The sequence below is a fragment of the Micromonospora sp. NBC_01638 genome (assembly GCF_045209745.1).
GTDB lineage: Bacteria > Actinomycetota > Actinomycetes > Mycobacteriales > Micromonosporaceae > Micromonospora.
The window spans coordinates 3429292-3485726 of sequence record NZ_CP109273.1 but is presented as its reverse complement, the minus strand read 5'-3'; the positions used below and the strand labels follow the sequence as shown (position 1 = coordinate 3485726).

Sequence of the window (56435 nt, the reverse complement as noted above, 5' to 3'; positions counted from 1 at the left end):
GTGGCAGTCGGGGTTCAGGAGGAAGTAGGCGTCAGCATCGGGGATGGTCTCCGCTGCGACGTTGATGGCCTTGCCGAAGCCGACGTTCGGCAGCGAGATGACCTGGTACCCGAAAGACTTCGCGACTTCGACGCTGTCGTCTGTGGAGGAGTTGTCCACAACCACGACATGGTCCACAGGCAGGGCCGCCAGGCAGCCCAGACTCAGGGGAAGCTCCCGGGCCGAGTTGTAGGAGACGATGATGGCTGCGATTTTCACTGTCGACCCGCAATCCCGTAGGCGTCGAGGTACGAGCGGACCGTGTCGTCCCAACGGAACGTCCGCTCGATATGTGCGCGGGCACGCCGACCACGCTGCGCGGCGTCCTCCGGTGATTCGACTGCGCCCCGGACGGCTGCCGCGATCTCGTCGGCCGTCGACGCGATGAACACCATCGAGGCGTCTCCGCGAACTGACTCCGCCGGCCCTTTCGAGGTGATGACGGGGCAGCCGAGGGCCATGGCGTGTGCCACCTTCATCAGCACACCGCCGCCCACGATCGACGGCACGACGACGGCGTGGGCGTCGAGCATCTCCGACTGGAAGTCGGGCACCGCGCCGGTCACCACCACTCGGCTGTCGCTCTCGCCGAGACCGATCACGTCAGCGGTGGGTTCGGCCCCGACGATTCTGAGTTCGGCTTCCGGCAGGCTCTGCCACACCATCGGCATCACCTCGCGCGCGAGAAACTCGGCGACGAGCACGTTCGCACGCCGCCACATCGCCCCGGCGAACACCAGTCGCGGTCGGCTGGTCGCGGGCGGCGGCGACCAGGACCGGTCCCCGACGTGGATTCCCGGCCGGGCGAGCACGGTGTTCGCGTTGTACGTCGCGGCTACCGCGAAGTCGGCGTCCGACAGGGTGATGACGGCCGCCGCCTGCCGGATCGCCGCACGCTCGAACCGTCGCGTTCGCAGCAGCTCGGCGAGACGGTACGGCCGTTCCAGGCCGGATGACGCCCGGTACGACTCCAACATGACCTTCTCGGTGATGTCGTGCAGGCCCAGCACCGACGCCCGGCTGAGCCCGACGACCTCGGCGGACTGCAGATACTCCGCGTGCACGACATCAGGCCGAATCCGGCGGATCAGCTCGGCAGCCTCCTGTGTGGCCTCCCGTGGCCACGCCTGGCGCAGCCACGCCGGTTCGACCCGGAGACGGTCCAGGTGGCTCGGACGAGCGACGACCCCGGAGGGCAACAACGTGTACTTCAGATCGTCCCGCTCGGGTACGGCAGTGTTCTCCGGCGAGTACACGAAGAGGTCGACCTGTTCAGCCAACCGCGGTGTGAGCTGCACGATCGTGTCGGCTGCGGCATGGTTGTGGTGGCCGTTGGGCGCGAATGGGGTGAGCAGCAGGACGCGCATCAGTCCAGCCGCTTCAGGAGCGTCGTGACGAACCCTTGCGCGACCTGTCCCTGGGCTGCGACCCGCCCGGCGGCCTCCCGGAACTGCTCGGTCGACGCGGCAGCTGCGGTCGCCTTCCGGTAGAGCGTTTCGGCATCGACATCCGGCGGCACCACGTACTCGCTGAGCCCCAGATCGACGAAGGCGTCCTGGACCTTCCGCTCGTACGCGATGGCCACCGTGGGAACGCCGATCGCCACAGCCAGGAGGGCGGCGTGCAGGCGGGTGCCGAGGACGAGCTGATTCGTCGCGAGCGCCTGCAACCAGGTCCGGAGCGCCCCGGCGAGAGGCTGGCTGCCGTCCAGCGGGGTCGAGTCCAGGTCCAGCAGGTCACGGAAGGCGCGTTCGTAGATGACGCGGTCGTCCTCGCCGTGTGCTCCTCGGCCGAAGGCCATCGGAAGGAAGGTGCCCGACCAGCCCTCTTGCCGCAGCCGGGCGGCACACCCGGAGGTCGCCTCGACCAGTGGGCCCTCGAGTTCGGGCGCGAGCGGCCGCATGGACAGCGCGAAGCGACGGCCTGGGTCGACCCGCTCCAGATCGGGCAACGGCAGGGTGTACGCCATGTCGCCGATGACCTCTGCACCGGAGCCGAAGTGCGACGCGGTTCGCTCATCGCGCACACCGACTCCGATGCACGAGGCGCCGATGAGACGGAGCAACTGACGACCGAGCGGCGTTCCTCCCTCCCGAACACCGACGCCAACTGTGGCAACGGGCGTCCCGGCGAGCTTGGCCATCGCAATGATCCGGGCGAACATCGGCAGCGTGCCGGGCCAGGACAGGTTGGGGGAACGCTCCTGGAAGACCGTTCCAGGGCCGAGGAGCAGCAGGTCGCACGACTTGATCGCGCGTTGTACCGCAACCTGACGCTCCGAGGCACCACGAGCCCGCAGCACGGGCATGTGCTCCGTCTGCACGCCGTGGAGTTCGGCGACTCTGTCGGGGTTGGGCGAGAAGACCACGAACGACGCGTTCTCCTTGACCGCGCGGACGCAGGTGATGAGCGAGTGGAGAAGAATCTCGTCTCCGAGATTGTCCGATCCGAACCACCCGACTATTCCGACCCTCACATGTCCTCCGTCGTCGCGGCCTGCAGCTGAGCTGCGGCCCTCCGTTGAGCCAACAATCTGGCGATGGCCAGAACAAGAATTACGCCCCCCAGGATGAAGGACGCTGGATTGGGTTCCAGTACGGCGAGCAGTCCGGCGAGTGCCCCGACCGCCGCCGCCACGATTCCGAACGACATCACGACAGGCCGCACCAGTTCCTTTATCCGCAGGAACCAGAGCAGCGACCCCGCCACGATCAGCTCGTTCAGCACCATCGCCGTTGCGGCGCCAAAGGCCCCGTACCTGCCGTCGAGTGCGACATTCAGTCCGACGCTGCCGCAGATGCTCAGCACAAGCACCACCAGCCGGCTGGAGGCGCGGCCCTGGGAAAGCAGAATGGCAGACAGGCCGAAGTTGCCGAATCGCAGCGCGAGGAAGAAGGTGAGCACCATTGCCAGAGTCGGAATGTTGCCCGCCTGGTCACCGAACAACACCGCAGTCCCGATCGGGATTCCGATGAACATGACGCCGGCGGCGCCCATACCCGCAAGCCCGAAGAACCTGAAGATCGTGAGCGGGTCGTTCGACTGGGCGGTCCCGGACGACCGGCGTGGCGCGGCGTAGGCGAGCGCGCCGACGCCCATGGACGCCGCGACCTGGACCACAGGTCCGACGATCGCCGCTGCCGAAACGTATTCTCCGACCTCTGCGGCGGCGACGAAGAACGCGAGCACGAAGACGTCGCCGCGGAAGTAGAAGAGGCCGAAGAGATCGGCGGCGAAATACGGCAGGGCCTGCCTGATGTGGTGGACCGACCGGATGCCTCGTGACTCGCGAAGCGCAGGCAGGATGCGCACGATGAGAAACGCGGCAGCTGACCGGAGGACGGCCGCAATCGACATGTAGACGGCAGCGTCTCGGAGGGTGAGCCCGTCCATGAGCCACACGTCGGCCGCACACGCGCCGACCAGCAGGAGGCCGGTGGACACATTCGTGAGCGGTTCGGCCCAGGCCGAGGGCGTGCCTCGGATGAGGACCCACGCCGTCTCGTTCCACTGTTCGAGGAGGCTGGCTACGAAGATCAGGAAGAAGGCGAACTGCGCTTCCCGGGGAAGGACCACGCCGATCAGCGGGTAGGCGACGGCGGCGGCCACCATCAACGCGACGAAGCGCCCGCAATGGATCCGCGCGACCACGGGCGGCGACACCGTCCCCGCGGCGGCCTCCCTGGTCAGGTAGGTCGGCAGGCCGAGGGAGAGCGCGGCGGCGGTGAAGGACGCGATGAGCGTGGCGAGTCCGTAGAAGCCGACGGCTTCGGTACCGGCGCCTCTGGTCAGCAACGCCATGACCACCAGGGTGGTCGACCGTGTGGCCAGGGTGGAGATTCCCAGCAGGCCCGACACGATCGTCAGGGACGGGCGCCGCCGCTCCGGCGTCTTGACCTCAGTCGCGACCATAACCACTCGCGACCTTCGCAGCTCGCGCCCGGGCATAGAAGTAGCCGGCCACCAGCGCCAACATCAGAAAATATGGTCCCTGCATGAGTCCCCAGCCCGTCATGCCGATGAGGACAAGGCCCGGCAGCGCACTGACCAGAACCCTGGGTGCCAGTTCTGAGGTCCGCACCCGAAACACGGAGTGGATGGCCGTCGTCGCGGTCAGCACGAACGGCAGCCAGAGAAGCAGTGCGCCCACGATGCCCACCTCCGCGGCGCTCAGCAACAGCACGTTGTGGACGGGCACGCCACTGGCGGTGAGTCGATCGGTGGCGCCGGCGATGGCAACGTAGCTGTTGGGCCCCACCCCTGCCCACGGATGGGCCTGGATCACCTCCCAGGCGACCCGGAGCAGGTGTTGACGGTCGCCGCCCGCGGGGTCCGCCGTGAACCGCTCGATCAGCCACGGCACCGACACCACGCCGAGTACGCCGGTGATCCCGACGACCACGAAATATCTCTTCTGCCAACGCCCGGTCACGAACTCGAGCACCACCAGGATGAGGATCATGGAGACCACGGCCGCGAGGACCGAGCGACTCTGGGTGAGAGAGAGGCCGAGGAAGACGACACCGAGCGTCGTCCAGGCCACCCACCGTTGCCGCACCGTCTTCTGCGGCAGGGTCAACGCGCACATGCCGCAGAAGAACAGCAGCTTCGCCAGTTCGCCCGGATGGCTGGTCAGGCCCGTGGCGCGGCCAAGCACGTCCAGCGACTGTTGGCCGGCGATGCGTCGCAGCGGAAGACCGATCACCGCCATCGTGATCGCGAAGAGCTGCAACCACGCCACGGCCGCGAAGGCCCAGAGCAGGACCGAGTTCCTGCGGTCCGCACGTTCGGCCGTGACACCGATGGCGAACACGATCGCCGCCAGGCAGAAGTGCAGCAGGCCGCTCGCGGTACGCAGGGACGAGTCCCACGAGAGCACGGCAAACAGGATCATCCAGCCGAGAAACGGCACCCACGGGAAGAAGGCGCGCAGGAGTTGACGACGCGTCTGCATCCCAATCACCACCACGGCGGCCGCGATCGCGATCGTGTAGGTGTACAGCGTCGGCGTGCCCGTCGCCACGCCGCTGTAGATCACCACCTCGGAGGGGGCGAGGGCGATTGGCGCAAGACCGAGCGCCGCCACGAGCAGTGCCAACGCGGCGACGATACGTTGATCCGGATCAGATCGCAGGCTCTCGACGAGCGCCCGGCCGGCCGAGGTCAGTTGCGTGACCACGCTCGGGGCTCGATGACGGCCCAACGAACGAGGTCGGGACGTCGTGTCGCCGAGACTCGCAACCGGGTCGACGGTTGCCTGGACCGGCACCTGATTGCCGCTGAGCCGTGTTGTCAGGGCATGGCCTGAATCACCCTGGGGATGACCACCGCCTGTGCCGGGGAACATGGCATCTCCGAGTCAGCGTTGGTCGGCCAGTCGCGGCCAGGGCTGCGCTGGTCGTGCGGGGGTTTAGCTCACGCCTTGAGGCCAGGTCAGTGAGGTCGGACTTCAGAACCGTTGACAATCGGCTCGGCCGAAGCTGTGCTTCGCGGGCTTATCATAGAGGGGCGTGTGAGCGACGAACCAGCGGTCCAGGGCCTGTGCGCGACACGACTTTCCTACACGCCGGGCTGCACCACACGTGACACAGAGTCAGCGTTGTGTAGTCACCCACGCGGTCCGTGCATACCGGGACGAATTTGGTCGACGAGGACCGAGGCGATCTACAACCGGCGTGAATAGAACGCGGTGGTTGCGCCGCTCGAGCTCCCCTTATTTGCGATTTGCGGCATATATTGCCAACACTCTTGCGTTGGGCACGGGAGCACATATGCATCGAGGTTCTCGGTAAGCTGAGTGGCGGTCTTCTTCCTCTGGCGACCGCAGGGTCAGACCCGCCTCTATCGCCAGCGGCAGACGTGGCATCCACAGTGTCCTGCAGTGCGTCCCGTGCCGGGTCGCTGAGGCCGGTACGTATCCTACGTTCCCCGATCACCTCTCTCGCCAGGGCGTTGACATGAACCTCACCCACGCGGACCGCTCGACGCTCAAGGACCAGACCGTCGAGTTCCCGGTCCAAGCGGTGCTCGATCGGCCGACCGCGCCGGCCACTTCGCGCGCGCCGCGCCTCTACGTGCTGGACCTTCTGCGGTTCTTCGCCGCGATGGCCGTGGTCGCATACCACCTGCTGTTCGCCGACGCCAGGGAGTCCTGGGGGGCCAACACTGCAGATCTATTCGGCGCTTCACTGCGGCAGGCCGCCAGTTACGGGTGGCTGGGGGTCGAGCTCTTCTTCATGATCAGCGGCTTCGTGATCTGCATGAGTTCGTGGGGCCGGTCCCTGAGTGACTTCTTCACCTCGCGCATCACCCGGCTGATGCCGGCGTATCTGTTCGCGGTCGTCCTGACCGCGTCAGTCCTCATGCTGTGGCCGCAACCAGGGGAGAAGGCGCCCGACCTGCGGCAGATCATCGGCAACCTCACCATGGCACAGAACCTGCTGCAGTTGAACAACCTCGACGAGCCGTACTGGACGCTGCTGATCGAGCTGAAGTTCTATCTGCTGTTCCTGATCGTGGTCGCCTTCGGCGTCACGTACCGCCGGGTCCTCATGTTCTGCATGATCTGGACGACGCTCGCGCTCTTCGCGCACAGCTCCGACTTCAAGCTTCTGACGTTGGTGATCGAGCCACGGTTCACGTCGTACTTCGTCGCGGGCATGGCGCTTTACCTCATCCACCGGTTCGGGCAAAGTCTCCTGCTCTGGTGCATTGTCGGTTTCTCCTTCGCGATCAACGCCGTCATGCTGGATTCACGGGTCGCCCCGCTCGTGAAATCCGGTCTGCCGATGTCGTGGAAGGTGTCACTGATCCTGGTAGCCTTCTTCTATCTCCTGATGATCGGTATCGCGCTCGGCTGGTTCGCAAGGATCCAATGGCGAGGGCTGGTGACCATCGGCGCTCTCACCTATCCGCTCTATTTGATCCACTCGGCCAACGGGCGCACCGTCATCCGCCATCTGCGCGACGACGTACCCCCGTGGCTGCTTCTGGGCGGCGTCGTCGGCGGGGCAGTGCTGCTGGCCTACGTCGTACACCGGTTCGTGGAACGTCCGCTGAGCCGAGCGCTGCGAAACGGCCTGAAGAGCAGTTTCCAGAAGGTTCGTGCCGCCTCAGAATCCAGGGACCCGGTCGATGCGGTCCCACCCGAGGGCGACCAGCTCGTCCGCCGGCAGCCTGACCCACTTCCATGGCCGGCTACTCACCGCGACCCGCCGTCGGATCGTTAGCAGACGTCACCTCTCGGTCCGGCCTGTATGCAGATTTCTCAGAAGCGCGCGTTGTCACGAACGGAGTTGACCACACGCCGAACGGTGTCCATATATGCCGTCGGCGCGGTCATCCGTAGTACGAGTTGGCGATCGACCGCACCGTCCGGGTCTGAACGCCAGAATGCGACCACAACAACGCCGTACCGCTCGGCGCCGTTCAGTTTCACGGTCTCGGCCAGGACAACGTACGGCCCACCGCTGCGCCACTGCAGCCCCCACGCCTCCTCCGCCTTACGCAGGGCGACGCGCCGCTCCTCGTTGCATTCACGACAATCACGGACGATCAGCTCGCCGCCGATCTCTGAGTTTTCCCCGATCGAGGTGCCGCAGTTGTACTTGACCTGCCCTTCGGCGCTGCCGCCGGGCGCGCACTGCCAGTCAGCTGGCACCGCGAACTCAAAGCCCACACCATCGGGACTGAGTACTCGTACCGCCTCGCCGCTACTGAAGACCGGCCACTTGGGCCAGTCCCCCGGTCGTGGCGGCTCCAGACCCGGCTGCTGTGGTGGGGCGGTCGGCAACGAGCCCGACGCGTCAGACTCGACCACGCCGGTGGGTGTGGGGCTCGCCGTAGGGTCGGCCTTCCCCCCGAAGCTGGTCAGCGCGAAGGCACCGGCACCGCCGACGAGGACCAGCACCAGGGCGGCGATCCCGATCCAGAGCCCGGTGCGACGCGGGCGGGGCTCGGAGGGCCGGATCCGTTGGGCTGGCGAGCTGAACGGGTCGTGCGGCGGGACGCCGACCGGTGGGACGAACGTGCCGGCGCTCGGCCCGCTCACCGGGGAGATGTGCGCGGCCGGCGGTGACGAGGTCACCGCGGCCGGAGAGGCGGGTACGCCGGAGATGGGGTGCGGGGCCGCGGACACCAGCTGACCGGGGATCGGGCCGGTCTGCACCGCCCATGGGGCCTGCGGTCCGCCGGAGACGGGCTGCGGCGGGGCCGACACGGGCGGGGCGGACACCGAGGGCGGGGCGGACGTCGGTGGGGCCGCCATCGGGGCGGGGGTGTAGTCGACGCCGAGGGCCCGGAACAGCTTTTCGGCACCGGGGCCCGCCTCGGCCGGGTAGGCCACCCAGGGCGCGGCGGCGGAAAAATCGGCGTACGTGTAGGGCACCGGGTCGGGCGACTGGGCCAGCAGGTCGGCGGCCCCGGCGAATGCCTCACGCCAGCCGGGTGTGGCGGCCACGGTGGCCTCGAGCACCGCAACGGTGACGAACCGGCCCTGCTCGTCAATCGCGGCCCATGCCTTCCCCACCGGAGACCCGCCGAGCGCGTGGGTGAACCTGTAGGGGCCTTCCGGCTGCATGCGCACTCCTCCGTTGAACCGCCGTGCGGATAGTACCGATCGTCAGCCAACCCGGCCTGCCCCGGCCGGGGCGACCAATGGCGGGTGGTGCGGCTTGCTTCGTGAAAGTTCTCATGCATAGAGTCGGCTCATGAATGAAGGAGCTGTCGCCGCACCCGCTGACCGGGTGCTCGACCTGTTCCAAGGGGTGCGGCTCACCCCCACCCAACGCCGGATCGCACACTGCCTCGTGCAGCACGCGCCCGCCGTGGCATACCTGTCCGCCGCCGAGGTCGCCGATTTGGCCGGGGTCAGCCAGCCGTCCGTCACACGGTTCGCCGTCGCGCTCGGCCACGACGGCTACCCGGCACTGCGTCGCCAGCTGCGCGACCTCACCACCGCCACGCCCGGCGGGTCGGGGGACGCCGGCAACGAGCTCCAGCAGGCGGTACGCGCGGAAATGGGCAACCTGGAACGCCTGGCCGCTCAGCTCGCCGACACCGACCGGATCGCCGAAACCGGGCGGCTGCTCGCCGAGAGCCGACCGTTGCCGGTGCTCGGTCTGCGCGCCGCCGCGCCCCTGGCCGCCTACTTCGCCTACTTCGCGGCCAAGGTGCACCCGGACGTGCGGGTGCTCGACGACGGCGGCAGCCTGCTCACCGACCGCCTGGAACAGGCGGCCGAGGCCGGGGCGTCCGCCGTGCTCGCCTTCGTGCTGCCCCGCTACCCCCGGGAGACCCTGGACGCGCTGCGCGACGCTCGCGCCGCCGGGCTGACCGTGGTGGCGATCACCGACTCGCCGGTCAGCCCGGCCACCGAGCACGCCGACGTGGTGCTCCCCGCCGCGGTCGGCGCGCGGCTCGTCTTCGACCTGCACACCGCCCCGATGACCCTGGCCATGGTGCTGTTGCAGGCGATCTGCGACGCCGCGCCGGCCGACACCCAGCGCCGACTGGAGGCTTTCGAAGCCTCCGCGGCCCGCCGACAGTTGTTCCTCGGTTGACCGGAGGAGACCAGAGATGACCCAGCCCGTCCGTGCCGCACGGGGTAGCAAGCTGACCGCCCGTGGGTGGCCGCAGGAGGCCGCCCTGCGGATGTTGATGAACAACCTCGACCCCGAGGTGGCCGAGCGCCCCGACGACCTGGTGGTCTACGGCGGCACCGGCAAGGCGGCGCGGGACTGGCCGTCGTACCACGCGTTGGTCCGCACGCTGACCGACCTGCGCGAGGACGAGACGATGCTGGTGCAGTCGGGCCGCCCGGTCGGCGTCCTGCGTACCCACGAGTGGGCACCCCGGGTGCTGCTGGCCAACTCCAACCTGGTCGGCGACTGGGCGACCTGGCCGGAGTTCCGCCGGTTGGAGCAGCTCGGCCTGACCATGTACGGGCAGATGACCGCCGGTTCGTGGATCTACATCGGCACCCAGGGCATCCTCCAGGGCACCTACGAGACGTTCGCGGCGGTGGCCGCCAAAAGGTTCGGAAGCACGCTCGCGGGCACGCTGACGCTGACCGCCGGTTGCGGCGGGATGGGCGGCGCGCAGCCTCTCGCGGTCACCATGAACGGCGGCGTCTGCCTGATCGTCGACGTGGACCGCACCCGACTCGACCGTCGGGTGCACGACCGCTACCTGGACGAGGTCGCCGACTCGCTGGACGACGCGGTCGAGCGGGTCCTCGCGGCGAAGCGGGACCGCCGGGCGCTGAGCGTCGGCGTGGTCGGCAACGCCGCCGAGGTCTTCCCGGAACTGCTCCGCCGTGGCGTCGAGATCGACATCGTGACCGACCAGACCAGCGCGCACGACCCACTGGCGTACCTGCCAATGGGAGTGGAGCTGACCGAGGCACGTGACTACGCCGCCGCAAAGCCGGCCGAGTTCACCGACCGGGCCCGGGCGTCGATGGCGAAGCACGTCGAAGCGATGGTCGGCTTCCTCGACGCCGGCGCCGAGGTGTTCGACTACGGAAACTCGATCCGGGGCGAGGCGCAGCTCGGCGGCTACCAGCGCGCCTTCGACTTCCCCGGCTTCGTGCCCGCGTACATCCGGCCGTTGTTCTCCGAGGGCAAGGGCCCGTTCCGGTGGGCGGCGCTCTCCGGCGACCCGGCCGACATCGCGGCCACCGACCGGGCCATCCTTGAGCTGTTCCCGGAGAACGAGTCCCTGGCCCGGTGGATCAGGCTGGCCGGCGAGCGGGTCGCCTTCCAGGGCCTGCCGGCCCGGATCTGCTGGCTCGGCTACGGCGAGCGGGACAAGGCGGGCGTGCGGTTCAACGAGATGGTCGCCTCCGGCGAACTCTCCGCCCCGGTGGTCATCGGTCGGGACCACCTGGACGCCGGCAGCGTCGCCAGCCCATACCGGGAGACCGAGGCGATGGCCGACGGCTCCGACGCGATCGCTGACTGGCCGCTGCTCAACGCCCTGGTCAACACGGCCAGCGGCGCGTCCTGGGTGTCCATCCACCACGGCGGCGGCGTGGGCATCGGCCGGTCGATCCACGCCGGGCAGGTCTGCGTGGCCGACGGCACCGCCCTGGCCGGTCAGAAGATCGAGCGGGTGCTCACCAACGACCCGGCGATGGGCGTCATCCGGCACGTCGATGCCGGCTACGACATCGCCCGCGAGGTCGCCGACCGCACCGGCGTCCGGGTCCCGATGACCGAGGGAGCCGCGTGAGCGACGACCTTCCCGCCCGGTTCCGGGCACTCTGGGACGAGATCGCGCCGGTCGGGCGGGACGCCGACAGCGGCGGCTACCTGCGGTACGCGTTGACCGGGCCGGAGCTGGAGCTGCGGACCTGGTTCCGCACGCAGGCCGAGCAGCGCGCCATGCCGGTCACCGAGGACGGCAACGGCAACCTCTTCGCCCACTGGGGTGACCCGGAAGCCGCCGACGCGGTGCTCACCGGCAGCCACTTCGACTCGGTGCCGCACGGCGGGGCGTACGACGGGCCGCTCGGCATCGTCAGCGCGTTCCTCGCCGTGGACGAGCTGCGCGCCGCCGGCATCACCCCGGACCGGCCGTTGGTGCTGGGCGCGTTCGTCGAGGAGGAGGGGGCGCGCTTCGGCGTACCGTGCCTGGGGTCGCGGCTGCTCACCGGGGCGCTGCCGCCCGAGGGCGCGGCCGGCCTGCGCGACGCGGCCGGGGTGAGCTTCGCCGAGGCGCTCGGCGAGCGGCCGGCGGGCGCCCGCCCGGAGCTGCTGGGCCGGTTCGGCGCCTTCGTGGAGTTGCACGTCGAGCAGGGTCGCGCGCTCGTCGAGACGGACGCGCCGGTCGCGGTGGCCAGCGCGATCTGGCCGCACGGCCGGTGGCGCTTCGATGTCGTCGGCGAGGGCAACCACGCGGGTACCACCCGGATGGCCGACCGCCGCGACCCGATGCTCACGTACGCGTTCACGGTGCTGGCGGCCAACAAGGAGGCCCGGCTGCGTGGCGCGCACGCCACCGTGGGCCGCGTCGCCGTCGAACCCAACGCCACCAACGCGATCCCGTCGAAGGTGACCGGCTGGCTGGACGCCCGGGCCGCCGACCCGCAGACCCTGGCCGGGCTGGTCGACGCGGTGCGGAGCAAGCTCGCCGAGCGGGCCCGCCGTGACGGTACGACGGTGACGGTCACCGAGGAGTCGGTGACCCCGCTGGTCGCCTTCGACGGCGGGCTGGCCGAACGGCTGGCCACGCTGCTCGATGCGCCGGTGCTACCGACCGGTGCGGGGCACGACGCCGGGGTGCTCGCCGCGCACCTGCCCACCGCGATGCTGTTCGTGCGCAACCCGACCGGGGTGTCGCACTCCCCCGCCGAGACCGCGACCGACGACGACTGCGCCGCCGGGGTACGGGCGCTGGCCCGAGTGCTGGAGGAGCTGACATGTCGGTGAACGCTGACCTGCGGCGTCCGGGTGTGCGGGGCACCAGGAGCGGGGGTGGTCGGTATCTCCTGCCGTCCTTTGGAGCTGATGTCGCAAACGAATCAGCCGGAACGTCGCAGCCGCCCATACCGCCCCGACCGCTGGTACCGCCGCGGTCGCTGGTACCGCCGCGGTCGCTGATAACGCAGCGGTCGCTGATGTCGCAGACGATTCAGCTCCAAAGGAGGCGAGGAGCATGACCACCTCCCGCTGGCTCGCCGAGTACGCGTGGCTGCCCGAGCACGCCGAACCCACGCCCGACGTGCTGATCGAGGTCGAGGACGGCCGGATCACCGCGCTCACCCCGTTGACCGCCGGGAGTCGACCACCGGCCGGGGTCGAGGTGTACGCCGACGCCGTGCCGCTGCCCGGCCTCACCCTGCCCGGGTTGTCCAACGTCCACTCGCATGCGTTCCACCGGGCGCTGCGCGGGCGTACCCACGGCGGTCGGGGCGACTTCTGGACCTGGCGCGACCAGATGTACGCGGTCGCGGACCGACTGGACCCGGACACCTACCTCGCCCTGGCCCGGGCCGTCTACGCCGAGATGGCCCTCGCCGGAATCACCTGCGTGGGTGAGTTCCACTACCTGCACCACCGGCCCGACGGCGGCGGCTACGACGACCCGAACGCGATGGGCGCGGCGCTGGTGGAAGCCGCCGCCCACGCCGGGATCCGGCTCACCCTGCTGGACACCTGCTACCTGACCTCCAGTGTGGACGGTCGGGCGTTGGCTGGGCCACAGCGCCGCTTCGGCGACGGCGACACGACCCGTTGGGCCGAGCGGGCAGCGGCGTTCCAGCCGACGGACTCCCACGCCCGGGTCGGCGCGGCCGTGCACTCGGTGCGGGCGGTGCCAGCCGATCAACTGCGCACCGTCGCGGACTGGGCCCGGGAGCGGCAGGCACCGCTGCACGTGCACCTCTCCGAGCAACCCGCCGAGAACGACGAGTGCCGGGCCGTGCACGGGCGCACGCCCACCGCGCTGCTCGCCGAGCACGGCGTGCTCGGGCCGGACACCACCGCCGTGCACGCCACCCACCCGACCAGCGCCGACCTGACGCTGCTCGGGGAGAGCCGGACCGGGGTGTGCCTCTGCCCGACCACCGAGCGGGACCTCGCCGACGGGATCGGCCCGGCCCGACGGATGGCCGACGTGGGGATCCGGTGGAGCCTGGGCAGCGACAGCCACGCCGTGATCGACCTGTTCGAGGAGGCCCGGGCGGTGGAGCTGGACGAGCGGCTGCGTACCCGCCGCCGCGGCCACTTCGCGCCGGTCGACCTGCTGACGGCGGCCAGCACCGCCGGGCACGCCGCGTTGGGCTGGGCCGACGCCGGAAGGATCGCCGTCGGCGCTCGCGCCGACCTGGTGACGGTCCGGCTGGACAGCGCCCGCACCGCCGGGGTGCCGCCGGTGGGCGTGTTCTTCGCGGCGTCCGCGGCGGACGTCGAGCAGGTCATGGTCGACGGCCGGGTGGTGGTGGCCGAAGGCCGACACCTGAGCGTGGACGTACCGGCCGAGCTGTCGGCGTCGATCGAGGCGGTGACGCCCGCATGAGCGGCAGTCTGCTGGTCGACAACATCGGGGAACTGGTCACCAACGGCATCGGCGAGGGCCCTCTGGGCATCCGCCGCGACGCGGCCGTGCTGGTCGAGGAGGGCAGGGTGGCCTGGGTCGGGCCGTCCGCGCACGCGCCGGCCGCCGACCGGCGGGTCGACGCCGAGGGGGCCGCCGTGCTGCCCGGCTTCGTGGACAGCCACGCCCACCTGGTCTTCGCCGGCGACCGGGCCGCCGAGTTCGCCGCCCGGATGGCCGGTCAGCCCTACACCGGCGGGGGCATCCGGACCACGGTCGGAGCGACCCGGGCCGCCAGCGACGACGAGCTACGGGCCACCGTGCGCCGGCTGCGCGCGGAGGCGCTGCGCCAGGGCACCACGACCATGGAGATCAAGAGTGGGTACGGGCTGACCGTCGCCGACGAGGCCCGCTCGCTGCGGATCGCCGCCGAGTCCAGCACCGAGACCACCTTCCTCGGCGCGCACGTGGTGCCCGCCGAGTACGCCGACCGCCCCGACGACTACGTCGAACTGGTCTGCGGGCCGATGCTGACCGCCGCGGCACCGCACGCCAAGTGGGTCGACGTGTTCTGCGAGCGGGGCGCCTTCGACGTCGACCACGCCCGGGCCATCCTGGTCAGCGGTCAGGCCGCCGGCCTGGGCGTACGCATCCACGCCAACCAGCTCGGCCCCGGCGGCGGAGTGCAACTCGGGGTGGAGTTGGGCGCGGCGAGCGTCGACCACTGCACCCACCTGAGTGACGCCGACGTGGCCGCGCTGGTCGGCACCGCCCACAGCGACGGGTCGGGGACCCACACGGTGGCGACTCTGCTGCCCGGGGCCGAGTTTTCCACCCGCTCGCCCTACCCGGACGCCCGCCGACTGCTCGACGCCGGTGTCACCGTGGCGCTGGCCACCGACTGCAACCCCGGCTCGTCGTACACCTCGTCCATGCCGTTCTGTGTGGCCCTGGCGGTCCGCGAGATGCGGATGACCCCGGCGGAGGCGGTCTGGGCCGCGACCGTCGGTGGCGCGCGGGCGCTGCGCCGCACCGACATCGGCGTGCTCACCCCCGGCGCGCGGGCCGACCTGATCGTGCTGGACGCGCCGTCGTACCTGCACCTGGCCTACCGGCCCGGTGTCCCCTTGATCCGCCAGGTAATGCGCAACGGAGTGCCGCAATGACGACCGTGACCATCCAACCCACCGGAATCTCCGCCGACGACGTGCTCGCGGTGGCCCGCGCCACCGCCACGGTCGTCCTCGACCCGGCCACCATCGACGCGATGGCGACCAGCCGGGCCATCGTGGACGGCATCGAGTCGTCCGGCCGCCCCGTCTACGGGGTCTCCACCGGGTTCGGGGCGCTGGCCAACACCTTCATCGCCCCGGAGCGGCGAGCCGAGCTGCAACACGCGCTGATCCGCTCGCACGCGGCCGGGGTGGGCGCACCGATGCCGCGTGAGGTGGTCCGGGCCATGATGCTGCTGCGGGTCCGGTCCCTCGCGCTGGGCCGCTCCGGGGTCCGGCCCCTGGTCGCGGAGGCCCTGATCGACCTGCTCAACCACGACATCACCCCCTGGGTGCCGGAACACGGCTCGTTGGGCGCGTCCGGCGACCTGGCGCCGCTGGCGCATTGCGCGCTGGTGCTGCTCGGTGAGGGCTGGGTCCTCGGCCCGACCGGCGAGCGGCAGGACGCGGCCGACGCGCTGACCGCCGCCGGGCTCAAGCCGATCGAGCTGGCCGCCAAGGAGGGGCTGGCGCTGATCAACGGCACCGACGGCATGCTCGGCATGCTGCTGCTGGCCATCCACGACGCGGCGCACCTGTTCGCCATGGCCGACGTGACGGCCGCGCTGGCCATCGAGGCGATGCTCGGCTCGGAGCGGCCGTTCCTGCCCGAGCTGCACGCGATCCGGCCACACCCCGGTCAGGCCGCGTCGGCGGCGAACATCCACCGGCTGCTGCAAAACTCCCGGGTGATGGACTCGCACCGCGACGACCTGGCGCACGCCGTGCAGGACGCGTACTCGATGCGCTGCGCGCCACAGGTCGCCGGCGCGGCCCGCGACACCCTGGACTTCGTCCGCACGGTCGCGGGCCGGGAGCTGGTGTCCGTGGTGGACAACCCGGTCGTGCTGCCGGACGGCCGGGTCGAGTCGACCGGCAACTTCCACGGTGCTCCGCTCGGCTTCGCCGCGGACTTCCTCGCCATCGCCGCCGCCGAAGTGGGCGCGATCGCCGAACGGCGGGTGGACCGGCTGCTCGACGTGACCCGATCCCGGGAGCTGCCGGCATTTCTCTCCCCCGACGCCGGGGTCAACTCCGGGTTGATGATCGCCCAGTACACGGCTGCCGGGATCGTCGCGGAGAACCGCCGCCTGGCCGCCCCGGCGTCGGTGGACTCGCTGCCCACCAGCGGCATGCAGGAGGACCACGTCTCGATGGGCTGGGCGGCGACCAAGAAGCTGCGCACCGTGCTGGACAACCTCACCAGCGTGCTCGCGGTGGAGCTCCTGGCCGGCGTACGCGGCCTTCAGCTGCGCGCCCCGCTGGAGCCGTCACCGGCCGGGCGGGCGGCCGTCGCCGCGCTCGGCCCGGCAGCCGGCGAGCCCGGCCCGGACGTTTTCCTCGCCCCCGTGATGGAGGCGGCCCGGGCCGTGCTCGCCGGGCCGGAGTTGCGCGCCGCCATCGAACGGGAGGTCGGCCCGCTGGGCTGACCTCTGTCGGGTCGCTGTCGTCCGCCGCGGGTCAGGCGACGGGCGGCAGCACCTTGGCGACAAGCTTGGCCAGCTCACGCAGGGCCTTGCCGCGGTGGCTGATCGCGTCCTTCTCGGCCGGGGTCAGCTCGGCGTTGGTCCGGTCCTGTCCGTCGCCCACGAAGATCGGGTCGTAGCCGAACCCACCATCACCGCGCGGAGCGCGCAGCACCCGCCCGGACTGCCGGCCGTCGACGAGGTGCTCCTTGCCGCCGGGCAGCACCAGCGCCACGGTGCAGACGAACGAGGCCGCCCGATGTTCGTCGGGCACGTCGGCGATCTGGTCCAGCACCAGCTGAAGGTTGGCCCGGTCCTCGCCGTGCTGGCCGGACCACCGGGCGCTGAACACACCCGGCATGCCGTTGAGCGCGTCCACCGCGAGCCCGGAATCGTCCGCGATGGTCGGCAGCCCGCTCTGCCGGCAACCCTCCCTCGCCTTGATCAGCGCATTCTCGCCGAAGGTCAGGCCGGTCTCCGGCAGCTCCGCGTACTGCTCGACGTCGTCGAGCCCGAGCAGGGCGATCCGCTGCACGCCGAGCGCGCCGTCCAGGATCCGCTGAAGTTCCACCAGCTTCTTGCGGTTACGGGTGGCGAGCAGAACCTTGTTCATGAAAGAACCTTCCGCTGGGCTTCGGCCAACTCGTTGCAGCCGGCCACGGCCAGGTCGAGCAGGCTGTCGAGCTGGTCCCGGGCGAACACGCCCGCCTCGCCGGTGCCCTGCACCTCGACGAAGTCACCCGCACCGGTGCACACCACGTTCATGTCCACCTCGGCGGCGACGTCCTCCTCGTAGCAGAGGTCGAGCCGCGCCTCGCCGGCGACGATCCCGACGCTGACCGCCGACACCGACCGGTGCATCACCTTCTCCGGCCTGGCGGTCAACGCCTTGCGGGCGGCAAGCCAGCCCACCGCGTCGTGCAACGCGACGTACGCGCCGGTGATCGCGGCCGTACGGGTGCCACCGTCGGCCTGGAGCACGTCGCAGTCGAGCACCACCGAGTTCTCGCCGAGCGCCCTGAGGTCGATGCTGGCTCGCAGGCTGCGGCCGATCAGCCGGGAGATCTCGTGCGTGCGGCCACCGACCCGACCCTTGACGCTCTCCCGGTCGGAGCGGGTGTTGGTGGCCCGGGGCAGCATCGCGTACTCGGCGGTCACCCAGCCGAGCCCGGAACCCTTGCGCCAGCGGGGCACCCCCTCGGTGACGCTCGCCGTGCAGAGCACCCGGGTGCCGCCGAACTCGACGAGCACCGAGCCCTCCGGATGGGTGCTCCAGCCTCGGGTCAGGGTCACCGGTCGAAGTTGAGAGGGCCCTCGCCCGTCAGGTCGCGCCATGCCTGCACCTTATGCGGTGCCGTGAGTCACCTCGCTCGGGGTGCCCCGACCAGCGTTCACATCGGGCGTTCGCTGACCGGCCGGCGACGTGGCGGGTCAGATGTCGTAACTGGCGCCGGGTCGCACCACGTCGATCGGTCCGGTGTACGCCGCGGCGGCCGACTCCAACGTGTGCGCCTCGCTGCCCCAGGCCGCCACCAGGTGGGTGAGCAGCAGCCGACCCACCACGGCCTTGGTGGCCGCCTCGCCGGCCTCCCGGCCGGTCAGGTGCAGGTCCGGCGGGTTGTCCGCACCGTCGAGGTAACTGGCCTCGCAGAGGAAGACGTCGGCGTTCTGGGCCAGCCGCAGCAGCGCGTCGCAGGGCGCCGTGTCCGACGAATAGCACAGCGAACGATCGCCGTGCTCCAACCGCACCCCGTACGTCTCGACGGGGTGGTTGACCCGGTCGACGGTGACCGTGAACGGGCCGATCGGGAAGGTGCCCGGCTGCAGGGCGTAGAACTGGTAGACGTCCTCCACGGTGCCGTCGTCGCCGTAGGCGGCGCTGAGCCGGTCCGGTGCGCCGGAGGGCGCGTACACCGGCAGCGCCGGGTAGGGGCCGTCCGGGGCGTACCGGCGGACCACCACGTACGACACGGCGTCGAGGATGTGATCGCAATGCAGGTGAGTCAGCAGAATCGCGTCCGGGGCGTGCAGCCCCGCGTACCGCTGGAGGCTGGACAGCGATCCTGAGCCGAAGTCGACCAGGAGCCGGAAACCATCGGCCTCGACGAGGTAGGCCGAACACGGCGACTCGGGCCCGGGAAAACTGCCGGCGCAGCCAAGGACAGTCAGTCGCATCGAGTTGTCTCACTGTCACTGTCAGTAGCATCCGTGCCGGCCGTTGCCTCAGACATGATCTCTACCGACGCGTACGTCACGCTGCGCAGCCTACGCTGGAGCACCCGGCAGCAAGAATGATCCAACGGAAGTTGTCACGAACGTGACACCTGCTCACGGCGCGGCGGGCAGCGTACGGGCCGTCGACGTTACATCGACGGCCCGTACGTAAGAAGACCAATCCGGTCAGGCCCAGAGCTGCCCCTCCAGGGCGTCCTCGGCATCGGCGAGAGTGCCGCCGTACGCGCCGGTGGACAGATATTTCCAGCCGCCGTCGCAGACCACGAAGGCCACGTCGGCTCGCCGGCCGTCGCGGACCGCCTCGTGCGCCACCGCGAGTGCGGCATGCAGGATGGCACCGGTGGAGAAGCCGGCGAAGATGCCCTCCACCTCCACGAGCTGGCGGGTGCGCAGCACCGCGTCCCGGGTGCCGACCGAGAAACGCCGGTTGAGCACCGAGGCGTCGTAGAGCTCCGGCACGTACCCCTCGTCGATGTTGCGCAGGCCGTAGACCAGCTCGCCGTAGCGCGGCTCGGCCGCCACGACCTGAATGCCGTCGACCTTCTCCCGCAGGTAACGCCCGGTGCCCATCAGGGTGCCGGTGGTGCCGAGCCCGGCCACGAAGTGCGTGATGGTGGGCAGGTCGTGCAGCAGCTCCGGCCCGGTCGTCTCGTAGTGCGCCCGCGCATTGGCCTCGTTGCCGTACTGGTAGAGCATCACCCAGTCCGGGTGCTCGGCGGAGATCAGCTTGGCGGTGGCGACCGCCTGGTTGGAACCACCCGCCGCCGGCGAGAAAATGATCTCGGCCCCGTACATCCGGAGCAGTTGGACCCGCTCGGTGGAGACGTTCTCGGGCATCACGCAGACCAGCCGGTAGCCGCGCAGTTTGGCCACCATCGCCAACGAGATGCCGGTGTTGCCACTTGTCGGCTCGAGGATGGTGTCACCCGTCCGGAGCCGGCCGGCCTTCTCCGCCGCACGGACCATGAACAGCGCCGCGCGGTCCTTGATGCTGCCGGTGGGGTTCCGGTCCTCCAGCTTGGCCCAGAGCCGCACCGGCGGTGCCCCGTCGGGCACCGTCGGGGAGAGCCGGGGCAGGCCGACCAGCGGCGTACCCCCGCAGGCGTCGAGCAGGCTGTCGTACCGCGCCATGGCGGCCGACCTCAGCGAGCCGCGACGGCGGCGCGGTGCGAGCTGATCGCCGCGGCAGCGGCGAAGCCGAACGCGCCGCCGGCCACGGCCGGCAGGACGGTGACGCTGTCGCCGTCGGAGAGCTTGGCGTCCAGCGCACCGAGGAAGCGGACGTCCTCGTCGTTCACATAGACGTTGACGAAGCGGTGCAGCGTGCCGGCCTCGGTGATCAGCCGGGCGCGCAGGCCGCCGTGCCGGGAATCCAGGTCGGTGAGCAGATCGGCGAGAGTGTCGCCGGTGCCGTCGACGACCTTGGCGCCGCCGGTGTAGCTGCGCAGGATGGTGGGGATGCGAACCTCAATGGCCATGATGTCGAGCTCCTCGATCAGGTGTGCCTACGGTGACGGGACGAGACGGGTGCGGACGGCTGACGGGTCAGCTGCCGGAACACTCGTAGTCGACCGTCGCCGGGCTCTGCCCGAACATGTAGGACTGGACGGCGTGCGGGTCGACGCCGGCCTCCACGACCCGGACCGGCTCCTCGGTGATCACGCCGTCGACGATCCGGAACGACCGGATCTCCTCCGCGTCGGGCTCACGGGTCGAGACGAGCAGGTAGTGCGCCCCCGGCTCGCCAGCGAACGCGACATCAGTCCGCGACGGGTAGGCCTCGGTGGCGGTGTGCGAGTGGTAGATGACCACGGGCTCCTCGTCCCGGTCGTCCATCTCCCGCCACACCCGCAGTTGCTCCATCGAGTCGAACTCGTAGAAGGTCATCGACCGCGCGACATTGTCCATCGGGATGTGCCGGGTCGGGGTGTCGCTGCCGACGGGACCGGCGACCACGCCGCACGCCTCGTCAGGGTGATCCCGGCGCGCGTGGGCGACGATCGCGTCGATGATCGACCGGTCGATGCTCAGCATGCGGACCAGCCTAACGCCTGATGAGCACGGGCCGAAGTGGTGCCGGTCACGCCTAGTCGACCAAGGCGTTGAGCAGCGATTCCTGCAAATACCCGAGGTACGCGTAGACCGAAAGCTGGAACACCCGGCTGGAACCCGCGTCCTCGGCGACCGCGTCGTCCAGCTCCTCACCCAGGTCCGTACCGTCCTTGATCTCCAGTCGGACACCCATCGCGAGGCGGGCGTCGTTCAGCGCCCGCAACCACGCCTCGGCCGCCTCGGCGTCCAACCGCACCTCACCGCCGGCATCGTCGGGCAGCGCGGCCAGGATCGCCCCCGCCTGATCGATCTTCGCGGTCTTCAGGTCGCCCTCGGTGTAACGGCGGAACTCGGCTGTGCCGGGAGCGTCCTGCGGATAGACCGCCGGGAAGAGCCGACCCACGACCGGGTCGGTGTGGTCGAAGCCATCGGTGAGCAGGCCGACCACCTCGGAGGCGACCTTGCGCAGCACCCGCACCTCGTCGACGGCGAAGGTGGCGACGTAGCGGCCAGCCTGGCGACGGAACATGCTCACGATCGGTCCACCGTCGCCCACAGCCCGTACGCGTGCAGCTGCGACGCGTCGTGCTCCATCCGCTCCCGGGCACCGGTGGAAACCACGGCACGACCCTTGTGATGCACATCCAGCATCAGTTGCTCGGCCCTCTCCCGGCTGTAGCCGAAAAGCTTCTGGAAGACCCAGGTCACGTACGTCATCAGATTGACCGGGTCGTCCCACACGATCGTCACCCACTGCCGATCGGACGCCGGCACCTCATCAGTGTCCGGCGTCTCGACCGGTGCAACCTGCGGAGCCGCCATGCCCCCCATCGTGCCACCGGTTTCCCGGAACCGAGGAACCGGAACGCCGGCCCGGCGCGGATCACCCACCCCGGGCACCCCCGACCCGCCCCGGACGTCATCGGACGCGCGGTGCGGTGCGGACCCGGACCGAGGAGCGACCACGCCGTCAGGCGAGCAGAATGCCGTGATCGACTGCATCGGAGAGCACCGCGCCCAGCGAGAGGCGGATCACCTCGAACCGTCGGGAGATCTCCCTGGACAGCCCCAGCTCGACCTCGCGCACCGCCCGCTGGGACCAGGCCCGCGCCGCGCTGTGATCGTCGTTGCCGGGCGTACGCCACTGCTGCCAGCACCCGCCGGAGAGCGCCACCGCGACCGGCGGCAGCACCTCGTCGCGGGACGCCGTCGGATAGCTGGCGAGGGCGTCGATGGCGCCCGGGCCGGTCAACCCGGCCACCCCGGCGGTGCTGGTGATGAGCAGAACCTTGTCCAGTTCGTGGCCAGGCCGGTGGTCGGCCATGCCGTACTGCACGGCGGTGGCGATCCGCCGTCGCACACCTTCGGTCGGTGGCGCGCCGAGCACCCGGGTCGCGACGTCGGCCATGATGCCGCGCACCGCCTGGTCGCACTGCGCGGTGGCCAACAGCGACAACGCCGCCATCTCCCGATCCAGTAGGTCCGGTAGGCCCGCGCAGCCGACCCCGAACACGATCTCCTGGACTGCCCGCAGGTGGATGTTCGCCAGTTCCAATGCGAGGTGCTGGCGGATCCGCTGCGCACACGAGCGGGTGTGCCGGTCGAGCCGCTCGGACCAGTCCCCCGGATCGGCTGCCACCGCGACCCGGCCGTGCTGGCCCGGCAGCACCGGCGGGTCGACGCTGGCCCGCTGCAACCCCTCACGCGACGACCAACCCACCAGCGCCCGCCGCAGGTCGGCGGCGGAGTCGGCGTCGTCGACCGGGCACCACCGCGCGCCGGCCAGCGCCGGCACCGCGGCCAGTAGCGCCGCCCGGTGTGCCGCCACCGTCACCGCAGCCGCGTCCATCTCTGTCGCGCCACTGCCGGCCGACGGGACGGACGCCCCCGCGCCCTCCGTAATCGCCGCGCCGTCAGTCTGCGGGGCCCAACCCGCCGCGCCGGGGGTGACCGCGAAGACAACCTCCACCGAGGTCGGGGCGACCTCGGCGAGCAGGTTCAGCTCAGCGGCGGTGAACGCCTGGTCGGCGGCGATCACGAAGAGCAGCGCACCGGCCCGGCCCACCGCGTCGAGCAGCACCCGGTCGCCGGCCAGGCCGAGCGTGGCGGTGTCCGGAACGTCGATGAGGGTGAAGTGCCGCAACAGTGGCTCCGGCACGCTCAGCTCGACCCGCCGGGGCGGACGGGCCAGTGCCGGGCCGGCGGCGTCTCGATCCGCGCCGTACGAGTGCGGCAGCCGGTAACCCGGCACGAACGCCGCCCGGGTGGGCACCTTGGCGTTGCGCACCACCAACCAGCTGCCTGCCGGCACGGTGAGCATGACCGGGTCGAGCCCCAGCAGGGTGGCGAGCACGGCGCGCCGCTCGGCACCGGCCGGGCCGACGGCGACCACGCCGAGCGGCTCCTCCGGGGCGGGGCCGGTCACGCCCAGCCGGGTGGGCAGCGGGCTACAGCTGGGCAGGTCGGTTGGGCTGGCCATGTCGTCCGGCGACTCGACCGAGGGGAGAGGGCCCTGCTTCATCAGGTGGCCTCCCGTGGCAGGTGACCGGTTGCCCGGTCGTGTGAAAATTCCGGCGCAGGAACCCGGATGTCCGAAGACTACGGGTGGGCCGACAGTCGGGCGGAACACCTCGGATACTCACCGATAATTGTGCGATTACTCAACTTCGTTGAGTGACGGTGCGGGCGCGGACGGAATTCGATCGATATGCTGCGCGGATGAGTCGATGGAAGTTCGTCGGCCGGACCGCTGAGCTCAACCTCCTGCTGGCGGCGGTCACCGGCGAGGCTGGCCGAGGGCTCTTCTTCAGCGGCAGCGCGGGCATCGGCAAGAGCCGGTTGCTGCGCGAGGGCGTCAGCGCCCTGCCCACCGACCGGTTCGCCATCTGGTCCATCGCGGCCAGCGCCACCACCGCCGCGCTGCCGTTCGGCGGGCTGGTGCAGATCCTCCCCGCCGAGCAACCTCAGGGCCTCTCCCCCGCCGGCATCCTGCGCTGGGCGCTCAACGTGCTGCAACAGCAGGCGGCTGGTCGACGGATCGTGCTCGCCATCGACGATGCCCACCTGCTCGATCCGCCCTCGGCGGCACTGGTGCACCTGGTCGCCCGCGCGGAGAACGCCACCGTGGTCGGTACCCTGCGCGACGGCGAGCAGATCCCGCTGCCGATCCGCGCACTCTGGACCGACGACCTGGTCGAGCACGTCGAGCTGACCCCGATGCCGCAGGCAGAGACCGCTGGCCTGCTGGCGGGGATCCTGGGCGGCCCGGTCGACGCCAACTCGGCCGACCGGCTCGGCCGGTTGTCGGCAGGAAATCCGCTGCTGCTGCGGGAGTTGGTGCACGCCGCCAGCGGCAGCGCGGAGTTGAAGCAGACCTACGGGATCTGGAAGTGGACCGGGCGACTGGAGCTGGCGCCCAACCTGACCGACCTGATCGACACCCGGGTCGGGAAGCTCACCGACGGCGTCCGCGCAGTGGTCGAGCTGGTGGCGTTCGGCGAACCACTCGGCCTGCACCTGCTCAAGCAGGCCGCCGACCAGGTGGACGTGGAGACCGCGGAGGAACGCGGGCTGATCAGCGTGGTTCAGCACGACCGGCGGACCGACGTCCGGCTGGCCCATCCGCTCTACGGCGAGGTGATGCGCCGACGCTGCCCGGTCAGCCGTACCCGCCGGCTTCAGGCACACCTCGCGGAGCTGCTCGAACAGGTCGGCAAGCGCCGCCGTGACGACCTGCTGCGGGTGGCGGTCTGGCGACTCGACTCGGGCACCGCACAGGATCCGGCCCTGTTGGTGGACGCCGCGGTCCAGGCGTTCACCCGCTACGACGTGCCGCTGGCCACCCGCCTGGCGCGTGCCGCGCTGAACGCGGACGGCGGCTCCGACGCGGCGGAGCTGCTGGCCACCATCCTGATGTTCGCCGACCGGCCCGACGAGGCGATCGACGTCCTCGACGCGGTGACTCCCGAGCCCGGCGACGAGCGGCGGCTGTGCCGCTGGCTGACCGTGCGCGGGATGGTCAGCTACTGGGGGCTGAGCCGGGAGTCCACGGTGGAGGAGATCGCGGGCCGGGTCGAGCAGCTCAGCGACTCCGCCGACCGGTCCCGGGTGCACGCCTTCGAAGCGATCATGCGCCTGCACCGACTCGACACGGACACCGCGGTGCGGCTCAGCCAACGCGTACTGGACCGGCCCGCAGCCGGCGTCGCCGCCCGCGAGCTGGCCCGTTCCACCATCGCGTACGTCCAGGCCGCGCAGGGCCAGCTGAATCGCAGCGGTACGGCGATCGCCCAGGTGCACTCCGCCGCGGCCAACTGGCGCACCGACATGCCGTACCTGCAACTGGCCCTGGAGCTGGCCCGGGGCACCAGGCTCATGCTCACCGGCGACCTGGCCGGGATCGACGCGATCGTGGCGGACGAGTTCGCCGACCTGGCTGGTGCCGGTGACTTCCGGCTCGGCACCGGCTACCTGGCCATCCTTCAGGCGTACGCGTGCCGGCTGCGCGGGCAGAGCGACGCGGCCATGCGGGCCTCGCTGGGTGCCTGCGCGGTGCTGGCCACCAGCCGGGTCTACGCCGGTCTGGCCCAGGCCGAGCGCGCCCAGTCGGCGGCGCTGCGCGGTGACGCCGCGCAGGCGGCCGCGGCGATGGCCGAAGCGGACCGCACCCACGCACCGGGCATGGCGGTGCTCTACCCGTGGCTGGAGCAGGCCCGGGGTGCGACGCTCGCCGCGTCGGGCGACCTGCCGGGCGCGGTCAAGCACCTCGGCGACCTGGTGGACCGGCTGCGGTCGGATGGTTTCGCCGGGCACGAGGTCCACGTCCTACACGATCTCGTCCGGCTGGATCAGGCCGGCATGCCGGTCGGGCCCACCTGCTCCGATGGTGGTCGGCGCACCGTCGCGCAGCGCCTCGCCGAGCTTTCCGAGCGGGTCGACGGGGTGCTTCCGCCGCTGCTGGCCCGGCACGCCCGCGCCGCAGTGACCGATTCCGCCACAGATCTGCTCGCGGTTGCCGACGACTATGTCGCGCTCGAGTTGAGCGTGTACGCAGCCGAAGCCACCTCCCAGGCCGTGCAGCGGTTGCGCCAGGAGCACTCGGCGGCGGCCAACGATGCCCGGGAACGCCTGGCCGGGTTGCTCGGGCGCTGTGACCTGATCCGGACGCCGGCGCTGCAGGCGGGCGCGCCGGTGCTCACCGAGCGGGAGTGGCAGGTGGCCCGTCTCGCCGCGCACGGCGCGCCCAGCCGGGCCATCGCCGAACGGCTCTACCTCTCGGCGCGCACTGTGGAGAATCACCTCCAACGGATCTACGCCAAGCTCGGTGTGACCGGCCGGGCCGAGCTGTGGGCCGCGCTGCGCGCGATCCCGGGCCACGACGGCGGCGACGCGAGCTGAACCTTAGGCTGGGGCGGTGAGTACCCACCGCCCCGCACTGCTGACCGACCACTACGAGCTGACCATGGTCAGCGCGGCACTGAAGGACGGCACCGCCGACCGCCGGTGTGTCTTCGAGGTGTTCAGCCGCCGGTTGCCGAGCGGCCGGCGGTACGGCGTGGTCGCCGGCACGGCCCGGCTGATCGAGCTGATCCGCGACTTCCGGTTCGACCCCACGGAGGTCGACTTCCTGCTGCGTACCGGCGTGGTCGACGACGCGGCGGCGGCCTGGCTCACCGACTACCGCTTCACGGGCGACATCGACGGGTACGCCGAGGGTGAGCTGTTCTTCCCCGGTTCACCGATCCTGACCGTCTCCGGCGGTTTCGCCGAGTGCGTGGTGCTGGAGACGCTGGCGCTCTCCGTGCTCAACCACGACAGCGCGGTGGCCGCAGCGGCGGCGCGGATGGTGACCGCGGCGCGGGGCCGGGCGCTGATCGAGATGGGGGCGCGTCGGGCGCATGAGGAGGCGGCGGTGGCCGCGGCGCGGGCCGCGTACCTGGCCGGGTTCCGGTTCACGTCCAACCTCGCCGCCGGTGCGCGCTATGGCATCCCGACGGCGGGCACGGCGGCGCACGCGTTCACCCTGCTGCACGACGACGAGCGGGCGGCGTTCGCCTCGCAGGTCGCCACGTTGGGCAAGGACACCACGCTGCTGGTCGACACGTACGACATCAGCCAGGGCATCCGCAACGCGATCGCGGTGGCCGGGCCGGAGCTACGGGCGGTACGGATCGACTCGGGCGACCTGGCGGTCATCGCTCAGCAGTCCCGGGAGCTGCTCGACTCGCTGGGCGCCACGGAGACCAAAATCATCGTCTCCGGTGACCTGGACGAGTACGCGATCGCCTCGCTGGCCGCCGAACCGGTCGACATGTACGGCGCCGGCACTGCCGTGGTCACCGGCTCAGGTGCGCCGACCGCCGGACTGGTCTACAAGCTCGTCGAGGTCGAGGGACGGCCGGTGGTGAAGCGCTCCGAGCGTAAGGCGACCATCGGTGGTCGGAAGGTCGCGGTTCGTCGGCACAAGCCGACCGGCACCGCCACCGAGGAGATCATCGTCCCGCAGGGCGTGCCGGACCGGCAGCCCAACGACCGCATGCTCCAACACTCGTTCGTGGTCGCCGGCGAGCCCGTGTCGCTGCCCACCCTCGACGAGTCCCGTGCGCACCTGCGCGAATGCCTGATCTCCATCCCGTGGGAGGGGCTGAAGCTCTCGGCCGGCGACCCGGCCGTGCCGGTCACCGTCGTACCCGCCGACTGACCTCGTCCAGAACGCCGCCCAGACCGACCATGAGGAAGAATGCCCCAATGGCCAACGCTCTGATCATCGTGGACGTGCAGAACGACTTCTGCGAGGGCGGCTCGCTGGCCGTCGTGGGCGGCGCGGGGGTGGCCGCAGGCATCTCCCGGCTGCTCGCCTCCGAGCCGGAGCGGTGGGCGCACGTGGTCGCCACCAAGGACTTCCACGTCGACCCCGGTGCGCACTTCGGCGATCCGCCCGACTTTGTGGAGTCTTGGCCCCGGCACTGCGTGGTCGGCACCAGCGGCTCGGAATTCCACCCTGAGCTGGACACCGGTCGGGTCGAGGCGATCTTCCACAAGGGCGAGCACGCGGCGGCGTACTCCGGATTTGATGGGCACGCCGATGACGGCGAGTGCCTGGCCGACTGGCTACGGCGGCACGACGTGGATCGGGTCGACGTGGTCGGTATCGCCACCGACCACTGCGTCCGGGCGACCGCGCTGGACGCCGCCCGGGAGGGTTTTGCCACCACCGTGCTGCTCGAGTTGACCGCCGCCGTCGCTCCGGCGACCACCGACGTGGCACTACGTGCCATGGACGGCGCCGGGGTGACCCTGCACGGCCAACCTGTGATGAGGGCCGCATGAGGCGGTAATTGGTTGGCCGTCGGGCCACCGCCGGTCGAGGATGTCGCCGGAGGTACGGACCCACGTGAACATGAAGCCTTATCGGCAGGCGCTCGCCCTGCCCGGCCTACGGTCGCTGCTGCTGGTCGCCGTCCTCGCCCGCATCCCGCTCACCGCGACCGGGGTGACGCTGACCTTCCATGTGGTGTTCGACCTTGATCGGGGCTATGGGGCCGCTGGCCTGGTGGGCGCGGCCATCACCGTGGGCGCGGCGATCGGCGGGCCACTACTCGGCCGACTGGTGGACCGGCGTGGCCTACGCCCGGTTCTGGTGCTCACCGGCGTCGCCGAGGCGATCTTCTGGTCCACCGCGCCCTCGTTGCCGTACCCCCTGCTCCTGCCGGCCGCCTTCGTGGCCGGCTCCCTGGCCCTGCCCATCTTCTCCGTGGTCCGTCAGTCGATCGCCGCGCTGGTCCCGGAGCACCAACGCCGCCCGGCGTACGCACTGGACTCGATGTCGGTGGAGCTGTCCTTCATGATCGGCCCGGCGATGGCAGTGGCCCTCGTCACCGCGATCTCCGCGCAGACCACCATGTACCTGGTCGGCGGCGGCATCGTCGCCGCCGGTATCGCCCTGTGGCTGGTCAACCCACCGATCCGCAGTGCCGGCGAGCCCACCGGCCCACAGCGTCGGGTGCCTCGCCGGGAGTGGCTGACGCCCCGACTGCTCGCCGTGCTGGCGCTCAGCGCCGCCGCGACCCTGGTGCTCGGCGGCACCGACGTAGCGGTGGTCGCCGTGCTGCGGGCCAGCGGCGAAGTCGGCTGGACCGGCGCGGTGCTGGCCATCTGGGCGGTCGCCTCGCTGGCCGGCGGGTTCGCCTACGGGGCTATCCACCGCTCGTTCTCCCCGCTGGCACTGACCGCCGCGCTCGCCCTGTGCACCATCCCGGTCGGGCTGGGCGGCGCGCACTGGTGGCTGTTGTGCCTGGCGCTGATCCCGGCTGGCGCGCTCTGCGCGCCGACCATCGCGGCCGGCTCGGACGCGGTCAGCCGCCTGGTCCCGGCCGAGGTACGCGGTGAGGCGATGGGCCTGCACGGTTCCGCGGTCACCGTCGGCATCGCGGTCGGCGCGCCGCTCGCCGGCGCGGTGATCGACGCCAGCACGCCGCTCTGGGGCTTCGTGGTCACCGGCGCGCTCGGCGCACTGGTCACCCTGGTGGTGCTCCCGATCGAGCTGCGCCGCCGCCGCAACGCCGCCGCCCTGGCCCCGCCCGTCGAGGCGGACCTCACCCCCGTCGCCCGCTGACGGCCGCAGACCCGCCGCGCCACCGACACCAGCTCAGTGCCCCGCCCGCCGGGCCGGGCCGAGCCGGGAGCGCCCCCACCTCGCGTCGATCTAGGGCAGATCGTTGTCAAGTGATCTCTACCCACGACGATCTGCCCTAGATCGACGGTCGGCTGAAGACGAACGCGGTCGGCACCGCCGGGGTGAGCCGACGGCGGTCGAGATTGGGCTGGAGGGTCAGCCTTGGGGCGGGTGGGCGAGGCGCGGGAGTGACAGTGGCCGGACATGGCGGCGACGGGCGCCACTCCCGGTGGTCCCGGGGGCGGCGCCCGTCGTACTGCTGAGCTTGTCGGTCAGTGCCGGTCGACGTCGCTGGCAGTGTCCTCGCGGTAGCTGGCACCGCCGTCCGACTCGCTGGTGAGCGGCTTGGCGCCACCCTCCGGCGGGCCGGCCACGCTCTGGCTGCCGGCGGCCAACTCCGGGAACTTCGCGTCGAACGCCGGCCGCTCAGAGCGGATGCGGGGCATCCGGTCGAAGTTGCGCAGCGGCGGCGGGCTGCTGGTCGCCCACTCCAGGGAGTTGCCGTGACCCCAGGGGTCGTCCACCTCGACCACCGGACCGGTCTTGTACGACTTCCAGCAGTTGTAGATGAACGGCAGCGTCGAGATACCGGTGATGAACGCGCCGATCGTGGAGATCATGTTCAGCGTGGTGAAGCCGTCACTGGGCAGGTAGTCGGCGTACCGGCGGGGCATGCCCTCGTTGCCGAGCCAGTGCTGCACCAGGAACGTGGTGTGGAAGCCGACCATGGTGAGCCAGAAGTGCACCTTACCCAGGCGCTCGTCGAGCATTCGGCCGAACATCTTCGGGAACCAGAAGTAGATGCCGGCGAAGACCGCGAACACGATGGTGCCGAAGAGCACGTAGTGGAAGTGCGCCACCACGAAGTACGAGTCCGACACGTGGAAGTCGATCGGCGGGCTGGCCAGCAGCACACCGGTGAGACCACCGAAGAGGAACGTGACCAGGAAGCCGACCGCCCAGAGCATGGGCGTCTCGAAGCTGATCTGGCCCCGCCACATGGTGCCGATCCAGTTGAAGAACTTCATACCGGTCGGCACGGCGATCAGGTAACTCAGGAAGCTGAAGAACGGCAGCAGCACCTGGCCGGTGGCGAACATGTGGTGCGCCCAGACGCTCATGGAGAGCGCGGCGATCGCGACGGTCGCGGCGACCAGACCCTTGTAACCGAAGATCGGCTTACGGGAGAAGACCGGGATGACCTCGCTGATGATGCCGAAGAACGGCAGCGCGACGATGTAGACCTCGGGGTGCCCGAAGAACCAGAACAGGTGCTGCCAGAGCATCGGCCCACCGGTCGCCGGATCGTACACGTGGGCGCCGAGCATGCGGTCTGCGGCGAGCGCGAGCAGCGCGGCGGCCAGCAGCGGGAAGACCAGGATCACCAGCAGGCTGGTGACCAGGATGTTCCACACGAAGATCGGCATCCGGAACATGGTCATGCCGGGCGCGCGCAGGGTCAGCACCGTGGTGATCATGTTCACCGCGCCGAGGATGGTGCCCAGGCCGGAGATGACCAGACCCATGACCCACATGTTGGCGCCGATGCCCGGCGAGTGCTCCACGCCGCTCAGCGGCGCGTACGCGAACCAGCCGAAGTCAGCCGCGCCACCCGGGGTGATGAAACCGGCGGTCGCCAACGTGCCGCCGAACAGGTACAGCCAGTAGGCGAAGCTGTTCAGTCGGGGGAAGGAAACGTCGGGCGCGCCGATCTGGATCGGCACGATGTAGTTCGCGAAGGCGAACACGATCGGCGTCGCGAAGAACAGCAACATGATCGTGCCGTGCATCGTGAAGAGCTGGTTGAACTGCTCGGGCGACAGGAACTGCAGCCCGGGTCGGGCCAGCTCAGCCCGCATGATCAGGGCCATCAGGCCGCCGATCATGAAGAACACGAACGCGGTGATCATGTACATGATCCCGATTTGCTTCGCGTCCGTGGTTCGCAGCAGCCGCGCGATGGCCGACCCCTTGACCGGCTCCCGGACCGGCCAGGGCCGGGTCACGACCGGCTTGGGTGCGACGGTGGTCACGAGTGGCCTCCGGTTCTCGGTTGTCCCGCTCGGCACACGCTGGTTATCGGCGGGCCGTCATCCGCAAGGAGGATAGTCCCCGGCAGGTCGCAGCGCCGCGTGGGGTGGCGTGACACGATCTACAACGGGGCTACAGCGGGCCGAGCAGTAGGCGGTAGTGCTCGCCGAAAATTCGGCCGCCGCGTCCACGCAGCAGCGGGTCGCGCAGCGCTGGCGGCACGTCCCTCGTCCGGTTGCGGTCCCGGGTCCGGTCCCGCACCCATCGGGTACGCGGACGGCGACGACTCTCGTACGCCACGAGGGCCGCCTCGACGCCGCCGGCGGCGTGCAGCGACTCAGCCAGCACAACGGCGTCCTCCAGCGCCATGGCCGCGCCCTGGGACAGCGTCGGCGCGGTGGCGTGCGCGGCGTCCCCGACAAGCAGGATCCGCCCCCGGTGCCAACGGCCCAACTCCACCTCGTCGGTGATCCCGACATGCACCTCGTCGAGTGCCGCCAACACCTCGGGCACGGGGCCGCGGTAGTCGGCGAAGAGTTCGCGCAGCCGGGCCAGCGGGTCGGCGGGCTCCTCGGTGCCGGCCTCGTCGGCGTAGAGGTGCAGTCGCCCCCCGCCGATCGGCACCATCAGGAAACCGGAGCGCTGGCCGAGCAGGGCGGTCCACTCGGTGACCGGTGGGCCGTCGCGCAGCACGGCCCGGTAGACCACCTGCCCGACCGGGCGAGGCGGCCCGCCGAGCGCGGCCAGCGCACGGACCGAGGAGCGTGGCCCGTCGGCACCGATGACCAGGTCGTACTCACCGGTGGTGCCGTCGGTGAAGGTGACGCCGACCGTGCTCGGGAGCAGGTCCAGGTTGCGGACCTCAGCGCCGTGCCGAACGGCGCCGCCGGCGCCGCTGAGCAGCACCCGGTGCAGATCGGCCCGGGGCAACGCCCGGCATTCGCCGACGCCGGCCCAGAGGGTGTCGAGGTCGATCTCGCAGAGTTGCACGCCAGCCGCGTCGAAGAACCGCTGCCGCTGGATCACCTGCCCGAGCGGACGGACCGGGTCGTGCAGATCGAGCCCGTGCAGCGCGCGGGCGGCATTGCCGGGCAGGTAGAGACCGGCTTCGGTGGACTCCCCCGGTGGCAGCTTGTCGGTGACGTCGGGTCGGAAGCCCGCCAGGCGCAGCGCCCGGGCCACGGCCAAGCCGGCGATGCCCGCGCCGACGACGAGGATGCGCAGGGGGGAGCCACCCATGGTGGTTAACGCCTCCGGAGGGGGAGCGGCACGCGTTGGAGGCAACACGCTACTCGGAGCGATCGGCGCACACCAGGCCCAATCGGCCCGCCCATAGCCGCTCGTCGGCGGGCCCGCGCCGCTTAGCCGGCCGTCCTCCGTCGCCCGCCCGGCGGGGGAATGGCAATCCTCACAATTCACCAGTTTGACGCGTACGGTTGCGCTGCGGTATCAGGCATGCAAATGTGTCGTTGAGCGTGGGAGCGCTCCCGCACTGCCCCCACCACCGTCCGGCGCCCGGGCACGCGCCGCAGTCAAGGAGCGTCATGAAACGTCCACTTCGGGCTCTGGTCGCCGCCGGCCTGCTGCTCAGCAGCTCGCTCGTCGCCGTAGCGCTCGCCGGCAACGCCTCCGCCGACACCCAGATCTGCGAACAGTACGGCTCGGCCGTCATCCAGAGCCGGTACGTGGTGCAGAACAACCGCTGGGGCACCACCGCCCAGCAGTGCATCAACGTCACCAGCAGCGGCTTCGAGATCACCACGCTGAACGGCAGCAGCCCCACCAACGGGGCGCCCACGGCGTACCCCTCGGTGTTCTTCGGTTGTCACTACACCAACTGCTCCCCCGGCACGAACCTGCCGATCCAGGTGAGCCAGATCAGCAGCGCCAGCAGCAGCATCTCCTACCGCTACGTCAGCGGCGCCACCTACAACGCGTCGTACGACATCTGGCTGGACCCGTCGCCCAAGCGGGACGGGGTGAACCAGATGGAGATCATGATCTGGCTCAACCGGCAGGGCCCGATCCAGCCCATCGGCTCGGTGGTCGGCACGACGAACCTGGCCGGTCGGACCTGGGAGGTCTGGCGGGGCAGCAACGGCTCCAACAACGTCATCTCCTACGTCGCGCCGTCCGCGATCTCCAGCCTGAACTTCAGTGTGCTGGACTTCATCAACGACGTCCGTAACCGGGGCGCGATCACCAACAGCTGGTACCTGACCAGCATCCAGGCCGGTTTCGAGCCCTGGCAGGGCGGCGTCGGCCTGGCGGTGACCTCGTTCTCGGCTGCGGTCAACGGTGGTGGCGGCCCCACCACGCCGCCGCCGACGACTCCTCCGCCCACGACCCCACCGCCGGGCGGTGCCGGGTGCGCGGTGAAGTACACGCCGAACTCGTGGAACAACGGCTTCACCGCCGACGTGCAGATCACCAACACCGGGTCCAGCGCGATCAACGGTTGGACGTTGACCTACAGCCTGCCGAGTGGCCAGCAGGTCACCAACGCCTGGAACGCCACGGTGAGCCAGAGCGGGTCCGCAGTGACCGCGCGGAACGTCAGCCACAACGGTTCCGTCCCACCCGGAGGCACCGCGAGCTTCGGCTACCAGGGCACGTTGAGCGGCTCGTACTCGTCGCCGACCAACTTCTCGCTCAACGGGGCCACCTGCTCCCGCACCTGAGCCGAGAGATCCACTCGGGTTTCGTGAAGTCGGGGCGTCCTCGCACCTGGGACACCCCGACTTCACGGAAGTCGAGTCGATCAGCCGGGGCCGTCAGACGCGGGTGAGGCGTACGGCGTCGGCGATGACCAGGCCGGTGGCGTTGCTCCACCGGCTCACGCCCACCCGGTTGGCGTCACCGGCCGGCAGCGTGAACGTGCCGAGGACCCGCCACTGCCCACCCGTGGCGCGTTGGTCGACGCGCACGGTCTGGTTGCCGACGCTGGTGGCGACGATGTACGGCGCCGCGCTGTTGTAGCCGGAGTTCGCCGGCCACCAGGCCTCGACCCGGTAGGTGGCGGTGGCCGGGACGTTGAACCGGTACCACGCGACGTCGCTGGCGGCGACCGGGTCCGCGTACCGGTAGTCGGCGCCGTATCGCTGCCCGGAGTATGACGACACGCCCCAGTTGGCGCTGGCGGTGAACCGGCCGGCGGTGGTGTTGTCCACCGTGGAGGACCACGCCGTGCCGCCGCCGGCCATCCTCGCCGCCACGTCGGCCCGCATCACGTTCAGGTCGATGAAGGACGGGTCGATCTTGCCGGTGGTGCTGGTCTCCCGGTGCCCTCGGGCATAGCTGCTGTCCCGGCCCAGCCGGGTGAGGACGGCGGCGGTGGCGGCTAGCGACGCGTTGTACTGGGCGGCGGTCATCTCCTGGCTGACGCCGTTGTAGTCGATCTCCCACCCGATCATGAGGGTGTTGCCGTCCCCCGCGGGGATCGGACCGCTGCCGCCGCTGACCCCGGCGTGGTTGCAGCGACCGGCCGAGATGACGTGGAAGACGCCGTTGTAGTCGACGAGCGCCTGGCAGAGCGGGCCGGGCAGGTCGGACCGGCCGTTGATGCAGATGCCGAGCGCCGGGTGCGGGTTGCTGGCGCTGGAGGTCGAGGCGGTGTGGTGCCAGAGCACCCCGATGGGGTCGAAGGAGCCCGGCCGCATCCGGTTGAGCCAGTCGCCCTCGACGACGACCTGGACGCCGGCGGCGCAAAGCACGTCCACGAGCCAGGGAACCGTGGCCATCAGGACTCCCCGAGCAGGTCGGCCAGGCACTCGGCCTTCGGAGCGGCACTCGCGGAGGTGGGTCGGGCGACGACGGTCAGCGCGGCGGCCACCAGGGCGGGGATGCCGAGCACCCCGCGGCGGCGCAGACGGATGGATGGTGATCGGGCCATGGCGATCCTCCAGCGAGGGCGGGTTCGAACGGATCGACGAACGTGATGACGGGGACGCTATACCGTCATGAGCGTCGATGTCGATACCCTTCAATGCCGAGGCGCGAGCTGAAGGAAACCGCCGATTCAGGCGTTGCCGAGCGCGTCGATGTCGCGCATCTCCTCCGCCGTCAGCGAAAAGTGGAAGACGTCGAAGTTGGCGGTGATCCGCTCCGGGGTCACCGACTTCGGGATCGCCACGATCTCGTGGTCGATGTGCCAGCGCAGCACCACCTGCGCCGGGGAGACGCCGTGCGCCCCAGCGATCCTGGTCAGCACCGGGTCACTGAGGTCACTGGTCTTGAACGGGCTGTAACCCTCCAGCACCACGCCCCGATCCCGGAGTTCGGCGTGCCGCTGCCGGTCGTACAACGCCGGACTCCACTCGATCTGGTTGACCGCCGGGTTCTCCTCGGTCGACTGGATCAGCTCGTCGATCTGCCCGGTGCTGTAGTTGCTGACGCCGATCGCCCGGGTGAGGTTCTCGTCCCGGGCGGCCAGCAGTTCGCGCCACAGCGGGATGCTGTCCGCCGACGACGACGGCGGCCAGTGGATCAACCAGAGGTCCACGTGGTCGACGCCGAGCGCCTCCAGGCTGGCCTCCAACGTCGCGCGCTCCTGGCCCACCCGGTTCGACGGGAGCTTGGTGGTGATGAAGACATCCTCACGGCGCAGCCCGCTCTCCTGCACCGCCCGGCCGACCTCCCGCTCGTTTCCGTACATGGTGGCGGTGTCGACGTGCCGGTAGCCGGTGTCGAGCGCGGCCAGCACCGCCTCGTAACCAGCCTGGCCGGTGGCCTGCCAGGTGCCGAAGCCGAGCAGGGGCATCCGCACGTCACCGGGGAGCAGGGCGGCGGGCTGGTCGATGAGGTCCATGTGGTCCGTTCTACCCCGCCGAGCCCCCGGCCGCCTCGCGAACCGGACACTCCGGCACCCAGCGCGCCGCTCCGGTGTGCCGGAGAATGCGGGTGTGACCGCATCGACGGTGCCGGACGGTCCGCCCGGCCAGCGGCAGCCGCGCATCGACGCGGTGTGACGGCGAGGAGCAACGTGTACCTGACCCACCTGGACTGCCCGCGCTGCGGTCGGGAGTACGCGGCCGAGGTGTTGCAGAACCTCTGCGAGTGCGGCTCCCCGCTGCTGGCCCGCTATGACCTGCCGGCCGTGGCGAAGGCGGTCACCCCGGAACACTTCCCGCTGCGCCCGGCCGACCTGTGGCGCTACCGGGAGCTGCTGCCGGTCGGTGACCCACGGCACGTCACGACGCTCGGCGAGGGCTGGACGCCGCTGCTGCGCGCCCCGGCGTACGGCGCCGAGATCGGCATCTCGGACCTGATGGTCAAGGACGAGGGGTTGATCCCGACCGGCTCGTTCAAGGCGCGCGGCGCGGCGGTCGGCGTGAGCCGCGCCCGCGAGCTGGGCGTCGAGCGGATCGCGATGCCCACCAACGGCAACGCCGGGTCGGCCTGGGCCACGTACGCCGCGCGGGCCGGGATGGGTGCGACCATCGTCATGCCGTTGGAGGCGCCGAGCATCTGCCGGCGCGAGTGCGTCGCCGCCGGGGCCGACCTGCGCCTGATCGACGGGCTGATCAGCGACGCCGGTCGGCGGGTGGCCGAGCTGATCGCGGAGTCGAACGGGGCGATCTTCGACGCCGGCACGCTGCGCGAGCCCTACCGGCTCGAGGGCAAGAAGACGATGGGGTACGAGATCGTCGAGCAGCTCGGCTGGCAGGCGCCCGACGTGATCGTGTACCCGACGGGCGGCGGTGTCGGTCTCATCGGCATCCACAAGGCGCTGCACGAGCTGCGCGAGCTGGGCTGGATCGGCGACAAGCTGCCTCGGTTGGTGGCGGTGCAGTCGACCGGCTGCGCGCCGATCGTTCGGGCGTTCGCCGCCGGTGCAGACCGGGCCGAGCCGTGGGTGGACGCGCACACGGTGGCGTTTGGAATCACCGTGCCGGCGCCGCTGGGCGACGAGCTGATCCTGACGGCGCTGCGGGAGTCCGCCGGCACAGCCGTCGCCGTCGACGACGCGGACATCCTGGCCGACCTTCGGGACTTCGCAGCCCGGGAGGGGCTGCTGCTCTGCCCGGAGGGGGCGGCCTGCCTGACCGCGGCGCGGCAGCTGCGCGCCAGCGGGTGGATCCGGGCCGGCGAGCGGGTGGTGGTGCTCAACACCGGCGCTGGGCTGAAGTATCCGGACACGGTCGACGTGTCCGGCGTACCCCTGCTGGTGTGAGACGGCGGGCACCCCGCGGACCCTGCGGTCCGTGGGGTGCCCCGACGGTCAGTAGCTGTCCGGCTCGGTCAACCGCCAGGCCGCGTTGATCAGCCCGACGTGGGAGAGCGCCTGCGGGGTGTTGCCGAGCTGGTCCCCGGTCCGCAGGTCGATCTGCTCGCTGAACAGGCCCACGTCGTTGGCGTATCCCGCCACCCGCTCGAACAGCGCCTCGGCTCGCTGCGACTCACCCGCCATGACCAGGCACTCCACCAGCCAGAACGAGCACATCAGGAATCCGGCCGGGTCCGTTGACCACCGCCGCAGCAGCCCGTCGTCGGTCCCCAACTCCCGCTCGACCATCGCCATGGTCGAACGCATTCGCGGATCGGTCGCGGGCAGGAAGTGCGCCACCGGCAGGATCAACGCCGAGGCGTCCAGCTCCGCCGAGCCGAACGCGCCGGTGAACGCCCCGATCCGGTCGTTCCACCCCTCGCGCAGCACCGCGTCGCGGATCTCGTCGCGCACCCCGGCCCAGCGACGCGGTTCGGCCCGTTCACCGAGCCGGTCAGCGAGCCCCACCGCCAGGTCCAGCGTCTGCCAACAGATCACCTTGGACGACAGGTAGTGGCGCTCCTCGCCCCGGGTCTCCCACATACCCCGGTCCGGCAGCTGCCACGTCGCGACCACCTGCTCGGTCAGCCCGAGCACCATCTCCTGCAACTCGCCCTCGAACGTCGCGCCGAGGTAGTCACGCAGCTGCCACACCGCCGATATCACCTCACCCGGCACGTCGAGCTGCCGCTGCAGCCAGGCGTCATTACCGATCCGGACCGGCCTGCTGTCGCGGTATCCGCGCAGGCGGCAGTGGTGCTCAGAGATGTCACGCTCGCCCTCGAGCCCGAAGAGCACCGGCACCGGGTCGTCGCCGATCCGGCCGATGGACCGGGTCGCCCAGGCAAACAATCGCGACGCCTCGTCGGGGCAGGCCGCCACCCAGAGCGCGCGCATCGTCAACGAGAAGTCCCGCAGCCAGGAGTAGCGGTAGTCGTAATTGCGGTCGCCGCCGATCCGCTCCGGCAGCGAGGTGGTCAGCGCCGCGGCCACCGCGCCGCTGCGGGCGTACGTGAGTCCGGTCAGGACCGTCGCGCTCTGTCGGACGAGATCGGGATACCGGCCGGAATACCGATGCGACTCCCGGTACGCCTCCCACGCCCGCACCGTCTCGGCGAGCGTGGCGACCGGGTCCAGCCGGGCCGGTGGGTCGCCGTACGCCGCACCGAACGCCACGTCCATCCCGACCACCTGACCGGCGGACACCTCGAACTCGTGGGTCACCCGGTCGATGCCCGCCCGCAGGCGCAGACCGTCGGCGTGCAGCACCAGCACCACCGGCCCGGCGCCGGCCAGCACCCCGCCGTCCGGCTGCTCATGCAGGTACGGCGTGAGCAGGCCATACTCCGGCCGGGGCGCGAAGTCCAGGGCCATCCGGACCCGCCCGGACAATCCCTCGACAACCCGGATCAGCACGGCGGGCGAGTTCATGCCCAGCTCGTGGGCGCGGGCACCCACCTGGGCCGCGAGCGCGTCGGTGACCGCCACGCTGCCGTGCGGGGTGTGGTGCACCGTGCGCAGCACCAGCGTGTCCGGTCGGTACGCGCGCTCCACCCGGCACCCCGGGCCGCCGACACCGACCGGGGCCAGCCGGAAGTGCCCGGCTCTCGGGTCGAGCAGCCGGCCGAACACGGAGGCCCCATCGAACCGGTGTGGGCACCACCAGTCGATCGAGCCGTCCTTGCCGACCAGGGCACCCGAACGGGAGTCCGAGAGAAACCCGTAGTCGGAGATCGCCGGCTGCTGCTCCACCCGCCGCGGGTACCCGCGGCGGCCCGGATCAGACCGCGGCGGGCATGGTCACTCGGTCGGTGGCTCGTCCTCGCCCGCCGCCTCGGCCGCGTCGGCCTCTTCCTTGGTCTTGTGTACGGCCTTGTCGGCGTGCTCCGGCGGCCCGTAGACGGTGTACAGCACCAGCGGGTTGGGGCCGGTGTTGACGAAGTTGTGCTTGGTGCCCGCGGGCACCACGACCAGGTCGCCCGCGACGACCTTCCGCTTCGCACCGGCAACCCGGGCCTCACCGACGCCACTGACGAAGGTCAGGATCTGGTCGATGTTTTCGTGCACCTCTTCGCCGATCTCCCCATCGGCGGGGATGGTCATGATGACCAGCTGGGTGTGCTCACCGGTCCACAGCACCCGCCGGAAATCCGGACTCTTTTCGGCGACAGTCGCGATCGTGAAATGCTCCATGCCCACGCTCATACCCCGTTCGACGAGGCGTCACGCCGGGACTCGCAGATGGTGGAATTCCCCACGGTCGGCAGGTTTGGATCTGCGCGGACCGGGGATCGACAACGCTGACCGGCGCGAACGGCCGGTCGAGCCAGGTCCCCGCTGGCGTACCGCCGAACGGCTGCGGTGGTGGGAGACGGCCAGAGCACGGCGACGTTCCGACCACGGTCGAAACGGCGCCGTGCGCTCTTGTAGGCGGCAACGCCGCGCGCCAGGCCCCGCGATCTTGCAGTTGCTGCCTCGACGTAAGGGGCAATTCCACACATCTCGGCGACCGGAACTGCAAGATCGGCGCGGCGCGGCGCGGCGCGGCGCGGCGCGGCGTTTTTAGCGGTGCAGCCAGGTGAGCAGGTCGGGCGGGGCCAGCGTCGCCGTGCGCTCCTGGTAGCGGGCCTGCGCGGCCGTGTCGAGCAGCTTGCGCCCCTGCCCCGAGCCGCCCTGGCGGAAGAACGCCCGACGGTCACGCAGCACGCCGAGTGTGTCCGGGGCGAGCCGGTCGGCGCGCTCCCGCATCCGACCGAAGGTGGCCGCCTCGACCAGCTCGGGCCAGCGTTCGGGAGAGACCGTGATGCCCCACCGGCCGGCGAGCCGGCGCATCTCACCGCCCAGGTCGGCCAGCAGGTCGTCGTAGTGCACCAACTCGACGTTCGGCTCGTGCCGGCGGGCCCAGGCGTCGCTCAGGTGCACCAGCACCCCGGGCAGCGAATCCAGTTCGGCGCGCGGGTCCACCTCCCGGTCGACCCACCTCGGCAGCCACTGCTCCACCGGTTGGCGTGCCTGGGGCGGCCCGGTCGGAGCGGGCTGACCGGTCAGCTCGGCGAGGCGCACCCGGTCCAGGTTGCCGGCCTGGTGATAGAGGGAAACCGCCATGTCCAGCGGGTGCCGGGCCACCACCACGTAGTGCACCCGGGGGTCGAGCGGCACCCCGTCCAGCGGGGTGTGCGTCTTGATGAACCGCCGGTGTGGCTGCGCGGCGAGCCGGTCGTACACCTCGTCCTGCGGCTCGGCCAACCAGTCCAGCCACGGCGACAGCACGGTCAGCGGCGCCGGCAACTCCGGAGTGCCCAGCACCAGGAGCGCGCAGATCATCTGCATCCAGGTGGTGCCGCTCTTGGACCGGGTGCTGATCACGATGTCACCCTCGCGGAACGGGAATCCGATCCACCGGGCGCTGTCCTCGTCGTCGGAGCGGTATCGATGAGCCGGCGTGAGCATCGGAGGATGGTAGTCGCCGAGCGGACAGCCGAGCAGCCGAATTCCGACCCGACAGCCTTTTACACATGTACATACCTGGCTAGATTGAATTATGGTGCCCGCCCACGGGGGCCGGGCGGCGGAACCGGTCTACCGCCCCATCCTCGCCAGCCGACGAGGCGAGCTGGATGCCTTGAGCCACCTCGACCCCGCAGCGGCCGCCCTGATCGCCCCGATCCTGGAGATCGGCGCGATCAACCGATCCACGATCGACACTGTTCGCCGGCTGCCACCCGGGCTGCTGCCGGCCGTCGACGTCAGCGCTCTGCCCGACACCCCGGAGGCGGAACTGACCCGGTGGGGCGTACCGCTGATGCCGGTGATCGGGCTCGCGGAAAGCGACCACCGGCTGGTCGCGCACGGCGCAGCGGCGCGCGCGTGCGGTCGCCGGGCGTTGGTCCGTCTGCGGGCCGGCCAGGACCGGGCCGGGTCGGACGCGAGCACCGCCGCCGTGGAACGGATCTGGCGATTGACCGACCTCACCCCCGAGGAGTGCGACCTGCTGGTGGACGCGGGGGACGTGTGCTGCCCGGCGGACGTGCGGGCGGCCGAGCCCCGGGTACGCCACCTGCTGGACTGGGCGCGCCGGCACGCCTGGCGGTCGGTGACGGTCGCGGCGGGCGGGATGCCGCCGACGCTGTCCCGGCTGCCCACCGACGAGCCGATCCAGCTCGATCGGTGGGACTGGCAGCTCTGGCAACGGCTGGCCGACACCGGGGTCGACTACGGCGACTACGGCGTCCGCCCGGCCGTGCCCGGCACCGGTGACCCCGGCGCCAAACTGCCCACCGTGCGGTACACCGACGACGGCAGCTGGTGGATCTACCGCTGGGCGCGGCGGGGCGGCAGGGGCGACGACCGGGTCGCCGACCTGTGTCGCACGCTGGTCTCGGCGCCGCACTGGCCGAGCTCCGGCGCGGCCTTCTCCTGGGGCGACCATGAGCTGCTGCGCCGGGCTCGCAGGGGCGCCGGTGCCGGCTCGGCCGCCAACTGGGCGGCGTGGAGCACCTCGCACCACCTGGCGCACGTGCTGACCACGCTGTTTCGACCGAGCGGTGACGCCGCCCCCGAGTGGCGGCCGAGGCCGGACCCACCGCAACGGGGACGACCGCGCGGCGGCATGAGCCGCCGAGCGGGCTGAGCCTCGCCTACTGCCGCTCGGTGAAGCCGAACTGGATGATGCCCTCGTCGTCGACGGTGGCGTCCACCGACGCGTCACCGAGCAACTCAGCGGCGTCCTCGTCCAGGAAGATCCGGGCACCCTGGTTGTCGACCACACGGTCGCCCTGCACCGGCTCGGGCACCAACTCCACGGTCAGCGAGCCGGCCTCGGTGTCGGCGGCGATGCGCACTCCGCCGTCCTGGGCGACGTCCTGCTGGTTGGCGAGGTCACGAATGACGAGCACGGCGTTGTCGGTCATGGTGAGCATTGGCGGAACTCCTCGTGGATTCTCGGCTCGCGGTCGGATATCGCGCAGACCGGACAGTCGGCCCGCGTACGAGCAAACGTGAGAGGCGGCAGGAGGGGCGAACGGTCGTCGCCGTCGCATCGGATCGGGGCAGCTGACGGCCCCGTCATACCCACCGTGCCCGCTGGCGGACCATCCGTCAAATAGAGCCGGGTCAGTCGAGAGCGGCGGCGGGGGCCAGCCAGGCGCGAATATCGTTGACCGCCGCGCGGTCGGCCCGGTTGGCTCCGATCGTGCTGGCCGAGGGGCCGTACCCGACCAGGTGAACCCGCTCGTCGGCGAGGATCACGTCCGCCGGCACGAACCGCCCGTCCGCCCAGACCACCCCGTCGGGTGTGATCCTCTCGAACATGGGTAGCCGGTCGAGGACGCCACGCTGCCGGCCCGGGTGGTCCAGCGGTCCTGGTCGGTGTGCACGTCCAGCCGCCCGCCCGGGCGGAAGTGCACTGCGCGGACCCGCACCGCCGACGTAGCCAGGTGGCAGAAACTTTCGCCTGGGCCCCTTTTCCGGCGAATACCTTCGTGGCAGCATCAGCGCATGCATCGCCGTCACTTTCCCCGGGCCCTCGCGCTGCTCGCGCTGGTCGCCACCGCGGCCACCGCCGGCGCGCCCGGTGCCACGGCCGAGTCGCCCACCCCCGCGACGACCCGACTGCACGCCACCATCGACACGATTCTCGCCGACACCCGGCTTGCCGGCGCGCAGGCGTCGGTGGTCGTGGTCGACACCAGCACAGGCCAGACGCTCTACGACCGCAACGGTGACCGTCGGCTGATCCCCGCCTCCAACACCAAGCTGCTGACCTCGACGGCGGCCCTCGAGCTGCTCGGCCCGGGGCACCGCTTCACCACCGACGTACGAGCCACCGGTAAGCGTCGCGCGGGCCTGCAATCCGGCAACCTCTATCTCCGCGGTGGAGGTGACCCCACCATGCTCGCCGCCGACTACGACGCGCTCGCCGCGCAGGTCGCCGCCGACGGCATCCGGGTGATCACCGGCGATCTGGTCGCCGACGACACCCGCTACGACCGCACCCGACTCGGCCCCGACTGGACCTGGGACGACGAGCCCTACTACTACGCCGCCCAGGTCTCCGCGCTGACCGTAGCCCCGGACACCGACTATGACGCGGGCACCGTGATCGTGCAGGCCGCCCCGGCCAGCCGGGTCGGCGCACCGCCGGTGGTCAGCACCATTCCACCCACCGGGTACGTCCGCATCGACAACCGCGCCGAGACGGTCACCGAGGGTGAGACCTCGATCTCGATCGAACGCGAACACGGCAGCAACACCGTCGTGGTGACCGGCCAGATCGCCGTCGGCGACGGGCCCGCCAGCGACTGGGTGACCGTCTGGGAGCCCACCGGCTACGCGGCTGACGTGTTCCGGGCGGCGCTGCACCGGCACGGCGTCCGGGTGCTCGGCCGGACCGTGCTCGGCCAGCCCACCCCGGAGGCGGCCCAGCCGGTGGCGCGGCACAACTCGATGAGCCTGGGTGATCTGATGACGCCGTTCCTCAAGCTCTCCAACAACGGCCATGCCGAGGTGTTGACCAAGGAGATCGGGCGGGTGCTCACCGGCTCGGGCACCTGGACGGCCGGACTGACCGCGATCAGCGAGTACGTGGCCGACACCGGAATGGACACCGGAAAGCTGCGCCAACGCGACGGCTCAGGGCTGTCCCGGCGCAATCTGGTCCCCGCGACGGAGTTCGTCGACCTGCTGAGCACCGTCCGCGCCGAACCGTGGTTCGCCACCTGGTACGCGGCGTTGCCGATCGCCGGGCAACCCGAGCGGTTCGTCGGCGGGACCCTGCGCAGCCGGATGGCCGGCACTCCGGCGGCGGGCAACGTGCACGCGAAGACCGGCAGTCTGACCGGTGTCTCCGGGCTCTCCGGCTACGTCACCACCGCCGACGGCCGGCTGTTGGCGTTCTCCATCCTGCTGAACAACTACCTGACCGCGTCGGTCAAGTCGTTGGAGGACCAAATCGCTGTGGCGCTGGCCGGATACCGCGAGGGCGGTGCGAGGGCGGCACGGGTGGCACCGCCGGCGGTGCCGGAGACGCCTCGCACCCCGGAGGGCGTCGAGTGCTCGTGGGTCAAGCCGATCACCTGCTGAACGGCGGCCGGGAGGCGCAGGTGCGCCTCCCGGCCGGACGCGCGCTCAGGCCGGACGGTCCGGTGGGGGGACCACCGCCGTCGGGTCACCGCGCTCGATGAGCGCGGCGATCTCAGCGGCCCGCAGGCCACGCAGCGCCAGCACCCGGGTGCCCCAGCGGTGCAGGCGACACGGGTGCGGACTGGCGTCGTTGCGGCAGACCACTCCCCCTGACCAGCGCCGGGGCGCGTGCACCACCACCGCCCGGACCGCGAACTGGGTGTCCTCGCCTGTCACGTACGGCGGCAGGGGGATGTCGCGGAGCACCTCCCCGGACGCCTCACCGGCACCGGACGAAGCTGCGCCATGGACGCGGTGGGCAGTACTGCTACTCATCTCCGCTGCCTCCACACTGGATGGTCGGATGGGGACAGCAGAAAGTTACGACTTCCTCGACCGTGTGCGACGGACAAACTGTCCCGCTGTGCGATCACACAGCGATCGGCCGGTCAGCGCACCGCCACGGCCTGGAGGCCGACGTTGCCGCAGTGCGGGGTGAAGGTCTTCTCGACGGTCCAGGTCAGCAGCAGTCGGGCACCCTTCGGCAGCGTGAACCGGATGGTGAACTGGGCGCTCTGACTGTTGTACGGATCCTCCAGCACCGCGGTGCTGGCGGGCCCACCGGTGGACAGCCGCGCCTTCAGGCGCCCCCGGGCCATCCAGATGCCGCCGTAGAGCTGAACCGTGCGTGGCTCACCGCTGCCGGCGACAGCGAGGGTGAACCCGTTGCCGGCACCGCAGGTGTAGATGCCGTTGGAGCTGCCGTTCGTCGACCGATCCGGCGAGCCGTCGGACCAGCGGACGTATTCCTGGTTGCCGTCCCAACCGACCCGGGTCCCGGCGCCACCCCCGTCGATGATCTCCCCGGAACCGGAGCGCTTGCGGACCGTCGAGTTGCCGCCATGCTCCCCCCAGTGCATCCAGTCCCGGGTGCCCACGGCGGTCAGGTCGACCTCGGCGGGCATCTCCCCCCGGCTCACCGACAACACCGGCGACGACTCGGGCGACACCGGCGGCGGGGCGGGTGCGCTGGCCGACGGAGTGGGTTCAGGCGAGGGTGGGCGCTGACGCGGACGCAGGCCGGGCAACGCCGGCCCGGCCTCGCCGGTGCGCCCGTCGACAGCCGGGAGACCGGTGGAACGGGCGACCCCGGCCGGCACGCCGCCCGGACCGGCCTGGTGGCCGTCGGAATCGGGATCGGACCGGCTGCTGACGTACGAGATCAACGCGACCAGGCAGACGAGGACGACGACCCCCTCCACCGCCCAACGTCGCCGCTGCCGGGCACGGGCGACCCGGCGCAGCGCGGTGCGGGTCTGCCCGGCGGTGACGGCACGCGGACCGCGCCTCGCCGGTCCGTCCGGCGGCGCGTCCCCAGCACCCGAATCAGAGCGCGTGCGGTCTTCGTCCGCCACCGACTCCTCCAACTCCGCCGCCCGGCCGTCATCGATCGCCGCGGATCGCACCGTCCACTGTGGGTCGTGTGTCTGCACCGACGTGGACGACACGCTAGATCCGGACTGCCTGATGTGTCCAGCCCGCAACCGGACGGCATCGGACAGCTCGGCATGCTCGGACGGGGACTTCGATGGACCGGAAACGCTTCTCCCGTCAGCCGATCCGGAAGCCGAGCAACTGCGCGATGACCACGGCCTGCTCGAGGTCGACGATGGCGCCGGCCCGCTCGACAGCCGTCGGGTCGAGCGCGGTCAGATCGCTGCCGCGCAGGTCGGCGCCGCCAAGCCGGACGTTGAGCAACTGCGCGCCGGAGAGATCGACACCCGTGACCGTAGCGCCGGTGAGATTGGCCCTGGTCAGGTCCACCTCGCGCATCCGCACCCCGGTCAGCCGGACGCCCCGCAGGTCGGCGCCGGGCAGAGCGGCGAAGGACCAGTCACCGCCGTCCACCGTCAACGGACGCAGGTCGCAGTCGACGAAGGTGCTGCCGACCAGCTTGCACCCGGTGAACTCGGCCTCGAAGAAGTTGCACCGCCGAAAGACGCAGCGGGTGAAGGCGGAATCGACGTGCCGGGAGGCGTTGAACAGAACGTTGCCGAACGTGCATCCGGTGAAGACCGCCCCTCGGCTCACCGCCTCGGTCAGGTCCACGTCGAAGAACTCGCAACCCACGTAGTGCCGGTCGGTCAACTCCTCGCCGTACCAGTCGTCGTTGCGAAAGGTCACGTCCTCGGTCAACTCCGGCATTCGGCCAGGCTAGTGGGCGCCGCCGACAGCCCACAGCCGGTGCGGCTGGTGGCGGCCCCCTTCCGGTACGGGCGTACCGCCGAGTAGGTTCGGCGACGTGAGTGTGGCTCGGAGCAAGGACCCGGATCAGATCGGTTTCGACCCGGCGCGGTTGGCGCGGATCGACGAGCACTTCGGCCGGTACGTCGACGACGGCAGGCTGGCTGGCTGGCAGGTGGTGGTCACCCGTCGCGGCGAGGTGGCGCACTCCTCGACGTACGGGCTGCGGGACCGGGAGTCGGGCGCACCGGTCGAGGCCGACACGCTCTGGCGGATCTACTCGATGACCAAGCCGGTCACCTCGGTCGCGGCGATGATGCTGTGGGAAGAGGGCCGGTTCGAGCTGACCGACGAGATCAGCCGCTGGCTGCCGGAGTTCGCCGACCTGCGGGTCTACTCCAAGGGGTCGGCGCTCAAGCCGTACACCGTGCCGGCGATCGAGCCGATCCGGGTCTGGCACCTGCTCACCCACACCGCCGGCCTGACGTACGGCTTCATGCAGACCTCGGTCGTCGACGGCCTCTACCGAGCCGCCGGCTACGACCTGTACCCGCCGGCGGACGTCGACCTGGCGAGCGCCTGCGCGGCCTTCGGCGAGCTGCCGCTGCTGTTCCAGCCCGGCTCCGCCTGGGGCTACTCGGTCGCCACCGACGTGCTCGGCCGGCTGGTCGAGGTGGTCTCCGGGCAGAGCCTCGACGCGTTCTTCGCCGACCGGATCTTCGGCCCGCTGGGCATGACCGACACCCGTTGGTGGGTGGACGGCGACGAGGCCGAGCGGCTGGCCGCGCTCTACGTACCGGACCCGCGCAGCGGCCGGGCCGTCCGTTACGACAGTCTCGGGGCGCTCGCATTCCGCAAGCCCGCCCTGCTGTCCGGCGGTGGCGGTCTGATCTCCAGCGCCGCTGACTACCACCGCTTCACCCAGTTGCTGCTGCGCGGCGGCGAGTTGGACGGGGTTCGGCTGCTCGGGCCGCGCACGGTGCGGTTCATGGCCCGCAACCACCTGCCTGGAGGTCAGGACCTGGGCACTCTGTCCACCGGCGGCTTCGCCGAGACGACCCTGGACGGGATCGGCTTCGGCCTCGGCTTCGCGGTGGTCGACGACCCGATCCCCAGCCGGGTGCCGAGCAGCGTCGGCGAGTACTACTGGGGTGGGGTGGCCAGCACCGCGTTCTGGGTGGACCCGGCCGAGGAGGTCACCGCGCTCCTGTTCACCCAGCTGATGCCGTCGAGCACGTACCCGCTGCGCTCCCAGCTGCGCCAACTCGTCTACGCCGCCCTGGTCGACTGACGGGATCGTCGTTCCACCGGCGGGCGGCTGGCCCAGTCCCTAGCCTGGGCTGGTGAGCACCATCGTCGTGTTTGGCGCGGGCGGCACCGCCGGGTCGCGGATCACCGCCGAGGCGGTCGACCGGGGGCACCGGGTGATCGCCGCCGTCCGCCGCCCGGAGGCCACCTCGTACCTGCCGGCCGGGGTGCGGACGGTCACCGGCGACGCGACCAGCGAGAAGAGCGTCCGGGAGCTGGCGCCGGACGCGGACGCGCTGGTCGTGGCGATCGGCGGCGGCGGGCGCGAGCTGTGGCGGGACGCGGCGGAGAACCTGGTGACCACGCTGCGCGGGATGCCGGCGGCGCCGCGGATCATCCACCTGGGCGGCGGGTCGACCCTGCTCACCCCGCGTGGCATCCGCTTCCTGGACGAGCCGGACTTCCCGGAACAGTATCGGGACTCGGCGCTGGGCCAGGCTGACGCCCTGGACTACTACCGCACCGCCGCCGATGGGGTGAGCTGGACCTACGTGTCGCCGCCTCCGCTGGAGTTCCACCCCGGCGAGCGCACCGGGCACTACCGCACCGGCACCGACCAGCCGGTCACCGACGACCAGGGCCGTTCGGTGTTGACGTACGAGGACCTGGCGGTGGCGATCGTCGACGAGATCGAGCAGCCGCGGCACCAGAACGCGCGGTTCACCGCCGCGTACTGACCACCCTTCCGCGGCGCTGTCGCCGGCCGCGCCCCATATCTGGGGCAACTCGACAGCAAGCCAATCGCTCCCCAGGGGCCACGCGCCAACCGTCAGTCGGCGAGCCGGGCGGGAAAGCCTCCGGTGGCGATCGGGCCCCAGGCGTCGATGGTGACCCGGATCAGCGACTTGCCCTGACGAACCATCGCCGCCCGGTAGTCATCCCAGTCCGGGTGCTCGCCGGAGATGCTGCGGAAGTACTCGACCAGCGGCTCCAGCGCCTCGGGCAGGTCGAGCACCTCGGCGGTGCCGTCGATCTGCACCCAGGGCCCGTCCCAGTCGTCGGAGAGCACACAGGCCGAGACCCGCGGGTCGCGGCGAATGTTGGTCACCTTGGCCCGCTCCGGGTAGGTGGAGACGACCAGCCGGCCCTGGCCGTCCACGCCGGCGGAGACCGGGGAGGACTGGGGGCGACCGTCCGCCCGGGTGGTCATCAGCACGACGCGGTGTCGCGGCCGGAGGAAGTCGAGCAGGTTGTCCCGGTCGACCCGGGTGTTCTTCGCGATGCTGCGCGCCATCACTCTTTCCTACCAGGGCGGCCGCGGGTCAGCCGGGCCGGGCCGCGCGGTGCACCGCCTGAGCCGGCACCCGGGGCCGACCGGCGGGGCGCCAGGCCCGGCCGTTGGCGTAGATCACCCGGAAACCGAGGTACGAGGCGAGCGGCGCCCAGTGCGCCGAGCCCATCCGCAGTTCCGCGGCATTGTGCCGCTGACCGTTGGCCAGCACGTCGAGCAGCACGGTTTCGAAGGCGGCCGATTCGACCCAGTCGACTTCCCGGGTGAAACCGCAGATCAGCGCGGCTCCGGTGACCTCCAGGAACTCGCGCAGCACCGCGTCCGAGGCGCGCAGCACCGAGCAGCTGCCGAAATAGAGTCGGCGTCCCTCGCAGCGGCCGGCCATCAACTCGGCCACCTCGTTCAACTCCACGGACTGCCAGTCGGTGAGGCAGAGCCGGCTCGGCTCGCCGTGCATGGCGAAGAAGCCGACCCGGTGGTCGGCGTACTGCTTGAGCAGCCAGCGGTCCAGGAAGTAGAACAGCTCGTCGCGGGTGGCCGCGTCCTTGTGGATGAAACGGATCTTGCCCAGCCGCTCCAGCAGCTCCAGGGTGGGCAACACGGAGCCCCGCTCGTTGAGGTCCCGGTGCCACTGGCCCTCGATACAGAAGACGCCACCGCGTGCCACGTGCACCTCCGCCAGTCCGCCGCCCGAGGCTGACGTTACCGGCCGCCCATGGCCGAGGAGCATCACCCTCGGTGTGACCGATTGCGACGTTCGGTGTGGTTGCCCGTCGTCGGGGTGATCGGGGGTAAATGGCTGTTTCACAAATCAGCCGAATTCCCAGGCAATACCCAAGGACGCCCAATCGTGAGGACAATTCTCGTTTATTGCCGCCAACCGCACTGATGAGTGCGAGGGTGGAAATCACGGGACGTCTCGGTCGATGTCCTGAAGCCACCCCATTCACTCTCCTATCGGGAGGACTTCTGTGCGCGTAAACACCTTGAAGCGAGCTGCCGTCGCATTCGCCCTGGCGCTGCCCGGGGCAGCAATCGCCACGGTGATCGCCGCACCAGCCGCGCACGCGGACGGCTGCTACACCTGGAACCGCAACCTGTCCCAGGGACGCTCGGGCGACGACGTCCGCCAGTTGCAGATCCGGGTCGCTGGTTGGGCCGGCAATCGGGACATTGTCGAGAACGACGGCATCTACGGACCGAAGACCGCCGCCGCGGTCAAGCGCTTCCAGCAGGCGTACGGGCTGAGCGCCGACGGCATCGCCGGCCCGCAGACCTACGCCAAGCTGTACCAACTCCAGGACAACGACTGCACGCCCGCGCATTTCAGCTACAACGAACTGGACAACGGGTGCGGCGGGAGCGGGTGGAGCGGCGGCCCACTGTCGGCGGCCCAGACCAAGCAGAACGCGCTGCGCACCATGTGGAAGCTGGAGGCGCTGCGCAAGAGCCTCGGCGACAAGCCGCTCAACGTGTCCAGCGGGTTCCGCAGCCGCGCCTGCAACAACCGGGTGGGCGGCGCGTCCGACAGCCAGCACCTGTACGGCAACGCGGCCGACGTCACCTCGCGGACGTCGTCCCTGTGCCAGGTCGCCCGCAGCGCCCGCAACAACGGCTTCAGCGGGATCTACGGGCCGGGTTACCCCGACCACGACGACCACGTGCACGTCGACTCGCGTCGGGAGAACAACAGCGACGGCAGCTCGAACACGACGAGCTGGTCCGCGCCGGACTGCGGAATCGGGGCCGGCAAAGACTGAGTCGGCCGGTCAGAGCGACGTCGGCCCAACGCGGAGGGGGAATCTCCGCGCCGGGCCGACGTCGTGTCGCCCCGGGTCGGGTGGGGCGGAAGGGTATCGCGCTCAGCTCGCCCGGGGCCAGCGCGGCGCGGTGACGGGGGGAGTCACCGGCCGGCCAGCAGCGGTGGGTCGTGCCCCCGGTGGGACGACCCGTGCGGCCTGCTGCCGCGACGGACCGGTCGCCGTGAACGGGAAGGGCACATGCACGAACGGGTTGCCGTGCCGGATCAACGCCTCGATCTGCCGTTCGTTGAGCCCGTGTGTCTCCAGGACCCGCCGCCCCCACCGGTGCAGGCGGCACGGGTAGGAGGCACCGTCGTTGCGGCACAGCGGCCCGGTGGGCCACTCCTCGGCGGTGTGCACGACCACCGCCCGGACCGCGAGCCGGACGTCCTCCGGGGTCAGCGGTGCCGGCATTGGCACCTCACCCAGTACCTGGTCGATGGGATCCGTCGACTGCTCACCAACGCGCACGGCAGGCCTCCCGCAGTTCGGCAGCGGTACGGCGGACCTACCGCACCGACATCCTCGGCCATTGGTACGGCCGGTACCGGACGAAAGTTCAAATCTGGTACGCGGTAGCAGATCCTCCGGCGACAGCACGCGCAACCCGTCGACGGCGCGGCCTCCAGTCAGACGAGGCCGGCGTCGTGCACGAGCAGGGCCACCTGGACCCGGTTGTTCAGGTCGAGCCGGGTCAGCAGCCGGGAGACGTACGCCTTCACCGTCGCCACGCTCATGAACAACTCCCCCGCGATCTCCGCGTTGGTGTGGCCCCGCCCCAGCGCCACCGCCACCTGCCGCTCCCGCTCACTGAGCCCGGTGAGCAGCCGCAGCGCCCGCTCCCGGCGCGGGTCGGGGCCGGCCGGGCCGGGGGTGCCGGCGGTCACGTGGGCGATCAGCGTCCGGGTCACCGTCGGGGAGAGCGTCGCCTCCCCGGCGGCCACCCGACGCACGGCGCGCACGATCTCCGCCGGCGGGGTGTCCTTGAGCAGGAAGCCGGCCGCCCCGGCGCGTAACGCCCGGAGCACCTGGTCGTCAGCGTCGAAGGTGGTCAGCACCAGCACCTCGGGCGGGTGCGGCCGCGCTCGCAGCGCCTCGGTGGCGGTCAGCCCGTCCACCCGTGGCATCCGGATGTCCATCAACACCACGTCCGGGGCGAACGCGGCGACGGCGGCCGGCACCTCGCCCCCGTCGGCCGCCTCACCGACCACGGTCAGGTCCGCCAGGCCGCCGAGGATCATCGAGAGCCCGGCCCGGACCAGCGCGTCGTCGTCCACGATCAGCACGCGCACCGGCGGCACGGCCGGTTCAGGCCCGGCCACGCCGGAAGGCCCCGTCACGCCGACCACGGCAGCCAGGCGGCCAGTCGGAAGTCGCCGGTGTCGTCCCGACCGTAGGCGAGCCGACCGCCGGCCAGCGTGACGCGTTCGCTGATGCCCACCAGGCCGGTGCCGGCGCCCGGCAGTGTGCCGCCGACCGGCGTACCGACCGGCAACCGGTTGCCGATCGCCACGGTCAGCCCGTTGCCCGGCCCACCGGCCACGTCCACGGTGACCGCCGCGCCCGCCGCGTGCTTGCGGGCATTGGTCAGCCCCTCCTGCACGATCCGGTACGCGGCCCGGCCCAGGGCAGCCGGCACCTCCCCCGGGCTGGCGACGCTGTCGCTGACGTTCACCCGCACCCCGGCCGACCGCGACTCGGCGATCAGGGCCGGCAGGTCGGCGAGGGTGGGCTGCGGTGGTTCGGGGGCGTCGCGGTCGTTGTCGCCCTCGGCGCGGAGCACCCCGATCACCTCTCGCAGGTCCTGAAGGGCAGCGTGCGCGCTGCCCCGGATCACTCCGGCCGCTCGGGCCACCTCGTCCGGGGGCGCGTCCGGGCGGAACTCCAGCGCGCCGGCGTGCAGGCTGAGCAGCGAGATCCGGTGGGCCAGCACGTCGTGCATCTCCCGGGCGATCCGGGTGCGTTCGAGGTGGCGAGCCTGGGTGACACGCAGCTGCTGCTCCGCCTCGGCACGTTCGGCCCGCTCCCGCAGCGACACGATCAACTGTCGCCGGGCCCGGACGAACATCCCCCAGGCCAGCACCGCCAGCGTGATCACCACGCCCCAGCTCACGGTGACCCAGTACGGCATGGTCGGATCCGGACGAGTCCAGCTGAAGACCAGGTTGGTGAGGAGACCGGCCCCGGTCACCGCCACCGCGACGGCGGTGCGCCGGTGCACCACCACGGTGAAGTAGAAGATCCCCAGCGGGATGGCGGCCGCCATCGAGAACAGGCTCAACGGCAGGGTGGCCACTGCCAACCCGAGCGGCCACCGCCGCCGCAGCCAGAGCAGCCCGCAGCAGACCAGCCCGACCAGTGCGTCCGCGCCGACCATCCAGTCATGCGGAAGCGGGACCGCCGACTCCGGGTCGGGCGACAGGGCGTCCGCGGTGGCGAACAGCACCCAGAGCAGCCCGAGCAGGAACGCCAGGCTGTCCACCACCCAGTCGCGGGTGGTGCGGCGCGGACGCGCACGCTCAGGCTCGGCCGGCACCACCAGCTCCCCTGGCAGCAGCCAGGGGTGTTCCGGTACGGCGAGGCTGGTCACCACGCCATGCTAGGCAGCCGACCGGCGCCACGACCAGCTACCAAAGTCGAGACCCAGTCGTCGACCAAGGTCGGTGCGGGGCCGACCGGTGGCCGCAGCGGATGGCCGGGCGGCGCGGGCAGGCTCGACCACATGATCACCGTGGAGAACCTCACCAAGCGATACGGGCCACACCCGGCCGTGGACGACGTGTCGTTCCAGTGCGCGCCGGGCACCGTCACCGGCTTCCTCGGCCCCAACGGCGCCGGCAAGTCCACCACCATGCGGATGATCTGTGGGCTCACCGCACCAACCGCAGGCCGCGCCACCGTCTCCGGGCACCCCTATCGGGACCTGCCCAACCCGGGGCGGGAGGTCGGGGTGCTGCTGGACGCCTCCGCGCAGCACGCCGGGCGCACCGGCCGCGAGGCGTTGACGCTGTCCGCGTACACCATGGGGTTGGACCGGAGGGAGGTCGCCGCGAAGCTCGACCTGGTCGGGTTGAACGCGGTGGCCGCCAAGCGGCGGGTGAAGGCGTACTCGTTGGGCATGCGTCAGCGGCTCGGCCTGGCGCAGGCGCTGCTCGGTGACCCCCGGGTGCTGATCCTCGACGAGCCTGCGAACGGCCTGGACCCGGAGGGGATCTTCTGGATGCGCGGGCTGCTGCGCGACTTCGCCGACCGGGGCGGCACCGTGCTGCTCTCCTCCCATCTGCTGCGCGAGGTGGAGGCGGTCGCGGATCGGCTGGTGGTGATCGGGGGCGGCCGGATCGTGGCCCAGGGCGACAAGAACGAGCTGCTGGCTGCTGGCGGAACGATGGTCCGGGCCCGCGACGGCGCGGCGCTGCGCCGGGCGTTGGACGCGGCCAACCTGACCGCCGCCGACAGCGCCGACGGCCTGCTGGTGCAGGCCGACGCCGAGGCGGTCGGCCAGGCCGCCGCCGATGCCGGCGTCGCGCTCGCCGAGTTGCGCCCCGCCGACGGTGGCGGCCTCGAACAGCTCTTCCTCACCCTGACCGCCGGCGAATCCACCAAGGAGGCCGTCCGATGACCACCACCACCACCGCGCCCGCCGTCGGCGCCGTCGCGCCCCGACAGCACATCCCGGTACGCCGCCCGTCACTGCTTCGGCTCACCGTCGTGGAGCTGCGCAAGCTCGTCGACACCCGGGCCGGCCGCTGGCTGCTGATCATCATCGGTCTGGTCGCCGCCGCGATCGTCACCATCCAGTTGATCTACGCGGAGGATGCCGAGCAGACCTTCGTCAACTTCTTCACCCCCTCGCTGCTGCCGGTCGGGGTGCTGCTGCCGGTGCTCGGCATTCTGTCGATCACCAGCGAGTGGTCCCAGCGCACCGCCCTCACCACGTACGCCCTGGTGCCCCGCCGGGAGCGGGTGCTGGCCGCGAAGCTGATCGCCGTGGTGCTCACCTCGCTCGCCTCGGTGCTGGCCAGCCTGGCTGTCGCCGCCGCCGGGACGGCGCTGGCGTCCGCCACCGGCGGCGCGGGCACCTGGCAGATCGACGCGTCGCTGATCCTGAACGCGGCGATCCTCCAGGTCACCAGCGTGCTGATGGGTGCCGCCTTCGGTCTGCTGCTACTCAACCCGCCGTTGGCCATCGTCGGCTACCTGCTGCTGCCCACCATCTGGGGAGTGCTCGGCGAGTTGATCCGGCCCCTGAACGGCCCGGCCAGATGGCTGGACACGAGCCGGACCATGGAACCGTTGTTCAGCAGCGACACCATCACCGGCGAGCAGTGGGGGCGGATGGCGGTGTCCCTGCTGGTCTGGATGGTCCTCCCGCTGGTTGCCGGCCTGGTGCGGACGCTCCGCCGGGAAGTGTCCTGACCATGGATGTCGCCGGCAACAGTCCGCGCACCGTGGTCAGCGGTGGGCCCGTGGAGATGGTGATCATGTGGGGCGGCTTCCCGCTGCTCGGCGCGGGCGCCGGATGGCTCCTCGCGGCGACGACGGGCTGGCTCGCGCGGCTGCCCTGGATGCCGTTCGGAGACCTGATCCAATGGCTGGACCGACTGCCCGAGCCGCAGGCCACCGCCGGCACGATCGCGGTGGGCATCCTGGCCGGCCTGGTC

Annotated in this window: 54 protein-coding genes (2 of these 54 only partly in view); 21 read left to right on the top strand and 33 right to left on the bottom strand. The window is 71.0% G+C overall.

Going from position 1 to position 56435, the window contains the following annotated elements; translation table 11 throughout:
- The 5 genes in view from OG811_RS16535 to OG811_RS16515 are tightly spaced (each overlapping or abutting the next) and all read right to left on the bottom strand, a layout consistent with a single transcriptional unit that may run on beyond the window.
- Positions 1 to 258, bottom strand: the 5' portion of a protein-coding gene (locus tag OG811_RS16535; protein WP_406066946.1) for a glycosyltransferase family 2 protein. 573 nt of this gene lie to the left of the window's left edge; the window shows 258 of its 831 coding nt (coding positions 1-258); its start codon is at positions 256 to 258; its stop codon lies off the left edge, out of view.
- The gene (locus OG811_RS16530; RefSeq protein WP_406066945.1) at positions 255 to 1406 is read right to left on the bottom strand and encodes a glycosyltransferase family 4 protein; all 1152 of its coding nucleotides are present in this window, start codon (positions 1404 to 1406) and stop codon (positions 255 to 257) included. The genes OG811_RS16535 and OG811_RS16530 overlap by 4 nt, the downstream gene beginning before the upstream one ends.
- The gene (locus OG811_RS16525) at positions 1406 to 2515 is read right to left on the bottom strand and encodes a polysaccharide pyruvyl transferase family protein (protein ID WP_406066944.1); all 1110 of its coding nucleotides are present in this window, start codon (positions 2513 to 2515) and stop codon (positions 1406 to 1408) included. The genes OG811_RS16530 and OG811_RS16525 overlap by 1 nt, the downstream gene beginning before the upstream one ends.
- A complete protein-coding gene (locus tag OG811_RS16520) occupies positions 2512 to 3951 on the bottom strand; it encodes a lipopolysaccharide biosynthesis protein (RefSeq protein ID WP_406066943.1) in 1440 nt (479 codons plus the stop codon). The genes OG811_RS16525 and OG811_RS16520 overlap by 4 nt, the downstream gene beginning before the upstream one ends.
- A complete protein-coding gene (locus OG811_RS16515) occupies positions 3938 to 5218 on the bottom strand; it encodes an O-antigen ligase family protein (protein WP_406066942.1) in 1281 nt (426 codons plus the stop codon). The genes OG811_RS16520 and OG811_RS16515 overlap by 14 nt, the downstream gene beginning before the upstream one ends.
- Positions 5219 to 5996: 778 nt before the next feature.
- On the opposite strand from OG811_RS16515, the gene OG811_RS16510 reads away from it, so the two are divergent.
- Positions 5997 to 7268: an acyltransferase family protein gene (locus OG811_RS16510; RefSeq protein ID WP_406066941.1), complete on the top strand. Its 1272-nt coding sequence runs from the start codon at positions 5997 to 5999 to the stop codon at positions 7266 to 7268.
- Positions 7269 to 7306: 38 nt separating this feature from the next.
- Here the strand turns inward: OG811_RS16510 and OG811_RS16505 are convergent, their stop codons facing one another.
- Positions 7307 to 8617 (bottom strand): hypothetical protein, encoded by a 1311-nt coding sequence (locus tag OG811_RS16505; protein WP_406066940.1) that lies wholly within the window; start codon positions 8615 to 8617, stop codon positions 7307 to 7309.
- Positions 8618 to 8747: 130 nt separating this feature from the next.
- Here OG811_RS16505 and OG811_RS16500 point away from each other — a divergent pair, with 130 nt between their 5' ends.
- From OG811_RS16500 to hutH, 6 genes are all read left to right on the top strand, one after another.
- Positions 8748 to 9599, top strand: a complete 852-nt coding sequence (locus tag OG811_RS16500) for a MurR/RpiR family transcriptional regulator (RefSeq protein ID WP_406066939.1) — start codon at positions 8748 to 8750, stop codon at positions 9597 to 9599.
- Between the two features lie 16 nt (positions 9600 to 9615).
- Positions 9616 to 11271: a urocanate hydratase gene (gene hutU / locus OG811_RS16495; protein ID WP_406066938.1), complete on the top strand. Its 1656-nt coding sequence runs from the start codon at positions 9616 to 9618 to the stop codon at positions 11269 to 11271.
- A complete protein-coding gene (locus OG811_RS16490) occupies positions 11268 to 12470 on the top strand; it encodes an allantoate amidohydrolase (RefSeq protein ID WP_406066937.1) in 1203 nt (400 codons plus the stop codon). Before hutU ends, OG811_RS16490 begins: the two co-directional genes overlap by 4 nt.
- Positions 12471 to 12696: 226 nt before the next feature.
- On the top strand, positions 12697 to 14058 hold the full coding sequence (locus tag OG811_RS16485) for a formimidoylglutamate deiminase (RefSeq protein WP_406075421.1): 1362 nt from the start codon (positions 12697 to 12699) through the stop codon (positions 14056 to 14058).
- Positions 14055 to 15242 carry an imidazolonepropionase gene (gene hutI / locus OG811_RS16480; protein WP_406075419.1) on the top strand — a complete coding sequence of 396 codons (1188 nt, stop codon included), beginning with the start codon at positions 14055 to 14057 and terminating at the stop codon, positions 15240 to 15242. Before OG811_RS16485 ends, hutI begins: the two co-directional genes overlap by 4 nt.
- The gene (hutH, locus tag OG811_RS16475) at positions 15239 to 16777 is read left to right on the top strand and encodes a histidine ammonia-lyase (RefSeq protein ID WP_406075418.1); all 1539 of its coding nucleotides are present in this window, start codon (positions 15239 to 15241) and stop codon (positions 16775 to 16777) included. Before hutI ends, hutH begins: the two co-directional genes overlap by 4 nt.
- A gap of 31 nt (positions 16778 to 16808) precedes the next feature.
- On the opposite strand, the gene rdgB is transcribed toward hutH, so the two are convergent.
- The 9 genes from rdgB to OG811_RS16430 form a co-directional block, all read right to left on the bottom strand.
- On the bottom strand, positions 16809 to 17426 hold the full coding sequence (rdgB, locus tag OG811_RS16470) for an RdgB/HAM1 family non-canonical purine NTP pyrophosphatase (protein WP_406075417.1): 618 nt from the start codon (positions 17424 to 17426) through the stop codon (positions 16809 to 16811).
- Positions 17423 to 18148, bottom strand: a complete 726-nt coding sequence (gene rph / locus OG811_RS16465; RefSeq protein ID WP_406075415.1) for a ribonuclease PH — start codon at positions 18146 to 18148, stop codon at positions 17423 to 17425. The genes rdgB and rph overlap by 4 nt, the downstream gene beginning before the upstream one ends.
- Before the next feature lie 96 nt (positions 18149 to 18244).
- Positions 18245 to 18988, bottom strand: coding sequence for an MBL fold metallo-hydrolase (locus tag OG811_RS16460; RefSeq protein ID WP_406075414.1), 744 nt, complete (start codon positions 18986 to 18988; stop codon positions 18245 to 18247).
- A 225-nt stretch (positions 18989 to 19213) separates the two neighbouring features.
- A complete protein-coding gene (locus tag OG811_RS16455) occupies positions 19214 to 20179 on the bottom strand; it encodes a PLP-dependent cysteine synthase family protein (RefSeq protein WP_406075412.1) in 966 nt (321 codons plus the stop codon).
- An 11-nt stretch (positions 20180 to 20190) separates the two neighbouring features.
- The gene (locus tag OG811_RS16450; RefSeq protein ID WP_406075410.1) at positions 20191 to 20526 is read right to left on the bottom strand and encodes a MoaD family protein; all 336 of its coding nucleotides are present in this window, start codon (positions 20524 to 20526) and stop codon (positions 20191 to 20193) included.
- Positions 20527 to 20593: 67 nt separating this feature from the next.
- On the bottom strand, positions 20594 to 21082 hold the full coding sequence (locus OG811_RS16445; protein WP_406075408.1) for a Mov34/MPN/PAD-1 family protein: 489 nt from the start codon (positions 21080 to 21082) through the stop codon (positions 20594 to 20596).
- Between the two features lie 52 nt (positions 21083 to 21134).
- Positions 21135 to 21629, bottom strand: coding sequence for a DUF2017 domain-containing protein (locus OG811_RS16440; protein WP_406075762.1), 495 nt, complete (start codon positions 21627 to 21629; stop codon positions 21135 to 21137).
- Positions 21630 to 21631: 2 nt separating this feature from the next.
- Complete coding sequence (clpS, locus tag OG811_RS16435; RefSeq protein ID WP_088946433.1) at positions 21632 to 21922, bottom strand: ATP-dependent Clp protease adapter ClpS; 291 nt, start codon at positions 21920 to 21922, stop codon at positions 21632 to 21634.
- Between the two features lie 148 nt (positions 21923 to 22070).
- Positions 22071 to 23621 (bottom strand): hypothetical protein, encoded by a 1551-nt coding sequence (locus OG811_RS16430; RefSeq protein ID WP_406075405.1) that lies wholly within the window; start codon positions 23619 to 23621, stop codon positions 22071 to 22073.
- 197 nt (positions 23622 to 23818) lie between these two features.
- On the opposite strand from OG811_RS16430, the gene OG811_RS16425 reads away from it, so the two are divergent.
- Genes OG811_RS16425 through OG811_RS16410 form a run of 4 tightly spaced genes read left to right on the top strand, consistent with a single transcriptional unit; the run spans position 23819 to position 29714 of the window.
- On the top strand, positions 23819 to 26497 hold the full coding sequence (locus OG811_RS16425; RefSeq protein ID WP_406075404.1) for a LuxR C-terminal-related transcriptional regulator: 2679 nt from the start codon (positions 23819 to 23821) through the stop codon (positions 26495 to 26497).
- A gap of 16 nt (positions 26498 to 26513) precedes the next feature.
- On the top strand, positions 26514 to 27800 hold the full coding sequence (locus OG811_RS16420) for a nicotinate phosphoribosyltransferase (protein ID WP_406075402.1): 1287 nt from the start codon (positions 26514 to 26516) through the stop codon (positions 27798 to 27800).
- A gap of 47 nt (positions 27801 to 27847) precedes the next feature.
- Complete coding sequence (locus tag OG811_RS16415) at positions 27848 to 28429, top strand: isochorismatase family protein (RefSeq protein WP_406075400.1); 582 nt, start codon at positions 27848 to 27850, stop codon at positions 28427 to 28429.
- A gap of 40 nt (positions 28430 to 28469) precedes the next feature.
- Complete coding sequence (locus tag OG811_RS16410; protein ID WP_406075398.1) at positions 28470 to 29714, top strand: MFS transporter; 1245 nt, start codon at positions 28470 to 28472, stop codon at positions 29712 to 29714.
- Between the two features lie 332 nt (positions 29715 to 30046).
- On the opposite strand, the gene ctaD is transcribed toward OG811_RS16410, so the two are convergent.
- Together ctaD and OG811_RS16400 are read right to left on the bottom strand one after the other, a co-directional pair.
- Entirely contained in the window at positions 30047 to 31807 is a 1761-nt protein-coding gene (gene ctaD / locus OG811_RS16405) for a cytochrome c oxidase subunit I (RefSeq protein ID WP_406075397.1), read from the bottom strand.
- Positions 31808 to 31937: 130 nt separating this feature from the next.
- Positions 31938 to 33044 (bottom strand): FAD-dependent monooxygenase, encoded by a 1107-nt coding sequence (locus tag OG811_RS16400; protein WP_406075395.1) that lies wholly within the window; start codon positions 33042 to 33044, stop codon positions 31938 to 31940.
- Between the two features lie 305 nt (positions 33045 to 33349).
- On the opposite strand from OG811_RS16400, the gene OG811_RS16395 reads away from it, so the two are divergent.
- On the top strand, positions 33350 to 34486 hold the full coding sequence (locus tag OG811_RS16395; RefSeq protein WP_406075394.1) for a GH12 family glycosyl hydrolase domain-containing protein: 1137 nt from the start codon (positions 33350 to 33352) through the stop codon (positions 34484 to 34486).
- 93 nt (positions 34487 to 34579) lie between these two features.
- Here OG811_RS16395 and OG811_RS16390 read toward each other — a convergent pair whose 3' ends face one another.
- The 3 genes from OG811_RS16390 to OG811_RS16380 all read right to left on the bottom strand — a co-directional run bounded on the left by OG811_RS16390 (position 34580) and on the right by OG811_RS16380 (position 36612).
- Positions 34580 to 35545: an N-acetylmuramoyl-L-alanine amidase gene (locus OG811_RS16390; protein ID WP_406075393.1), complete on the bottom strand. Its 966-nt coding sequence runs from the start codon at positions 35543 to 35545 to the stop codon at positions 34580 to 34582.
- Positions 35545 to 35697: a hypothetical protein gene (locus OG811_RS16385; RefSeq protein ID WP_357487762.1), complete on the bottom strand. Its 153-nt coding sequence runs from the start codon at positions 35695 to 35697 to the stop codon at positions 35545 to 35547. The genes OG811_RS16390 and OG811_RS16385 overlap by 1 nt, the downstream gene beginning before the upstream one ends.
- Before the next feature lie 126 nt (positions 35698 to 35823).
- Positions 35824 to 36612 (bottom strand): aldo/keto reductase, encoded by a 789-nt coding sequence (locus OG811_RS16380; RefSeq protein WP_406075391.1) that lies wholly within the window; start codon positions 36610 to 36612, stop codon positions 35824 to 35826.
- 174 nt (positions 36613 to 36786) lie between these two features.
- Here OG811_RS16380 and OG811_RS16375 point away from each other — a divergent pair, with 174 nt between their 5' ends.
- Complete coding sequence (locus OG811_RS16375; RefSeq protein WP_406075760.1) at positions 36787 to 37977, top strand: threonine synthase; 1191 nt, start codon at positions 36787 to 36789, stop codon at positions 37975 to 37977.
- Positions 37978 to 38025: 48 nt separating this feature from the next.
- Here OG811_RS16375 and OG811_RS16370 read toward each other — a convergent pair whose 3' ends face one another.
- The 3 genes from OG811_RS16370 to OG811_RS16360 form a co-directional block, all read right to left on the bottom strand.
- Complete coding sequence (locus OG811_RS16370; RefSeq protein ID WP_406075390.1) at positions 38026 to 39822, bottom strand: glycoside hydrolase family 15 protein; 1797 nt, start codon at positions 39820 to 39822, stop codon at positions 38026 to 38028.
- A 48-nt stretch (positions 39823 to 39870) separates the two neighbouring features.
- On the bottom strand, positions 39871 to 40263 hold the full coding sequence (locus tag OG811_RS16365; RefSeq protein ID WP_406075388.1) for a cupin domain-containing protein: 393 nt from the start codon (positions 40261 to 40263) through the stop codon (positions 39871 to 39873).
- 369 nt (positions 40264 to 40632) lie between these two features.
- The gene (locus OG811_RS16360; RefSeq protein WP_406075387.1) at positions 40633 to 41520 is read right to left on the bottom strand and encodes a sulfotransferase domain-containing protein; all 888 of its coding nucleotides are present in this window, start codon (positions 41518 to 41520) and stop codon (positions 40633 to 40635) included.
- Between the two features lie 91 nt (positions 41521 to 41611).
- Here OG811_RS16360 and OG811_RS16355 point away from each other — a divergent pair, with 91 nt between their 5' ends.
- On the top strand, positions 41612 to 42700 hold the full coding sequence (locus OG811_RS16355; RefSeq protein ID WP_406075386.1) for a beta family protein: 1089 nt from the start codon (positions 41612 to 41614) through the stop codon (positions 42698 to 42700).
- 7 nt (positions 42701 to 42707) lie between these two features.
- Here OG811_RS16355 and OG811_RS16350 read toward each other — a convergent pair whose 3' ends face one another.
- The gene (locus OG811_RS16350; protein ID WP_406075384.1) at positions 42708 to 42989 is read right to left on the bottom strand and encodes an adhesin; all 282 of its coding nucleotides are present in this window, start codon (positions 42987 to 42989) and stop codon (positions 42708 to 42710) included.
- A gap of 193 nt (positions 42990 to 43182) precedes the next feature.
- Positions 43183 to 43380 carry a hypothetical protein gene (locus tag OG811_RS16345; protein WP_406075382.1) on the bottom strand — a complete coding sequence of 66 codons (198 nt, stop codon included), beginning with the start codon at positions 43378 to 43380 and terminating at the stop codon, positions 43183 to 43185.
- 186 nt (positions 43381 to 43566) lie between these two features.
- Here OG811_RS16345 and dacB point away from each other — a divergent pair, with 186 nt between their 5' ends.
- Positions 43567 to 45150 (top strand): D-alanyl-D-alanine carboxypeptidase/D-alanyl-D-alanine-endopeptidase, encoded by a 1584-nt coding sequence (gene dacB, locus OG811_RS16340; RefSeq protein WP_406075381.1) that lies wholly within the window; start codon positions 43567 to 43569, stop codon positions 45148 to 45150.
- 45 nt (positions 45151 to 45195) lie between these two features.
- On the opposite strand, the gene OG811_RS16335 is transcribed toward dacB, so the two are convergent.
- The 3 genes from OG811_RS16335 to OG811_RS16325 form a co-directional block, all read right to left on the bottom strand.
- Positions 45196 to 45525: a hypothetical protein gene (locus tag OG811_RS16335; protein ID WP_406075379.1), complete on the bottom strand. Its 330-nt coding sequence runs from the start codon at positions 45523 to 45525 to the stop codon at positions 45196 to 45198.
- Positions 45526 to 45638: 113 nt separating this feature from the next.
- Positions 45639 to 46682, bottom strand: a complete 1044-nt coding sequence (locus OG811_RS16330; RefSeq protein ID WP_406075378.1) for a hypothetical protein — start codon at positions 46680 to 46682, stop codon at positions 45639 to 45641.
- A 118-nt stretch (positions 46683 to 46800) separates the two neighbouring features.
- The gene (locus OG811_RS16325) at positions 46801 to 47394 is read right to left on the bottom strand and encodes a pentapeptide repeat-containing protein (protein WP_406075376.1); all 594 of its coding nucleotides are present in this window, start codon (positions 47392 to 47394) and stop codon (positions 46801 to 46803) included.
- A gap of 97 nt (positions 47395 to 47491) precedes the next feature.
- Here OG811_RS16325 and OG811_RS16320 point away from each other — a divergent pair, with 97 nt between their 5' ends.
- Together OG811_RS16320 and OG811_RS16315 are read left to right on the top strand one after the other, a co-directional pair.
- Positions 47492 to 48724: a serine hydrolase domain-containing protein gene (locus tag OG811_RS16320; protein ID WP_406075375.1), complete on the top strand. Its 1233-nt coding sequence runs from the start codon at positions 47492 to 47494 to the stop codon at positions 48722 to 48724.
- A gap of 52 nt (positions 48725 to 48776) precedes the next feature.
- On the top strand, positions 48777 to 49418 hold the full coding sequence (locus tag OG811_RS16315; RefSeq protein WP_406075374.1) for an NAD(P)-dependent oxidoreductase: 642 nt from the start codon (positions 48777 to 48779) through the stop codon (positions 49416 to 49418).
- 92 nt (positions 49419 to 49510) lie between these two features.
- On the opposite strand, the gene OG811_RS16310 is transcribed toward OG811_RS16315, so the two are convergent.
- Together OG811_RS16310 and OG811_RS16305 are read right to left on the bottom strand one after the other, a co-directional pair.
- Complete coding sequence (locus OG811_RS16310) at positions 49511 to 49975, bottom strand: PPOX class F420-dependent oxidoreductase (RefSeq protein ID WP_406075373.1); 465 nt, start codon at positions 49973 to 49975, stop codon at positions 49511 to 49513.
- A 28-nt stretch (positions 49976 to 50003) separates the two neighbouring features.
- Positions 50004 to 50639 (bottom strand): DUF6642 family protein, encoded by a 636-nt coding sequence (locus OG811_RS16305; RefSeq protein ID WP_406075371.1) that lies wholly within the window; start codon positions 50637 to 50639, stop codon positions 50004 to 50006.
- Between the two features lie 304 nt (positions 50640 to 50943).
- On the opposite strand from OG811_RS16305, the gene OG811_RS16300 reads away from it, so the two are divergent.
- Entirely contained in the window at positions 50944 to 51732 is a 789-nt protein-coding gene (locus OG811_RS16300; protein ID WP_406075370.1) for a D-Ala-D-Ala carboxypeptidase family metallohydrolase, read from the top strand.
- A gap of 102 nt (positions 51733 to 51834) precedes the next feature.
- On the opposite strand, the gene OG811_RS16295 is transcribed toward OG811_RS16300, so the two are convergent.
- The 3 genes from OG811_RS16295 to OG811_RS16285 form a co-directional block, all read right to left on the bottom strand.
- Positions 51835 to 52245, bottom strand: a complete 411-nt coding sequence (locus tag OG811_RS16295) for a hypothetical protein (protein ID WP_406075369.1) — start codon at positions 52243 to 52245, stop codon at positions 51835 to 51837.
- Positions 52246 to 52403: 158 nt separating this feature from the next.
- Positions 52404 to 53132, bottom strand: coding sequence for a response regulator (locus OG811_RS16290; RefSeq protein ID WP_406075758.1), 729 nt, complete (start codon positions 53130 to 53132; stop codon positions 52404 to 52406).
- Complete coding sequence (locus OG811_RS16285; RefSeq protein ID WP_406075368.1) at positions 53111 to 54364, bottom strand: sensor histidine kinase; 1254 nt, start codon at positions 54362 to 54364, stop codon at positions 53111 to 53113. Before OG811_RS16285 ends, OG811_RS16290 begins: the two co-directional genes overlap by 22 nt.
- 132 nt (positions 54365 to 54496) lie before the next feature.
- Here OG811_RS16285 and OG811_RS16280 point away from each other — a divergent pair, with 132 nt between their 5' ends.
- The 3 genes in view from OG811_RS16280 to OG811_RS16270 are tightly spaced (at most 2 nt apart) and all read left to right on the top strand, a layout consistent with a single transcriptional unit that may run on beyond the window.
- On the top strand, positions 54497 to 55393 hold the full coding sequence (locus OG811_RS16280; RefSeq protein ID WP_406075366.1) for an ABC transporter ATP-binding protein: 897 nt from the start codon (positions 54497 to 54499) through the stop codon (positions 55391 to 55393).
- Positions 55390 to 56190 (top strand): ABC transporter permease, encoded by an 801-nt coding sequence (locus OG811_RS16275; protein WP_406075365.1) that lies wholly within the window; start codon positions 55390 to 55392, stop codon positions 56188 to 56190. The genes OG811_RS16280 and OG811_RS16275 overlap by 4 nt, the downstream gene beginning before the upstream one ends.
- A gap of 2 nt (positions 56191 to 56192) precedes the next feature.
- Positions 56193 to 56435: the 5' portion of a hypothetical protein gene (locus OG811_RS16270; protein ID WP_406075363.1), read on the top strand. 507 nt of this gene lie beyond the right edge of the window; the window shows 243 of its 750 coding nt (coding positions 1-243); it begins with the start codon at positions 56193 to 56195; its stop codon lies beyond the right edge, outside the window.

What these genes read in the sequence shown, in the direction of transcription:
- OG811_RS16530 (WP_406066945.1), bottom strand. Translation starts at nt 1,406, where the DNA reads ATGCGCGTCCTGCTGCTCACCCCATTCGCGCCCAACGGCCACCACAAC.
- OG811_RS16520 (WP_406066943.1), bottom strand. Translation starts at nt 3,951, where the DNA reads ATGGTCGCGACTGAGGTCAAGACGCCGGAGCGGCGGCGCCCGTCCCTG.
- OG811_RS16510 (WP_406066941.1), top strand. Translation starts at nt 5,997, where the DNA reads ATGAACCTCACCCACGCGGACCGCTCGACGCTCAAGGACCAGACCGTC.
- OG811_RS16505 (WP_406066940.1), bottom strand. Translation starts at nt 8,617, where the DNA reads ATGCAGCCGGAAGGCCCCTACAGGTTCACCCACGCGCTCGGCGGGTCT.
- OG811_RS16500 (WP_406066939.1), top strand. Translation starts at nt 8,748, where the DNA reads ATGAATGAAGGAGCTGTCGCCGCACCCGCTGACCGGGTGCTCGACCTG.
- hutU (WP_406066938.1), top strand. Translation starts at nt 9,616, where the DNA reads ATGACCCAGCCCGTCCGTGCCGCACGGGGTAGCAAGCTGACCGCCCGT.
- OG811_RS16485 (WP_406075421.1), top strand. Translation starts at nt 12,697, where the DNA reads ATGACCACCTCCCGCTGGCTCGCCGAGTACGCGTGGCTGCCCGAGCAC.
- hutI (WP_406075419.1), top strand. Translation starts at nt 14,055, where the DNA reads ATGAGCGGCAGTCTGCTGGTCGACAACATCGGGGAACTGGTCACCAAC.
- hutH (WP_406075418.1), top strand. Translation starts at nt 15,239, where the DNA reads ATGACGACCGTGACCATCCAACCCACCGGAATCTCCGCCGACGACGTG.
- rdgB (WP_406075417.1), bottom strand. Translation starts at nt 17,426, where the DNA reads ATGAACAAGGTTCTGCTCGCCACCCGTAACCGCAAGAAGCTGGTGGAA.
- rph (WP_406075415.1), bottom strand. Translation starts at nt 18,148, where the DNA reads ATGGCGCGACCTGACGGGCGAGGGCCCTCTCAACTTCGACCGGTGACC.
- OG811_RS16460 (WP_406075414.1), bottom strand. Translation starts at nt 18,988, where the DNA reads ATGCGACTGACTGTCCTTGGCTGCGCCGGCAGTTTTCCCGGGCCCGAG.
- OG811_RS16455 (WP_406075412.1), bottom strand. Translation starts at nt 20,179, where the DNA reads ATGGCGCGGTACGACAGCCTGCTCGACGCCTGCGGGGGTACGCCGCTG.
- OG811_RS16450 (WP_406075410.1), bottom strand. Translation starts at nt 20,526, where the DNA reads ATGGCCATTGAGGTTCGCATCCCCACCATCCTGCGCAGCTACACCGGC.
- OG811_RS16445 (WP_406075408.1), bottom strand. Translation starts at nt 21,082, where the DNA reads ATGCTGAGCATCGACCGGTCGATCATCGACGCGATCGTCGCCCACGCG.
- OG811_RS16440 (WP_406075762.1), bottom strand. Translation starts at nt 21,629, where the DNA reads ATGTTCCGTCGCCAGGCTGGCCGCTACGTCGCCACCTTCGCCGTCGAC.
- clpS (WP_088946433.1), bottom strand. Translation starts at nt 21,922, where the DNA reads ATGGCGGCTCCGCAGGTTGCACCGGTCGAGACGCCGGACACTGATGAG.
- OG811_RS16430 (WP_406075405.1), bottom strand. Translation starts at nt 23,621, where the DNA reads ATGAAGCAGGGCCCTCTCCCCTCGGTCGAGTCGCCGGACGACATGGCC.
- OG811_RS16425 (WP_406075404.1), top strand. Translation starts at nt 23,819, where the DNA reads ATGAGTCGATGGAAGTTCGTCGGCCGGACCGCTGAGCTCAACCTCCTG.
- OG811_RS16415 (WP_406075400.1), top strand. Translation starts at nt 27,848, where the DNA reads ATGGCCAACGCTCTGATCATCGTGGACGTGCAGAACGACTTCTGCGAG.
- OG811_RS16410 (WP_406075398.1), top strand. Translation starts at nt 28,470, where the DNA reads ATGTCGCCGGAGGTACGGACCCACGTGAACATGAAGCCTTATCGGCAG.
- OG811_RS16400 (WP_406075395.1), bottom strand. Translation starts at nt 33,044, where the DNA reads ATGGGTGGCTCCCCCCTGCGCATCCTCGTCGTCGGCGCGGGCATCGCC.
- OG811_RS16395 (WP_406075394.1), top strand. Translation starts at nt 33,350, where the DNA reads ATGAAACGTCCACTTCGGGCTCTGGTCGCCGCCGGCCTGCTGCTCAGC.
- OG811_RS16390 (WP_406075393.1), bottom strand. Translation starts at nt 35,545, where the DNA reads ATGGCCACGGTTCCCTGGCTCGTGGACGTGCTTTGCGCCGCCGGCGTC.
- OG811_RS16385 (WP_357487762.1), bottom strand. Translation starts at nt 35,697, where the DNA reads ATGGCCCGATCACCATCCATCCGTCTGCGCCGCCGCGGGGTGCTCGGC.
- OG811_RS16380 (WP_406075391.1), bottom strand. Translation starts at nt 36,612, where the DNA reads ATGGACCTCATCGACCAGCCCGCCGCCCTGCTCCCCGGTGACGTGCGG.
- OG811_RS16365 (WP_406075388.1), bottom strand. Translation starts at nt 40,263, where the DNA reads ATGGAGCATTTCACGATCGCGACTGTCGCCGAAAAGAGTCCGGATTTC.
- OG811_RS16360 (WP_406075387.1), bottom strand. Translation starts at nt 41,520, where the DNA reads ATGCTCACGCCGGCTCATCGATACCGCTCCGACGACGAGGACAGCGCC.
- OG811_RS16355 (WP_406075386.1), top strand. Translation starts at nt 41,612, where the DNA reads ATGGTGCCCGCCCACGGGGGCCGGGCGGCGGAACCGGTCTACCGCCCC.
- OG811_RS16350 (WP_406075384.1), bottom strand. Translation starts at nt 42,989, where the DNA reads ATGCTCACCATGACCGACAACGCCGTGCTCGTCATTCGTGACCTCGCC.
- OG811_RS16345 (WP_406075382.1), bottom strand. Translation starts at nt 43,380, where the DNA reads ATGTTCGAGAGGATCACACCCGACGGGGTGGTCTGGGCGGACGGGCGG.
- dacB (WP_406075381.1), top strand. Translation starts at nt 43,567, where the DNA reads ATGCATCGCCGTCACTTTCCCCGGGCCCTCGCGCTGCTCGCGCTGGTC.
- OG811_RS16335 (WP_406075379.1), bottom strand. Translation starts at nt 45,525, where the DNA reads ATGAGTAGCAGTACTGCCCACCGCGTCCATGGCGCAGCTTCGTCCGGT.
- OG811_RS16325 (WP_406075376.1), bottom strand. Translation starts at nt 47,394, where the DNA reads ATGCCGGAGTTGACCGAGGACGTGACCTTTCGCAACGACGACTGGTAC.
- OG811_RS16310 (WP_406075373.1), bottom strand. Translation starts at nt 49,975, where the DNA reads ATGGCGCGCAGCATCGCGAAGAACACCCGGGTCGACCGGGACAACCTG.
- OG811_RS16280 (WP_406075366.1), top strand. Translation starts at nt 54,497, where the DNA reads ATGATCACCGTGGAGAACCTCACCAAGCGATACGGGCCACACCCGGCC.
- OG811_RS16275 (WP_406075365.1), top strand. Translation starts at nt 55,390, where the DNA reads ATGACCACCACCACCACCGCGCCCGCCGTCGGCGCCGTCGCGCCCCGA.